Origin of the sequence: Kitasatospora sp. NPDC028055, assembly GCF_040637885.1 — a bacterium.
Taxonomy (GTDB): domain Bacteria; phylum Actinomycetota; class Actinomycetes; order Streptomycetales; family Streptomycetaceae; genus Kitasatospora.
The window spans coordinates 56,007-111,123 of sequence record NZ_JBEZXE010000019.1; the positions used below are offsets into that span (position 1 = coordinate 56,007).

Below are 55,117 nucleotides of genomic sequence, written 5' to 3' on the forward strand. Positions count from 1 at the left end.
TGCGGGTGTCCGATGAGTCCCACGAGGTGGCGTGGTTCACCCCGGACGAGACGGACGGGCTGCCGATGGTGTCGAGCATCCGCAAGCGGCTGGCCGACTGGCGCTCCGGAGAGATCCCCGTGGTGCGCTAGCCACCTTTGACCGTAACGGCGAAGGCCCCCATCCGACTTGGATGGGGGCCTTCGGTGATGCTCAGACTGCGGCGGTCTGGGGGGTCTGGGTGGGGAGGTGGTCGGCGGCCTCCGCCGTCTCGCGGGTGCGGAGGGCGAGGGGGATGCGGAGGGCGGCGATCCAGGTCAGGGAGGCTCCCAGCATGTGGAGGCCGACCATCAGCTCGGGGGCGTCGGTGAAGTACTGGATGAAGCCGAGGACGCCCTGGAGGAGCAGGACGGCGAGCAACTCCTTCGCGCGGGCCTTGGCGGCCGGGGGGGCCTTGATGGCCGCGAAGACGAAGATCATCGCGATGGTGAGGCCGACCGAGACGAACGCCAGGTCTGCGTGGAACTGGGCCAGCCTGTCGTAGTCGAGCGGGATGCGGGGGACGATCTTGTTGTCCTTCGGCGTTCCCGGGTGGTGGCCGGCGCCGGTGACCAGGGTGCCCGCCGCGACGAGCAGGCCGACCACCGTGACCAGGACGTAGGAGAGCTGGTGGATGGGACGGGCGACCGTGAGCTTCGCCGGGCCGTCGCCTTCCTTGCTGCGCTCCCACATCAGCAGCGCCACCCAGACCAGCGCCATCGCGGCGATCATGTGCAGTGCGACGGTGTACGGGTTGAGGCCCGTCAGCACCGTGATGCCGCCGAGGACGGCGTTGCTCATCACGAGCCAGAACTGGATCCAGCCGAGCTTGGTCATGCTCCGCCGCCAGGGGCGGTGGCAGCGCGCGGCCAGGATCGCCCAGCCGACCGCCGCGCTCAGCACGTACGTGAGCATCCGGTTGGTGAACTCGACGACGCCGTGGAAGCCCATCTCCGCCGTGGGCGTGAGGCTCTCGGCGGTGCAGCGGGGCCACGTGGTACAGCCGAGGCCGGAGGCGGTGAGCCGGACGGCGCCGCCGGTGACGACGATCACCACGCTCATCACCAGCGCGGCGAACGTGGCGCGCCGGACCATCGCGGCGGAGGGCTGCCAGCGCTCGGCGAGCAGGGAGAAGGGGTTCAGCACGGGCTCCATCGTAGGCGGCCTTACGGGCGATCTTGGGGCGGGGCGCGGGCTGCGGCCGCCGGTGATCAAAGCGGACTGTTCGGACAAGGCGGTCAGTGGTCTTGACCATTCACCCGTTTGGCCGAAAGAGTGCGGATTGGTCCATACCTTTTTCCGGGCCCATCCCACTTCCCGCACGTAAGCGGAGATCCTGCACATGCGCATACCCACCTCCGCCGCCGCGCTCGCGGTCGGCGGCTCGCTCGCACTCGCCGCCCTGATCGCGCCGGCCGCCCAGGCCGCCGGCACCGTCGCTGCCGACGAGCAGTGCCGCAGCCTCGGGGTCGCCAACCTGTACGGCGAGTTCATCGAGGGCGACGACACCCACACCCCCGACGCCGAGGGTGCCGTCGCGGTCGGCGGCAACGCCGACTTCACCGGCGGCTTCTCCGTCGGCCAGGAGCTGACCGCCGCCGAGGTCGACGCCCTGCCCGGCAGGAACGCACTGGTCGTGGCCGGCAAGATCACCGGCCACAACACCCAGGTGATGAAGGGCAACGGCGTCTACGGTTCGAAGGCCGACGGTGCCGTGGTCGAGGCTCACCAGGGCAAGATCGCCCAGGGCGCCTCGCCGATCGACTTCAAGGCCGAGTTCGCCAAGCTGCGCGCCGCTTCCACCGCGCTGGCCGCCGTGCCGCAGACCGCCGGGGCCACCGTCCAGGCCAAGGGCACCGAGCTCACCTTCACCGGCGGGGACGCCACGTACAACAGCTTCACCGTCGACGCCGGGAAGCTCCAGGGCGCCAAGGACGTCTTCGTCAAGGTGCCGGCCGGCTCGGTGACCGTCATCAACGTGACCGGCGGCTCGTACGACATGGCGGCGGCCGGGACCACCGGCTTCCACCTGTGGGACGAGGGCAGGTCGGCCTTCCTGCTGGACGACAAGAACCTGAGCGCGGCGGGTGGCGCGATTCGGGCCAAGCTGCTCTGGAACTTCCCCACCGCGACCAAGGTGGTCAAGAACAGCAAGGCCGCCTGGGCCGGGACGGTGCTCGCACCCAACGCCGCCTTCGAGCTCGGCAGTGGCGGCCCGGTCAACGGCTCGGTGATCGCGGCCTCGCTGACCGGCAAGGGCGGCGCCGAGACCCACCACTACCCCTTCACCGGCTGCCTGCCGGGGACGCCGGTGCCGACCCCGACCGGTACGCCGACCGTTCCGCCGGTGGTGCCGAGCGGTTCGCCGTCGGTGACGTCGAGCGGTTCGGCGAGCCCATCGGGCAGCCCGTCGGGTAGCCCGTCCGCGCCGACGAGCGGCAAGCCCAGTGCGGGCGGTTCGGCGAGCCCGTCGGCCTCCGCTTCGACGGGTGGCCCGGCCGCCCCGGGTTCGGTGAGTCCGTCCGCCCCGTCGAACGAGGGCGGCAACCTGGCGCACACCGGCTCCGGTCCGGTGCTGCCGCTGGCGATCGGCGGCGCCGTGGTGCTGGCGGCCGGTGGCGGGATCGTGGTCGCGGCCCGGCGCAAGGCCGCGAAGCGGGCCTGAGAGGTCTGAACGGCCTGAACGGCCTGAACGGCCTGAGCGGTCCGAGCGTCCGTTGACGTGCGTTCGTCGATATGTCGGCAGGGCGCCCCCGGTGGTTGAACCTGATCACCGGGGGTGCTGTCCTGTGTCACTGGACCTTGACCGATTGCCACCGAGGCTTGACCGCTGCCGAGTTCGTGCCAGCGGACGTTGACGGCCGTGCCACCCCCCCCGGTCGTGCGGCCAGGACCTGGGACGGGCGGGGCTCCCTAGGGCTGCGTCCGAGGACGCCACAGCTCACGGTAGTCGGGGTCGTCGTGGTAGATCTGGGCAAGGAGTCTGACCGCCGCTCCGAGACCGGCGGCCCGGCCGGCGTCGAAGTCCTTGCTGGTGGCGGCCGCGTCCGGCACGTCGAGATGTGCAACTGGCGCGTAGAGGTCTGTGACCGCGCGAACCATGTCGATCATTGGGATCGTGCTGTCGAGGTGCACGTCCGTGTCGGGGGGAGCAAGCGACGTGATCATCACGATGTTGTGCTCGTCCGCGTCGAGTTTCGCTCGCACGAACTGGATGAGGCCATCGTTCATGGCGATCATCCTGGCCGACGGCCGCGCGGTGCGTGAAGCCCTGTGTCTGTCGCCGCACGCCCGGTGGATGGCTGTTGAGCAGGGCGGTCAGGATTCACTGGCAGAAACGCACGTCGGTCAACGTTCAGTGGCAGAAACGCACGTCGGTCAAGGTTCAGTGGCACGGAACAGGCGCCGTTGTGTGCTGAAAGTGACCAAGTTCATTCAAGTTTGCCGAATCCGCGTTCTGCGAGGTGGCGGCTGTGATGGGCTGGTCGAGCACATCCAGGAACGCACGGACAGACGAAATCCGGTCGTACGGCGGGGTGTGGCGAGGTGTGGGAGTGCCGGTAGAGTCCCCCGGACATGTCGTAGTGGGCCACCGCGAACCACTTCAACCCGCCTGCTGCGCAAGACCGTTCGGAGGGGAACAGGGTAATGGCGCGACAGCAGCGGCACATTCGGATGGGCGCGGCGGCACTCGCCGGTACGGCGGCGGCCGGAATTCTCCTGCCGCTGGCGCTGGCCACCAACGCCTCGGCACACGTGCCGACCTGGTCGGTGACCTGCGACAAGGTCGTGGTCGACCTGATCAACTACAGCCCCAAGCCTGACGTGAAGAACACCGTCAGCCTGACCATCGGTGACGAGAAGGTCGTGGACGCCCAGGGGTTCCCGGCGGAGTTCCACGGCAAGTACCCGGTGAAGGACCACGACGCCCCGATCGTCGCCCACCTGGTGGTCAAGACCACCGAGACCCCGGCGGAGAAGGGGTGGAACATCGACGAGACCAAGACCATCGCGCCGTGCCACACCCCGACGCCGACCCCGACGCCGACCGTGACCCCCACCAAGACCCCCACCCCGACGCCGACCCCCACCACCACCCCGACGCAGACGCCGACCGGCACCCCGTCGGCGACGCCCACTCCGAGCGGGACCCCGTCGGCCGGCCCCACCCCCAGCCGGACGACCCCGGCCGCCCCCGCCCCGGTGCCCAGCACCAGTGCCCCGGCGCTCGCCCAGACCGGTAGCAGCGACGCCACCCCGATGATCGCGGCGGCCGGTGGCGGCGTGCTGCTGGTCGGTGGCGCGCTCGTGCTGCTCGCCCGCAAGCGCCGCGGTGGCAGCCAGGGCTGACCCCCGATGATCGGCTGAAATGCCGGACGCCCCCGACCAGTTGAGGTCGGGGGCGTCCGGCATCGACGGGGAGGCGGCTACTCCCAGCGGAAGAACCGGGCGGCCGCGGCCAGCCCCAGGACGGCCCAGCCGGCCAGGATCCCGAGGTCCGACCAGGGCACCCCGGCGCCGTGCTGGAGCACCGAGCGCAGCCCGTCCGAGAGCGCCGAGATCGGCAGCAGCTCCAGCACCGACCGTACGGCGTCCGGGAACTTGCTCAGCGGCACGATCACCCCGCCGGCCAGCAGCAGCAGGATGAACACCAGGTTGGCGGCGGCCAGGGTGGCCTCGGCCTTGAGGGTGCCGGCCATCAGCAGGCCCAGGCCGGAGAAGGCGGCGGTGCCGAGGACCAGCAGGGCGGCGACGGCCAGTGCCCCCTGCGGGGTGGCGAGCCCGTGCGGGGACCAGCCGAGGGCCAGGGCGATCACCGACAGCAGGGCGACCTGCAGCACCTCGGTGACCAGCACGCAGCCGGTCTTGGCGGTCAGCAGCGTCCAGCGCGGCAGCGGGCTGGCGCCGAGCCGCTTGAGCACGCCGTAGCGGCGCTCGAAGCCGGTGGCGATGGCCTGCCCGGTGAAGGCGGTGGACATCACGGCCAGTGCGAGCAGGCCGGGGGCCAGGAAGTCGACCCGCTTGCCGGGGCCCTCCACGGCGACGACGTCCACGGCGGAGAACAGCACCAGCAGCACGGTCGGGATGACCACGGTGAGCAGCAGCTGCTCACCGTTGCGCAGCAGCATCCTCGTCTCGAAGGCGGTCTGGGCGAGCAGCATCCGGCCGACGGGTGCGGCGCCGGGCTTCGGCGCGTACGTACTCACGAGCGGAGCTCCCGTCCGGTCAGGTCGAGGAAGACGTCTTCGAGGCTGCGGCGCTGCACGGCCAGCCGTTCGGGCAGGATGCCGGAGGCCGCGCACCAGCCGGTGACGGCGGCCAGCAGCCGGCTGGGGTCGAGGGGGGCCTCGACGCGGTAGCTGCCGGGGGCGGTCTCGGTGCCGGTGGCGCCGGCGGGCAGTTCCTTGAGCAGCGGGGCGAGGTCGAGGCCGGGCGGGCCGTCGAAGCGCAGGGCGTCCTCGGCGCCGCCGCGGCACAGCTCGGTCACGGTGCCGTCGGCGATGACCCTGCCGCGGTCCACGACGGCGACGCGGTCGGCGAGCTGTTCGGCCTCGTCCATGTGGTGGGTGGTGACGACCACGGTGACGCCGTCCCGGCGCAGGTCGCGGACCAGGTCCCAGGTGGCGCGGCGGGCCTGGGGGTCGAGGCCGGCGGTGGGTTCGTCCAGGAAGACCAGTTCGGGGCGGCCGACCACGGCCATCGCGAGGGCGAGCCGCTGCTGCTGGCCGCCGGAGAGCCGGCGGTAGGTGGTGCGACCGCAGGAGCCGAGGCCGAGGCGCTCGACCAGGGCGTCCACGTCCAGCGGGTGGGCGTGCAGCTTGGCGGTGTGCCGGAGCATCTCGACGGCGCGCGCGCCCGCGTACACGCCCCCGGACTGGAGCATCACGCCGATCCGGGGCCGCAGGGCGGCGCTCTGGGCGACCGGGTCGAGGCCGAGGACACGGACGGTGCCGGCGTCGGGGCGGCGGTAGCCCTCGCAGGTCTCGATGGTGGTGGTCTTGCCGGCGCCGTTGGGGCCGAGGACGGCGGTGATCGCGCCGGTCGCGATGGTCAGGTCGAGGCCGTCCACCGCGGCCTTGTCACCGTAGCGTTTGACCAGCCCGGCGACCTGGACCGCGGGTACGGGGTTCATACCGGCGAGTCTAAGAGGGCCGAACGCCCGGGCCGGACATCGGCCTTGGTGATCGTTTACGCAGGTCAGGTAAGGCTTGCCTGCGTGACAGATGACACGAGTGAGGCCTGGATCACGGCTTGTCCTGTCGGAAGTAATTACGCAACACTGGTGTTGTGAAAAACATGCGCGAGCACACCCCGCAGCAGGAGGCCGAGTCGGCCCCCGGCTTCGACGTGCCCGTGACGGCGGCCGAGGTGCTGCTGGAGGGCCACCGGGCCACCCGGGACCGGGTCGCCCGGTCGATCCTGGACCACGGCCCCTCCTCCGCCGCCGACCTGGCGACCCGGCTCGGCCTCACGGCCGCCGCCGTCCGCCGCCACCTGGACGGCCTAGCCGCCGCCCGTCTGGTCGAGTCCCGCGAGCAGCGGGTCTACGGCAGCCGGGGCCGGGGCCGCCCGGCCAAGGTCTTCGCCCTCACCGACGCCGGCCGGGACGCCTTCTACCAGGCGTACGACCAGCTCGCCGCCGACGCCCTGCGTTGGATCGCGGACTCGGTGGGCGGCGGCGAGGCGGGCGAGGAGGCGGTCGCCGCCTTCGCCCGCGCCCGCTTCGGCAAGCAGGCCGAGAAGTACCTGGAGACCCTGCGGCAGGCCGAGGTCCAGGACCGCCCGGAGGCCCTTGCCCAGGCGCTGAGCGCGGACGGGTACGCTGCCACGGTGCGGCGTGTCCCGTCGGCCGTGGCCAAGGCCCCGGCGGGCGCCCAGCTCTGCCAGCACCACTGCCCGGTCGCGCACATCGCCGAGCAGTTCCCGCAGCTCTGCGAGGCGGAGACCGAGGTCTTCTCCCAGCTCCTGGGCACCCATGTGCAACGGCTGGCCACCATCGCCCACGGCGACGGGGTCTGCACCACCTATGTGCCGGCACCCGGTGCCGCATCGTCGCCCGCCCAGCGCACCGCGGGCCACGGTTCCGATGCGGCGCCGACTGCCAGTACATGAAAACTCCGCGTCCACCGAAGATTCAGCGTCCGCGCGTTAGGAAGCTCGCATGACTGACACCGTTTCGCACCCCGAGCTCGAAGGCCTCGGCAATTACGAGTACGGCTGGGCCGACCCGGACACCGCCGGTGCCGCGGCCAAGCGCGGGCTCAGCGAGGAGGTCGTCCGCGACATCTCGGCGAAGAAGAACGAGTCCGAGTGGATGCTGAACCTGCGGCTCAAGGGCCTCAAGCTGTTCGGCAAGAAGCCCATGCCGACCTGGGGCTCCGACCTCACCGGCATCGACTTCGACAACATCAAGTACTTCGTCCGCTCCACCGAGAAGCAGGCCGAGTCCTGGGAGGACCTGCCCGCGGACATCAAGGCCACGTACGACAAGCTGGGCATCCCGGAGGCGGAGAAGCAGCGCCTGGTCGCCGGTGTCGCCGCCCAGTACGAGTCCGAGGTCGTCTACCACCAGATCCGCGAGGACCTGGAGGAGCAGGGCGTCATCTTCCTGGACACCGACACCGCGCTGCGCGAGCACCCGGAGATCTTCAAGGAGTACTTCGGCACCGTCATCCCGGCCGGCGACAACAAGTTCGCCGCGCTGAACACGGCGGTGTGGTCCGGCGGCTCGTTCATCTACGTGCCGAAGGGCGTGCACGTCGACATCCCGCTCCAGGCCTACTTCCGGATCAACACCGAGAACATGGGCCAGTTCGAGCGGACGCTGATCATCGTCGACGAGGACGCCTACGTCCACTACGTCGAGGGCTGCACCGCGCCGATCTACTCCTCCGACTCGCTGCACTCGGCGGTCGTCGAGATCATCGTCAAGAAGGGCGGCCGCTGCCGCTACACGACCATCCAGAACTGGTCGAACAACGTCTACAACCTGGTCACCAAGCGCGCCGTGGCGTACGAGGGCGCGACCATGGAGTGGGTCGACGGCAACATCGGCTCCAAGGTCACCATGAAGTACCCGGCCGTCTACCTGATGGGCGAGCACGCCAAGGGCGAGACCCTGTCGATCGCCTTCGCGGGCGAGGGCCAGCACCAGGACGCCGGCGCCAAGATGGTGCACATGGCGCCGAACACCTCGTCCAACATCGTCTCCAAGTCGGTGGCGCGCGGCGGCGGCCGGACCTCCTACCGCGGTCTGATCGAGATCGGTGAGGGCTCCAAGGGCGCCAAGTCCAACGTGCTGTGCGACGCGCTGCTGGTCGACACCATCTCCCGCTCGGACACCTACCCGTACGTGGACGTCCGCGAGGACGACGTGTCCATGGGCCACGAGGCGACCGTCTCCAAGGTCAGCGAGGACCAGCTGTTCTACCTGATGAGCCGCGGCATGACCGAGTTCGAGGCGATGGCGATGATCGTCCGCGGCTTCGTCGAGCCGATCGCGCGCGAGCTGCCGATGGAGTACGCGCTGGAGCTCAACCGGCTGATCGAGCTGCAGATGGAGGGCGCGGTCGGCTGACGACCGGCCGTACCGCCGCCATCCATCCGGAATTTCTGAGGAAGAGAGCACTACGAACAGCCATGGCTGACGTTCAGAACACCACCGGCTCCACCACCGCCGGTTCGATCGAGGTCGGCACCGCCGGCGCGGGCGCGCAGCTCGCCGGCCCCGGCACCGGCCGGACCACCGTGCACCAGCCGATCGACGCGCGCGTCGCGGTCAAGCCGTCCTTCGACGTGAACGACTTCCCGGTGCCCACCGGCCGCGAGGAGGACTGGCGGTTCACCCCGCTGCACCGCCTCGCCGGCCTGCACGACGGCACCGCCGCGGCCGGCGAGCGGGGCGAGGACAAGGTCGAGTTCGCGCTGCCGGACGGCGTCACCGCCGAGACCGTCGGCCGCGACGACGCCCGGCTCGGCAAGGCCGGCACGCCGGTCGACCGGGTCGCCGCGCAGGCGTTCAGCGCGTTCGAGCAGGCGCTCGTGGTCACCGTCCCCAAGGACGCGGTGCTGACCGAGCCGGTCCGGATCGACGTGCGGGCCGAGGGCGGGGTCCGCTTCGCCCACGTGGTGATCGACGTCAAGCCGTTCGCCGAGGCCGTCGTGGTGCTCAACCACGAGGGCACCGGCACCCGGGCCGCCAACGTCGAGGTGCTGGTCGGCGACGGTGCCAAGCTCACCTTCGTCTCGGTGCAGGACTGGGACCGGGACGCCGTCCACGTCGCCCAGCACAGCGCGCTGGTCGGCCGGGACGCCTCGTTCAAGTCCGTGGTCGTCACCTTCGGCGGCGACCTGGTCCGCCTCCACCCGCGGGTCAACTACGCCGGCCCCGGCGGCGAGGCCGAGCTGTTCGGCCTCTACTTCGCCGACGCCGGCCAGCACCTGGAGCACCGCCTGGTCATCGACCACGACACGCCGCACTGCCGGTCGAACGTGGCGTACAAGGGCGCGCTGCAGGGCCAGGACGCCCACGCGGTCTGGGTCGGCGACGTGCTGATCCGCGCCGCCGCGGTCGGCACCGACACCTACGAGCTCAACCGGAACCTGGTGCTCACCGACGGTGCCCGGGTCGACTCGATCCCGAACCTGGAGATCGAGACCGGCGAGATCGTCGGCGCCGGCCACGCCTCGGCGACCGGCCGCTTCGACGACGAGCAGCTGTTCTACCTGATGGCCCGCGGCATCCCGGCCGAGGAGGCCCGCCGCCTGGTGGTCCGCGGCTTCTTCGCCGAACTGCTCCAGCAGATCGGGGTGGCCGAGGTCCAGGAGCAGCTCATGGTGAAGATCGACGCAGAGCTGGAAGCGGCGGTCTGATCCCGATGAGCTTCCTGCGTGCCTGCGCGCTGAGCGACCTCCAGGAGGACGTTCCCAAGCGCGTGGACCTCAATGGCGTGCCGGTCACGGTCGTCCGCACCGACGAGGGGGTGTTCGCGATCAACGACACCTGCTCGCACGCGAACGTCTCGCTCTCGGAGGGCGAGGTCGAGGACTGCATGATCGAGTGCTGGCTGCACGGCTCCAGCTTCGACCTGCGCACCGGCAAGCCCTCCGGCCTGCCCGCCACCAAGCCGGTCGCTGTCTACCCCGTAAAGATCGAAGGGGACGATGTGCTCGTCTCCGTCAACCAGGAGTCCTGAGTACCCATGGCAACCCTTGAAATCCGCGACCTGCACGTCTCCGTCGAGGCCGAGAACGGCCCGCGCGAGATCCTGAAGGGCGTCGACCTGACCGTGAAGCAGGGCGAGACCCACGCCATCATGGGTCCGAACGGCTCCGGCAAGTCCACCCTGGCCTACTCGCTGGCCGGTCACCCCAAGTACACCGTCACCGGCGGCAGCGTGCTGCTGGACGGCGAGGACGTCCTGGAGATGTCCGTCGACGAGCGCGCCAAGGCCGGCGTCTTCCTGGCCATGCAGTACCCGGTCGAGGTCCCCGGCGTCTCGGTCTCCAACTTCCTGCGCACCGCCGCCACCGCCGTCCGCGGCGAGGCCCCCAAGCTGCGGCTGTGGGTCAAGGAGGTCAAGGAGGCGATGGCCGCCCTGCAGATGGACCCGGCCTTCGCCGAGCGCAACGTCAACGAGGGCTTCTCCGGCGGCGAGAAGAAGCGCCACGAGATCCTCCAGCTGGAGCTCCTCAAGCCGAAGATCGCGATCCTCGACGAGACCGACTCCGGCCTGGACGTCGACGCGCTGCGGATCGTCTCCGAGGGCATCAACCGGGTCCGCTCCACCGGCGAGGTCGGCACCCTGCTGGTGACCCACTACACCCGCATCCTGCGGTACATCAAGCCCGACTACGTCCACGTCTTCGCGGGCGGCCGCATCGTCGAGTCCGGCGGCGCCGAGCTGGCCGACAAGCTGGAGAACGAGGGCTACGAGGCTTATGTGAAGGGGGGCGCTTCCGAGTGACCCATACCCCGCTGTCCGGCCTGCTCGACACCGACGCGATCCGCAAGGACTTCCCGGTCCTGCAGCGGCTGCTCCACGACGACAAGCCGCTGGTCTACCTGGACAACGCGGCGACCTCGCAGAAGCCGCGCCAGGTGCTGGAGGCGCTGAACGCCTACTACGAGCGGCACAACGCCAACGTCCACCGCGGCGTGCACGTGCTCGCCGAGGAGGCCACGGCCCTGTACGAGGGCGCCCGCGACAAGGTCGCGGCCTTCGTCAACGCGCCGAGCCGCAACGAGGTGATCTTCACCAAGAACGCCTCCGAGTCGCTCAACCTCGTTGCCAACATGCTCGGTTGGGCCGACGAGCCGTACAAGGTCGACGCCGACTCCGAGATCGTGATCACGGAGATGGAGCACCACTCCAACATCGTCCCGTGGCAGCTGCTCTCGCAGCGCACCGGTGCGAAGCTCAAGTGGTTCGGGCTCACCGACGAGGGCCGGCTCGACCTGTCCGACATCGACGAGCTGATCACCGAGAAGACCAAGGTGGTCTCCTTCACCCTGGTCTCCAACCTGCTGGGCACCGTCAACCCGGTCGAGACGATCGTCCGCAAGGCCCAGTCGGTCGGCGCGCTGGTCGTCATCGACGCCTCGCAGGCCGCGCCGCACATGGTGCTCGACGTCCAGGCGCTGGAGGCCGACTTCGTCGCCTTCACCGGGCACAAGATGCTCGGCCCGACCGGCATCGGCGTGCTCTGGGGCCGCCAGGAGCTGCTGGAGGACCTCCCGCCGTTCCTCGGCGGCGGCGAGATGATCGAGACCGTCACCATGGGCTCGTCCACCTACGCCCCGGCGCCGCACAAGTTCGAGGCCGGCACCCCGCCGATCGCCCAGGCGGTCGGGCTCGGCGCGGCCATCGACTACCTGTCGGCCATCGGCATGGACAAGATCGCCGCGCACGAGCACGCCATCACCGAGTACGCGGTGGAGCGCCTGCTGGAGGTCCCCGACCTGCGGATCATCGGTCCGCGCACGGCCGTGGACCGCGGCGCCGCGATCTCCTTCACCCTCGGCGACATCCACCCGCACGACGTGGGCCAGGTGCTGGACGAGCAGGGCGTCGCCGTGCGCGTCGGACACCACTGCGCGCGTCCGGTCTGCCTCCGGTACGGAATTCCGGCGACCACGCGGGCGTCGTTCTACCTGTACTCGACGCCGGGCGAGGTCGACGCGCTGATCGACGGCCTGCACCACGTCCGGAACTTCTTCGGCTGACGGGACAGGGCAGGACGATCATGAAGCTCGACTCGATGTACCAGGACATCATCCTGGACCACTACCGCAACCCGAAGGGCAAGGGGCTGCGGGACGGCGACGCCGAGGTGCACCACGTCAACCCGACGTGTGGCGACGAGATCACCCTGCGGGTGAAGCTCGACGGCGCGACCGTCGCCGACGTCTCGTACGAGTCCCAGGGCTGCTCGATCAGCCAGGCCAGCGCCTCGGTGCTGAACGAGCTGGTGGTCGGCAAGACCGTCGGCGAGGCGCAGGCCGTCCAGGAGGCCTTCCTGGAGCTGATGCAGAGCAAGGGCCAGGGCGAGGGCGACGAGGAGGTGCTGGAGGACGCGGTCGCGTTCGCCGGCGTCTCCAAGTACCCGGCCCGGGTCAAGTGCGCCCTGCTCAGCTGGATGGCCTGGAAGGACGCCACCGCCCAGGCGCTCGCCAAGCACCCCGCCGTGAACGACTGACCCGCAGAGGAGGACAAGACCATGAGTGACGAAACCCCCTCCACTGCGGAGGAGCAGACCGGCACCGTCATCGTCGGCACCACGGCCGGCACCGTCTCGGTCGAGGACCTGACCGAGGCCCTGATGGACGTCGTCGACCCCGAACTGGGCATCGACGTCGTCAACCTGGGCCTGATCTACGGCATCCACATCGACGAGTCCGATGTGGCCACCATCGACATGACGCTCACCTCGGCGGCCTGCCCGCTGACCGACGTCATCGAGGACCAGGCCAAGACCGCCACCGACGGCCTGGTCCAGGACCTGCGGATCAACTGGGTCTGGATGCCGCCGTGGGGCCCGGACAAGATCACCGACGACGGCCGCGACCAGCTGCGGGCGCTGGGCTTCAACGTCTGACCGACGGGCCATTCGTCAACCTGCTGCCGCGCGAATCCTGTGGGTTCGCGCGGCAGTGGTGTATCCGGGTGGGTGCTTCGCCCGGCGTCGGGTGAAAACCCGCGCGTGATCCGGTGTGTTGGGGAAAGTCCGCCGCCGTTCCCCACCATCCACCCCCCACCCGCCTGCGGCGGGTGCCCGCCCCGGCCCTCGCCGGGTGCCGTCCGGCCCTGGTGGAACACGTCTCAGGCTGCGATCTGCGCAGGCCGACGGCCGGTCATCGCGGAGCGCAGGGCAGTTCGGACTCGGGCGGCACCTGCGGTGGCCACGTCCACGCCCTGGTGGGTCGTGGGGGTTCGGGCGGTGAGCCCGGCGCACGGGCGGCAGATGCCCGGTCGTGGCACGGGGTCGTGGCACTTGGCGCACTCGGCGTAGCGGGTCAGTGGCCGTGCAGCGGGCCGGGCGGGCGGCATCTTGTGCACCAGGCGGTAGCGGAGCACGGCGGCAGGCGAGTGCACCGGGGTGGGCAGGCCCGGCAGCAGGGCGTTCGTGAGGTCGGCGTTGGTCGCGCCGCGCTGCAGCCATTGCGCCACCAAGGGGGCCAGCTCCCGGGCCTCGGCCTCGCCCAGGCGCAGCCGGGGCTCGGGACGGATCACCCGGAACAGCGTGGCCACCGCTTCGCGGATCTCGGGTGGTTCCTCCTCGCCTCTCCGGTCGCTTTCGCCTGCCGGGCTCGGGGGGAGGGAGGGTTCTTGGTGCCGGTCCTTTACAACAGGGCTGCCAGCACGGCCGGTTGCCGTTGCACCGGGCGCCGGACGGGTGGCACCCGGGCGCGCGAGCTGCGGGGTGTCGTAGACGTGGGTCTCGGTGATGATCGTGCCGTCCGGCATGCGGAGCTTCTCGACCCGGTAGTACCCGGCCTCGGTCAGCTCCTTCAACGCCTTTCGGACGGCGCCGCGCCCCTGGGGGCTGCTGTCGGCCATGTGCCGCCCGTCCTCGCGCCAGCCGTCGGGGCGGGAGAGGAGATCCGCGAGCAGGCCGCGGGCGGTGTAGCTCAACCGCCGGTACTGGAGAACGGCGTTGGGTAGCACGGTGAAGTTGCGCACGTGGGCGCTACGATGGATGCGCATCGGGAGGTCTAGCTCCTGTTGCCGGACCCCGGGGTGTTGGTAGCACCGCCGGGGTCGCCTATTTTCGGTTGGATTACGGAACGTACCACAATGCCCAGATGGTCAATCCGCCTCCGCCGAAGCAAATCTGACCTTCGATCAGACATAGTTGCTTTCTGGCGAGGCCGTGGGTAGTTGGTGTCGTGGTTTGCATGTGGATGATCGGGCGGCCGAGTTGCCCTGCGACTTCCACGCCGCACCTTGCGTGGGGAGGTACTCGGCCGAGAGCGGAGCGTGGAGCGCCTGGACAAGGCGCTGGCCGAGCTGGTCTGAGGCTCGAAGGCCCGCGGGCCATGGTGGGCGTGCGGGCCCTGTTCGCTCTATGGACTCTTCCTCCTCCAACTCGACCGTCCCGGAGGGGATCTCCCACATCCCACCCATGTAGTCTTCGGGGTCGCGCCGCACGAGCGCCTCCGACCGCCTAGCGATCCGGCTCGGCGACGTTCCACTCCCGAGGCAGGTCTTCGCCGCAGAAAACGCAGACGAAGTCCTCCTCCCGCACGATGTTCAGTTCCCGGCAGGAGCGGCAGCGGCGGAAGGTCACCTCATGCGTGAAGCCGGACGGGCGCTGGACCCCGATCCGGTCCAGGGCCTCGGCCACGGCCGGCCATGAGATGACGTCCGGGCAGTAGCCGGTCGACTGGTTGCTGACCTCCTCGACCGCCCACCGCCCGGACTCCTCATAGAAGCTCATCTCACCGGCGCTCAGCACCTCTTCGCCGCCGGCACACACCACGTGCTCACTGCGGCGCGGAGCCAGTCGCAACATCCCGCCGACATCGACGACGAACGTGAATGGCTCGGCCAGCTCATCCGGCGTCAGCTCGGAGGCCCACACGCCGAAGTCGACCGCCGAGCGCATGCTCCGGCCCTCGCCACCCGCCCGGACGAGATCCTTCAACTCGGCCGGGCCCACATACCGGTACGTCCGCCCCCGGGTCTCCATGCTCGCCAACCTAGCCCCTCACACAGCGAGGACCTGGGGAATTACCTGACCACAGCCCTTGAGGAATTACGTGACCGTCCACAGTCCGGGCTGCTGGTACAGCGGGAGCTGGTTCATGGGGCAGGTGGAGCCGGGGCGGTCGAACTCGGTGGCGCCCTCGGCGATCAGGGCCTGGTGGAAGCGCTCGATCGGAAGGCCGTCGAGTTCATCCGGTTTGTAGGTGAGCGTCAACCCGTACCAGGACGGGATCACCCCGTCGGGCATCTCGGTGACCTCCAGGCCGGGTATCCGGGCGATCTGGCCGGTTAGGTAGCGGGCGATCTCGGCCCGTCCGGCGAGGTAGCCGTCGAGGCGGGCGAGCTGGTCGTGGGCGATGGCGGCGGCGAGGGGGTGGATGCGGAGCTTGAGGCCGGCCCCGGTGACCGCGTACCGCGCGAGCGGATGGCCTTCCGGGTGCGGGCGCTGGGCTTCAACGTCTGAGGTCTTCGCCGTACCGAACGCCGCTGCCCGGGACTCCGGGCAGCGGCGCTTCTGCGTCTGTGCTTCGCCTGTCGTGGGGTGAACACCCGCGCGTGATCTGGTGGTTGGGGGTAGGTCCACCGCCGTTCCCCACCATCCACCCCCCCACCCGCCTGTCGGCGGGTGCCCGCCCCGGGCCTCGCCGGGCGCCGTCCGGCCGTGAGGGAACACGTCTCAGGCTGCGATCTGTGCAGGCCGACTGCCGGTCATCGCGGAGCGCAGGGCAGTTCGGACTCGGGCGGCACCTGCGGTGGCCACACGGTCGTTTTCTGGCGAGCCCGTGTGTAACTGATGTCGTGGCTTGCGCGCGGATGATCGGGCGGCCGAGTTGCCCTGCCGCTCCCGTGATTACTTGGCCGCGAGGATTTCCCCGCGCTCGATGACCGCGCGTAGGACGGCGGCGAAGTCCCGAGGCAGAAGGTTGACCGCGTCGAGGGCGTCGGTGGTCAGGGGGACTTCTTCGAGGATGTACTCGCCTCGGCCTTCCTGGCTGAACTCGGGCCCGCTGCGGTCCTCGAAACTCCACTTCTCGACGGTGGCGAGGTAGAAGTCCTGGCGCTCGCCGTCGGTCTCGATGGTGTGGAGGAGGCTGACGATCTCGGCTTCGCCTGCGATCTCCTCGCGGACCTCGCGGCGGAGGGCGTCCTCGGGGCTGGCGTCGGTCGGTTCGATCTTGCCGCCGACGATCACCCAGTACGGGTCGATGCCGGGGCGGATGCGCTTGATCAGCAGCATGGTGTTGCTCGGGGTGAGGAGGACGGCGCGGACGCGGTGCTGCATGGTGATCTGCCTTTTGTTCGGTGGGATGCCGGTCAGTGGGGAATCCAGCTGCCAAAGATGTGTAACGACTGGCCGATGATGAAGGACGTACTGGGCCCGGCGGGAGGGCGGCCGTGGTTGGTCAGGCGGCATCGTTCTGCTCCATTGCGGCTGCACTCGACTTTTCGAGCCAGACCAGTCGCGTGGCGATCCGCGGTCGCCCGTCGACGTCCGGGAGGCCTTCGCCCCAGACCTGGACGACGGCGAACAGCCGGGGTGCGGTGTCGAGTACGAGCGCGCACAGCGTGAATGGGGCGGACGCGGCGCTGTCGCCATTACGGGCACTGGAACAACCCGTACGGGCCGGTGTCAGATCAGCGAGGCCAGGACGCCGGGTGGCCAGTGGCCGAGCCAGAACGCGGCGGTGGAGGGTTGGGGCTGATCCTCGGTGGAGCCGTCGTGGGGCAGTAGTTCGGTGGGGGCGATGTAGCCCTCGCCGGGGTCGAGGCGCAGCCGGAAGACGCGCAGGGGCAGCCCGAGGGCGGTGTAGGCCCGCAGCTCGTCGGTGTGCGGATAGTGGATCTCGGTGTCGCTGTGGAGACCGCGACAGACAGCGCGGATGTCGAGGTCACCGAGCAGGAGGTAGCGGGTTCCCGGGCCGAGGTTGAAGCACAGGCGTCGGCGACCGGTGTGCTTGGCCTGGCAGCGGAGCCTGTCCCAGTTGTCGATGTGCAGGCCGATCCGGCGGCCGTCCTGGTAATTCGGGGTGGTGGTGAGGGCCCTGGCCGGGCTCGTGGCTTGGCCGAGGTGGACGGCGTCGGGGTCGCCGAGTTGGTCGGCGAGGGTGGCAAGGGTGGCCGGCGGCGGGCCGTCGGGCAGCTTCACCAGTTCCACCAGCGTGCTGTCGCTCTGCTCGGTCGGGCGGAGCTCTGCCGCCAGCTGGACAGTGAGGGGCCGCCAGGGTCCGACCGGGAGGACGGCCCCGTTCTCGTACTCGGGCTCGTCGCGTGCGGTGCGGACGCCGGTGCTGTCACACCTGGCGATGAGGGCCGCGGGATCGGTGTGGGCGATGGCGAGAGTCACGTGGTTCCTTCCAGGTGTGGTTCACCGGTCGTCGAGGGTGTCGGCGAAGGTCACGTCCAGCTCGGCGACCAGGGCTTCGGCGAGTTCGGCCTGCTGGGTGCGGTCGATGAGGACCTTGCCAAGGTTGGCGACGCCTCTCAGCGTGGTCAGGTCGTTGCCCCGCAGGTCAAGGCCCTGGTACTTGCCCCGGCCGAACTCGGTCAGCCGTAGGGTGCAGGTGTGGAGGACCACGCCGCCGAGGTCGCAGCCGGCGAACGACGCCTCGGTGAGCCCGCACTTGGAGAAGACGACCGCGCCCGCAGCGCGGATCTGCTCGAAGGTCGTGTAGTCGAGCTTGCAGTTGTCGAAGAGGACGTTGTCCAGAGTCACGCCGTTGAGCCCGGCGCCCATGATCTTGCAGTTGCGGAAGACGACCCGGGAGAGCTTGCTGTCGGTGATGCGAGTGGCGGCGAGGTCGCAGGTGTCGAATTCGACGGAGTCGAGGCGGACTTGGTCCAGCTGCACGCGGTCGGCCCGCAGGTTGGAGACACGGCCGGTGACGAGGCGGGTCTCGGCGAGGTCCAGGGCCCGCAGGTCGGCGTCGCCGTACTGGAAGTCCTGGACGATGCCCCGGGCGGAGTCCAGGGTGGTGACGTTGGACAGGTAAAGGCCGGGCTCGTTCAGGTGGGGCAGGGTCACGGTGACACGGCCGAAGGTGATGCTGTCCATGAGGGGCTCCGGTCTCTCGAGGGACGGGCCCGCACCGGCTGGTGCGGGCCCGGGTGGGTCCGGGTGGCGTTACTTGCCCTTGTTCTTGTTCGACCAGTTGTCCCAAGTGGGCCGGTTGTCGAACTTCGGCCCGTTGTTGTCCCAGGTGGGTCGATTGTCGAACGGCCCGGCGGTGGGGTCGGTCACGGTGAGGTCGGTGAGGCCCGTGAGGTCGGCGACGACGGCGGTGTTGCTGGCGGCCAGCAGTTCGAGCAGGGTCATGCGACTTTCTCCTCTTGGACGCTGTCGGACAGGGCGGTGACCAGGGCCTGCCGGGACACGCGGCAGTAGTTCGTCTCCGTGGTGTCCAGGCGGCCGTTCTCGAAGTAGCGATTGCCGGCCTGGGCCCCTCGGCAGAAGTCGAAGAGATCGCAGGTGGCTTCGCAGGCGTCCAGCCCGGTCAGGAACTCACGTACGTAGCGCAGGCGGTGAGCCTGGTCCAACATCGAGCCGATGCTCTGCTCCAGGACGTTCCCGGCCCGGAAGTCCCCGTAGGCCGGGTCGGTGATCCCAGCGAGTTCGGGCGAAAGCAGGACGACGTCGCCGTTGGAGGCGATGGTCGGGATCGGGTCGATCAACACGTGGCCCCAGACGGCCTGGTGTCCGGCGCGGACATCCCGCAGGTAGCCGCCGAGCCGGTCGATCTCGCGGATGGTCAGGTCGCGGTTGCGGCGTGACCAGGCGATGGTGCGGCGCCAGAACGCACGGGCCTGCTCGGGGGTGGGAACTGCCCGGTCGGTGTTGACGCCTTCCCTTTCCTCCATGTTCAGACCCACCGTGTGGCAGCCCAGGTCGGCCATGAAGTCGAGCAGGCCCTCGGGATCACCGATGCTCTCCGCACTGACGACCGCGATCGCCGAGAACCGTACGCCGTAGTTGCGCAGGCACTCGACGCCCTTCATGATCCGGTCGAAGGTCGGGCGTCCGGACCAGTCCACGCGCCGCTGGTTGAGGTCGGAAGGGCCGTCGACGCTCACCCCGACGCGGAAGCCGTACGCGGTGAGGAAGTCGCACCAGGCCGGGGTGATCAGTACGGCGTTGGTCTGCATCGAGTGAGTGACCAACCCGGCCTGCCGCAACGGTTCGAATGGGGTCAGCAACTCGGCGAGTCGCGTTCGGCCGACGGCCAGCGGCTCGCCGGCGTGCCAAACCACCTCGACTGGCTCCGGCGATGCGGTGTCGGCGAACTCGGCGACGGAACGGGCCACCGCCTCGGCGACCGCGACCGACATCGGGGCCCGCCGCTTGCGGTGGGGCAGGTAGCAGTAGGTGCAGTCCAGGTTGCAGAAGGAGTCCGTCTGGGCAACGACCGTCTTGGGGCGACGGGCGATGCGGCGCCGATATCGGGCCGGGGAGTGCGTCATGTTGCTCCTCCAAGGGCGGGGACTGGGCCAGCGCGGGGTCGCGCGGCCGACGTCGGTCCGTCCGTCGGTGTGGCTACTGGGATGTGCGGGTGGAGCCTTCGCCGGCATCGGCGCGCGTTGGCGGGGAAACGGCAAGGTCGGCGTGGACGACCTTGCCGTGCGGCCATACGGTCACGCCCCACCGCTGGCGAGTGAGCTGGTCGACCAGGGCGAGCCCTCGACCGGATTCGGCGCGCGGTCCGGCGTCGATCAGCACGGGCAGGGATGCGGAGCCGTCCGAGACGAGCAGTCGTACGGTGCTGCTGGTTGTCCGTCGGACACCGACCATCATGGAGGTCTGGCAGCCGGTCTTCGCCGCGTTGCCCACCAGCTCGGACACGACCAACTCGGCGTCGTCGATCAGGTGGGGCAGGTTCCACTCGGTGAGCTTGGCGCGGACCATGTGGCGGGCGGCGCGGACTGACGCGGGGACGTAAGGCAGCCGGAGGGTGGCCGGGCCCGTCGAGAGACTGGGCAGCGGAAGGGGATGTCCAAGGGCCGTCGTCACCGAAGCCCCCGGGGCTGGCAGGTGACAGGGTCCGTCGCTGAGACGTAGGGGGCGACCGGAACGCGGGTGAGCGTCGGACGCTGATGATGGAGCGTCAGCATGCGCCCAATGTCGCGGAGATATTACCGTCCGTGAACAGATGGGATGTGTCAGTTCCGGAAGTCGTACCGGCGCCGAGTGACATGCCTCGTATCACTCCTCAGGTGATGACCACGGATGTTCCGAGGATGGACGAGAGCTTGCGCAGCTTGGCAGTGGTGGCGCTGCCTGCGCTCGCCTTCTGTGCGATCACCGCGGGCAGTCCCTGATGCCGAGCCCAAGCAGGCGCGGTCGAGCACACCTCGAGCAGGGTGTCCAGGGCGGTGTCGGCCTGCCGGGTCTCGGCTTGGGCGAGCGCCACGTCCAACAGCATCCGGTTGCGCGCGGACGGGGTGAGTGCGCCCGTGTCGCCGATCGACTGGAACAGGTTGAGCGCCTTGCCCGGCCGACCGGTTGAGACGGAGATTCCGATCGCCTGTGCGATGACCGTTGCCGGCCCGAACGCTGTGCCGTTCACCATGACGTCCCTGCCCATCCGGGCTGCTACCGCGAGCCCCTGCGAGAGCAGGTCGTCGGCGCCGTCCGCATCCCCCTGGCGGGCAGCGACGACGGCCGCGAAGGTCACATGCCATCCGTAGGTGGCGAGCATCCCTGGGTCCCGATCCCCGTACCTGGGCTCGATGGACTCGTAGGACATGCGGGCGGTCTCCTCCGCCTGGTCCAGCCGGGCATCCCGTACGTAGATCCACGACCGACCGGATGCGACCATGGCCGAGCGGAGGGTGTCGCCGGCTCGGTCGGCCTGGTGCTGCGCGTGCCCAATTCCGGCGTATGCGAGATCTCGGGCGCCGAACTGGTTGGCCACGTAGGCGGCGAGGCGGTAGGCATCCGCGAGGATGCCCGCCGCCGTACTCCTCCGGTCGATCGGGGCGGCTTCCAACGTGGCCGCGGCTTCGCGCAGCGCTGGGGCGACGCGCACTCCCGCGCCCACGTAGTCGCCGGAGCGGTAGGCCTCCCACGCGGCGGCGAGTCCGGCCGCGAGTTCGGCCGGGGCCGGGGGCTGTACGTCGACGCCGACGCCGGCGGCGGTGTCGTGGACGGTGCGGGAGAGCTCGCGCATCATCGCCCGGTCGGCGCTGTGCATAGCGCGGCGAGGAGCCTGCTGGCCGAGGATCACCGACACGTCGGTGTGCAGAGCGGCCGAGATGCGCAGCAGCGTCTGGAGGCTGCCGCCGAGATTGCGTTCGGCCTTGCGGATCGTTGCCACGGACAGGCCCGAAGCTTCGGCGAGTTGTTCCTGCGTCATGTCCGGTCCGCGTAGGAGCTTGATGCGCTCGCCCGTGGTGTAGTCCGTCCACTGGGTCATGGTGGTTCCCTTCCGGGTGCACGGCCGTACTCGGAAGGTACCCGCTCCCGTGGGCGGGCGGACACGCTTCGGCTCCGCGCTCTGCGCTCGGCCTCAATGGCTGAGGGACGTTGAGCGTCAACCTGCCGGCACGCAGACCTCTCGTTCGGGGGGAAGGAGCCGTGCAGAGATGGCACGTCTGCCGGCGCGTGGCCAGGTTGGGGAGCATGTCGTCTGTCGTTGCGTCTGGGCGGTGGGTCTTGCCTGACAGGTACGTCGCCGTGTGCCGCCCGCCCCGGGCGGCACACGGCGAGGCCCGGGGCGGGCACCCGCCGGGAGGCGGGTGGGGGGTGGATGGTGGGGAACGGTGGGAGACGTGCGCAGCGGAGGGGATGATGCGCGGGTGTTCAGCCGGTGGGGAAAGCGCCGCTGCCCGGGGCTTCCGAAGGGGAAGTCCCGGGCAGCGGCGTTCGTCGTACGGGGTCAGACGGCCTTGGGCCTGCGGGCGACGGCGAGGGCCAGGGCCGCGCAGAGGAGGGCGGCGACGGTGGCGAAGCCGCTGATGGCGGGGAGGAGGCCGTAGCTCTTGACCAGGGCGCCGACGATGACGATGGGGAGGGAGCTGCCGAGGTAGACGATGACCCACAGGGAGCTCATCTCGGAGCCCCGGCGTTCCGGGTTCATCGCGGCGACGGCGGTGGTGAACAGGGAGCGGAAGGCCACGCCCTGGCAGGCGCCGCCGAGGACGCTGCCGATGAACAGCAGCGCGGGGGTGCCGGTGTACCCGGCGGCGACGACCAGGGCGAGGCCGGTGGCCAGGCCGGTCATGCCGAGGGCGACGACCGTGCGGTCGGCGGTGGGCGGGACGATCAGCTGGGCGGCGGCCGAGGAGCCGAGCAGCAGGGCGGCCACGATCGCGCCGGTCAGGTGCGAGTCGGTGTGCAGCAGCTTGGCGGAGAAGGCCGGAGCCAGGCTGAGGTAGACGCCGAAGACCGCGTAGGAGATGAAGCCGGCCGAGGCGGCGAGCAGGAACTCGCGGCGGCCGGTGACCGGCAGTCGCAGGCGCTGCGGCCGCAGGTGGGCCGGGGTGGTGATGCGGGGCGGCGACGCGGGCGGGCGGTTGCGGCCGGGCATCCGGGGGTGGACGACCGCCAGCGGCACGCAGAGCGCGAGCAGGGCGACGGCGTGCAGCAGGAAGGGCGTCAGCAGCGGGTCGGAGCCGTTCGCCAGCAGGGCGCCGACGACCGGGCCGAGTGCGACGCCACCTGCCGAGCAGGCCAGGGTGAGCTTGGCGGCCAGGGTCGGCCGGTCGGGCAGCAGGTCGCCGAGGGCGGCCCCGGCGGCGCCGGTGGACAGGCCGACGGCGATGCCCTGGACGGCCCGGCCGAGGGCGAGCTGCCAGAAGCTGTCGGAGGTGGCGAAGACGAGGTCCCCGGCGGCGGCCAGGACCACGGCGGGCAGGATCAGGGCGCGGCGGCCGAGGTGGTCGGACCAGTGGCCGACCACGGCCAGGACCGGGACCAGCGCGAAGACGTAGATCGTGAAGAGGATCGTGGTGTCGAGCGGGCCGAGGCCGAGGCGCTGCTGGATCATCGGGTAGATCGGCGTCGCCAGGTTGGCACCGATCAGCATGAACAGCAGGGCGGCGGCGACCAGGCCGACGCGTATGCCGCGCAGCGCGTTCCAGCGGCTGATCGCGGCGAGCTGGAGCTGGGCGCGGGGAGCGAGCTCCAGGGGGAGCAGGGCCTCCGACAGTCGGCGTCCGTCGTACTGCGCGGTGCGCAGCGCGGAGCCGGCGGGGGAGAGGTCCGCCATGGCAGGGGTCTCCTGTGGCCGGGCGCCACCGGGGTCGGCTGGGTGTGCCGGCGCGCCCGTCCTGAGGCGCTGTGGTGGTGGCCGCGGTGCGGGGCTCCCTGGTGGAGCGGGTGAGCTGAGAGAAGGGGGCTTCGTTGCCCGGTGGCGCGCGCGGGGTTGTGCGCGGTGCCAATGCGAAGGATAAGGGGTGGGCGCACGGAAGCGGCGCGCGCCCCTTTGCGCGCCCTGTGAGGCCGGGCATCGGGGGTGCCCGGCCTATACGCTGAGGTGGTAGATCGACACGCGGAGCTGTTCGAGCTGACCGCTGGCTGAGGGAGAGCACACGACGATGGCCGGACGACGTCGGAAGAACGCGGGGGCTTCGGCCGGAGAGGGTGCCGCCGAGGCGGTCCTGCCCGCGGACCTGGAGCTCCAGGACCTCTACGGGGCGTTCGCCGCGCACGGTCTGGACGACGAGGACCTGGACGACGCGGCGGTCCTGGTACCGCCGGTGAAGCTGCCCGCGGAGCAGGAGCTGGCCGAGCAGGCGAAGGCCGTGCCGATGTTCGGCTACGCGCTGGCGCTGGCCCGCTGGGCCTCCCCGCACCGGGTGGTGGACGAGTTCGGGGACCTGGTCGAGGAGGACCGGGCGCCGGTCGCCCGGCTGCTCGGGCTGGCCCCGGCCGAGGGCGAGGTGCCGGAGGAGGCCGAGGTCGAGACGCTGCGGGCCTGGTCGCTGGCCTGCGACCTGGACCTGGTGGAGCTGGGCACGACCAAGGAGGGCGAGCACGTCGCCGTCCCGGGCCCGGACCTGGAGCCCGCCGAGCAGGGGGACGCGGAGACCGTCCTGGAGCTGTGGCTGACCGCCGCCGGGATCGTCCGGGAGCTGGCGGTGGAGGCGGACTCGCTGCCGGAGGAGGACGAGGGCGCGGAGCCGGCCGACGCCGCGACCGGGGCTGCCGGGGAGGACGAGGAGGACGAGGACGCCCTGAGCGAGGTCGAGGAGGCCCGGGACGCCGCCGCCGAGCTGCTCGACGAGGCGCTGCAGGTGCTGTACGAGACCACCGCCTTCGCCGAGCCGGGCAACGAGACGGTGCCGCTGGGCGTGCTGGCCGCGCTGCTGGTGGTCCCGGACGGCGAGGAGCCGAGCGAGGAGCTGCTCGGCGACATCACCGATGTGATGGTCGCCCTGGACCCGATGCTGGCCGACCTCGCCGAGCTGGGCCTGCTGGAGTACCGGCCGATCGACCCGGAGCTGTTCGACGAGGAGGAGGGCGAGGAGCCCGCCGTCGTCGGCGAGGCGCCGCTGGACGACGAGGAGTCGGCCCGCTTCGGACTCGTCCGGCTCACCCCGCTCGGCCAGTACGGCATCCGGCAGTGGCTGCTGGAGGACGGCTACGACGCCCCGCTGGTCGGCGAGCTGGCCCAGGGGGACGCCGCCGAACTGCTGCGCGGGGTGTGCGAGGCGGCCAATGTGCTGCCGGAGGAGGAGCTGCGGGTCTGGGTGGCCGGCCGGGAGCCGGAGCCGGCGGCGCGCGAGCTGCTGGCGGCGGCACGCGGCGACGACGCGTACGGTCCGCTGCGCCGGATGCTCTGCGTCTCGGCGCTGAACCTGCTGGGGGCGGGCGCCGAGCCCGCCGTCCGGGAGGTGCTGGACGACCCGGAGCTCGGCGGTGCGGCCCGGGCCTGGCTGTCGGCGCAGGGTGCGACGGACGTGCCGGTGCCGGAGCGGACGATGGCGCTGTGGACGGTGGTCGACACCTTCGCTGCCCAGCTGCTGGACAGCGGCGGCGACGCGGCGCTGCTGCGCGAGCTGATCACCGACCTGCCGGTGAAGGGCGACCCGGCGTCGTGGTTCGGTGAGCTGTGGCGGGTCGACCACCCGTACACGGCGGACGTCCTGGAGGCGATCGGCGAGCTGCACACGGACCGGGCGCTGGCGAAGGAGGCGCGCAAGGCGGCCTTCAAGGCCCGGTCGAAGGGCTGAGGAGGGGCCGGCGAGGGGCCGACGGCGGCTACGGGAGGTCCAGCGAGCCGTCCTCGGTGAAGGGGAAGAACGGGTTGTGGGCCAGCTCCCACAGGTGCCCGTCCGGGTCCTCGAAGTAGCCGGAGTAGCCGCCCCAGCTGGTCGGGACCGGCGGCTTGACCACCACGGCGCCGGCCTCGACGGCGGTGCGCAGCGCGGCGTCCACCAGGGCGGGGGACTCCAGGTTCACCGCCAGGGTGACGCCGCGGAAGGAGGGTTCGCCGGTCGCGGGCACGCCCGCGTCGGCGGCCAGCTCCTCGGTGGGGAAGAGGCCCAGTACCGAGTCGGCGGTGCGGAACCAGACGATCTCCGGACTGGAGGCGGAGGAGCGCCGCCAGCCGAGGTCCTGGTAGAAGCGGGCGCTCCGGTCGAGGTCGGAGACGCCGAGGGTGACGATGCTGATCCGGGCGGGGAAGGCGGGCTGGGCTGCGTCGTTCTGTGCTGTCATGCCGCCAGCGTAGGGAGGGCGGCTGACATCGTGGCCGACGGACACGGCCGCCGCCCCCGTACGGCAGCGGAGCTGATGACCCGGCAGCTCCCGGCACGTAAGGTGGCGTCAGCGGTGCGAGCGCGAGGACTCGGGGGTGCGGCAGAGGATGGTGCGGGAGAGCGGCGGAAGGCCCCAGGAGTGGAACGTCGAGCGGTCGGGGCCGGAGCGGCCGGGCGGGCAGGAGCGTTTCGCCGGCCAGGAGGAGTTCTCCCGCCGGACCCTCGCCGCGGTGGACTTCCCGGTGTACGGCGTGGTCGGGCCGCCCGGCCGGGGCGAGGCGCTCGCGGCCTTCGAGACCTGTGGCGGTGAGCTGCGCTGGGTCGAGGTGCAGTGCGGCGACTGGACCACCGCGGCCGGGCCGTACGTGACCGTGCGGACGTACCGGCCGGGGGCCGACGGCTGTGAGGTGCTGCCCGAGCTGGAGGACGTGGTCGAGGACGAACGGGACCGCGTCTACGAGCAGTTGGGCGTGGACGAGGGCGACGGGCCGGGCCGGGTGCGGACGCTGCGGGAGTGGATCACCGTGGACGGCGAGCCCTACCCGGTGGAGGTGCACGAGGACCTGCCGTTGCCCGGCGCGGTCAGCGCGGTCGGTGCGGTGGGCGGCGCGGCCGTCGGCAGTGCGGCGGCGCTCGGCGGGGCGCCGGCCGGGGCGGCGGCCGGGGCGGCGGCCGGTGGCCCCGAGGCCGCCGGGCCGGTGTGGGCCGGCCGGCTGCGGGTCGACGGGCAGGCCGTCACGGTGTGCGGGCGCGGACTGCCCCCCGGCGGGGTGGAGCTGGCCGGGATCGGGGACTTCGACTGCTACCTGCGCGGGCGCACCGAGCTGCTGCGCGACCTGGCCTCCCGGCGGGCCCGCTACGTGCCGGTCGAGGAGCGTGAACTGCCGCCCACCGCAGGGCTGGAGGCGCACCGGGAGCTGATCGCCCAGAGCATCGCGGAGGCCGCCGCGATCGAGGCGCAGGTGCGGGTCGGGCGGACGCCGCGACTGCCGCGCGGGCTGCGCGGGGACGTCTGCGCGGTGCGCTGGGAGGCGGCGGTGCGCCAGCAGATGCGGCTCGCCACGGAGACCCGGGAGGAGGCCGCGGCGGCGGTGACCTCGATGGTCAACCACCTCAACCGGCTGTCCCAGCAGACGCACTGGCTGATCGGCACCCCGGAGGGGGAGGCGGCGGTCGAGGAGGTGGTGCGGTACACCGTGTTCGCCAGCGAGGTGGCGAGCCTGCCGGCACAGCGGGCCTGGGAGCAGCTGTGGCGGGAGCGCCCGGGGACGGCCGGGTCGGGCACCCCGGAGGAGCACCGGCTGGTGGAGCAGCTGTGGCTGTCGGCCTGGGAGCAGTGGCGGGAGGGGCGGGGCTGACCCGCACTCGGTAAAGCCCGGGTCATGTGTCGGTCATCGGTTGGCAAATGGACGCCTCGTCGTGCGGTGGACGTCATGCCGGGTTCATCCCTGCGGCGGAGTCTGCTGGGCGTCGACGACCTGCCTCGACGCCCGTACACCCCCCAGGAGTTGCTGCCATGTCGCTGTCCCGCCGGGACTTCGTCAACCGTTCCACCCTCGTCGGGGCCGGCGTGCTGATCGCCGGCAGCGCAGAGGCGCTGGCCAGCGCCCCCGGTGCGATCGCCGCGCCGGTCGGCGGCGAGGCCCCGGTCGCCGCCGCGGCTGGTGCCGCCGGGACCAACGCGGCGGGCGGTGCCGCGATCGGCTACGGCCCGCTGGTACCGGACCCGGCCGGGCTGCTCTCGCTGCCCAAGGGCTTCTCGTACAAGGTGCTCAACCGGGCCGGGCAGACCCGGCTGCGCACCGGCGAGTTCACCCCGAGCAACCACGACGGCACGTCCGCCTTCGAGGACGAGCGCGGCGGCAACCTGATGGTGGTCAACCACGAGCTGTCCGGCGCCCGGGCCAACTGGCCGTACCCGGTGCCGCTGACCGAGGGGCACGTCTACGACCCGGGCGCGGCCGGCGGCTGCACCATCGTGCACGCCAGGCGGGACGGCTCGGTCGAGCAGTGGGTCGGCATCGCCGGCACCGCCACCAACTGCGCGGGCGGGGTGACCCCGTGGGGCACCTGGCTGTCCGGCGAGGAGACCGAGGACAGGGCCGGCAAGAACGGCTTCACCAAGGACCACGGCTACGTCTTCGAGGTCGACCCCTTCGACGACGACTACAACCGCGACCCGCAGCCGGTGAAGGCCTTCGGCCGGTACGCCCACGAGGCCGTGGTGGTGGACCCGAAGCGCGGCCACGTCTACCTCACCGAGGACGCCTCCAACCCGAACGGCCTGCTGTTCCGCTGGACCCCGCCGGCCGGCTTCCGGCACGGCCGCCACCAGCTGCGCAGGCTCGCCGCCGACGCCGGCGTGCTGGAGGCCTTCAAGGTCTTCGACGCCCAGGGCCGGTTCGTCGACGACCTCTCCCGGGCCACCAAGGTCGGCACCGTCTACGGCGCCGACTGGGTCAAGGTGCAGGACCGCGACGCCCGGACCGTCTCGGTGCGCAAGCAGTTCAAGGAGGGCGAGGTCACCCGGGCCCGCAAGCTGGAGGGCATGTGGTGGGGGGACGGCGGCTTCTACTTCGTCTCCAGCTACGCCCGTTCGGAGAGCCCGGTGCAGCACGACGGCCAGGTGTGGTTCTACAACCCGGCGCGTCGCACCATCACCCTCAAGGTGCTGCTGGGCGTCAACGACGACGTCCTGGGCGACCACGACAACTACGACGGCCCGGACAACATCACCGTCTCGCCGTACGGCGGCATCGTGATCGCCGAGGACGGCAACGGGATCTCGCACCTGTTCGGCGCCACCGAGGACGGGCTGGTCTACCCGATCGCCCGCAACGAGCTGAACATCGGCAGCGCCGAGAAGCCCGAGTTCAGCGAGTTCACCGGGGTGACCTTCTCGGACGACGGCCGGACCCTGTTCGCCAACATCCAGGAGCCGGGCATCCAGCTGGCGATCAGCGGGCCGTGGCGCCGGCTGAACGAGCACAGGCGCGGCCAGGGGTACGGCGCCTGACCCCTCCCGCCTGACCCCCGGAGCGTGACCCCCGGCGCCCGCCCCTCGGCGTCTGACCCCCGGCGCCCGAGCTCCGGAGCGTGACCGGCTGCCCGCGGACTACTCGTCCGCGGGCAGCCGCAGTTGCAGCATCGCCAGCAGCCGCTGCTGCGGCTGGGCGAGGTCGATGCCGGTCAACTGCTCGGCGCGGCGCACCCGGTAGCGCAGGGTGTTGGGGTGGATGTGCAGGGCGTCGGCGGCGACCCGGACCTCGCCGAGCGCGTCCAGCCAGGCGAGCACCGACTCGGCGAGCCGGGTGTGGTGGCGGCGGTCGTACTCGGCGAGCGCGGTCAGCCGCGGGTCGCGCAGGCCGGTGCGGTCCTGGAGCAGCGCGAGCACCTCGCTGACCAGCACCTCGGCCTGGACGTCGATCAGCGCCGCGACGTCGAGGTCGACTCCGCCGCGGCCCATCGCGTCCAGGATGCGGTCGGCCTGGGCGCGGGAGTCCGGTACCTGGGACAGGCCGTCGACGGTCGAGCCAATCGCGGCGCGCAGCGGGACGCCGAGGTGCTCCCGGGCGGCGGTGACCACCTCGGCCGCCCAGCCGCGCACGGTGGTCATCGGCAGGCCGGGCGGGAGTTCGGGCAGCAGCACGTAGACCCGGGACTCGATCGGGGCGAGCAGCGCGGCGCGGTGCCGGGCGGCGGTGTGCACCGAGATCAGGCCGGTGACGTCGGAGCGGTGCAGCGCCTCGGTGGTGTGGGCGCCGTACGCGAGCACGGTGGCCGGGCGGCGCAGGTCCAGGCCGAGGTGGGTGGCCAGCGACTGGGGGCCGGTGGAGCCTTCCAGTAGTCCGGTCAGCAGGGTCTGGGTGAGCCGGACGTCGGCGGACAACTCGCGTCGGCGGCGCACCAGTTGGGCGGCCGCGACCCGGGCGGCGCCGACCAGGGCCTGCTCGGCGTGGGCGGCCAGCGGCTGGGCGCCCTCCTGGACCCAGATGGTGCCGAGCGGCTGCGCGCCGGCCCGGATGCCGACCGCCAGGCGGCGGCGCAGGCCGAGCTCGGGGTGCGGCTCGACCGCGATCGGGGTGTCCGAGCTGCGCAGGTGCTGGAAGATGCCCCACTCGCGGAGCTTGGAGAGGTACGGCTCCGGGCCTTGCCAGCCCAGGATGGAGAGCCGGCGCAGGTCGTCGACCTCGTCGGAGTCGGAGGAGCGGGAGTAGGCGAGGACCCGGCTGGAGGTGTCCTCGATCGAGACGATGCCGTTGGTGAGCACGGCGACGGTCTGGGCGAGGGAGAAGAGGTCGCCCGCGTTGGGTTCGGGGGGGCCGGGGGAGTCCGGGGCGTCGGGGCCGGCGATGATCGCCCGGGCCAGCGAGTCCAGGTGCTCCCAGCGGGTCTCCCGGCGCACCGACAGCAGGGCGACGCCCGCGTCGGTGGCGGCCTCGCGCAGGGCGTCGGCCTGGCCGGGGGCGTCCAGCTTGACCGCGACGGCGGCGGCGCCGGCCCGGCCGGCCGCGCGCAGGGCGGGGAGGGCGGCGCGGCCGCGGGCACCGATGGCGAGGACGAGTTCGCCGGGGGAGGCGGTGGGAGGGTCCTCCGGGTCGAGGATCGCGACGTCGCGGACGGGGACGTCCAGGCCCTGGGGGGCGGCCTGGAGTTCGACCAGGGGTTCGCCCAGGGACATCAGCAGCTGGCGGAGCGGGAGGCCGGGGGTGGTCACTCCGGACCTCCTTCATCCGCTCGGACAACGGTGTGTGGTTGATTTTAGCCGGGCGGACAGCATCGCGGTTCGTCTCTCGAAAATAGTTGACTCTGATTATTCAGGAGTGGATAGTCAGTGCTGACCAAGAGATGAGGATGTCTCGTGGCGAAGCGACGCAAGGTGTCGAACCCGCTGGCGCTCGCGGTCCTGGCCGAACTCATGGCCGAGCCGATGCACCCGTACGAGATGGGCCGTCGGCTCAAGGAGCACGCCAAGGACCGCAACATCAAGTACAACCGCAGCTCGCTCTACATGGTCGTGGAGCAGCTGCGGAAGGCCGGGTTCGTCGCCGAGCAGGAGACCGTCCGCGACACCCAGCGGCCGGAGCGCACCGTCTACGCCCTCACCGAGGAGGGGCGGGCCGAGCTCTTCGACTGGATGCGCGAACTCGTCGCCGAACCGCGGCACGAGTACCCCGCGTTCGGGGTCTCGCTGTCACTGCTCATGGTGCTCCCGCCGGCCGAGTCGGTGGAGCTCCTGGCGCGGCGGCTGACCGCCCTGACCGCCGAGGCGGCGGGGATCCGGGAGGCCCTGCGCAAGGCCACCGAGGAGGGCGTCGGCTGGCTCTTCCTGATCGAGGAGGAGTACCGGGTCGGCGGCCTGGAGACCGAGATCGCCTTCGTCGAGCGCCTCATCGCCCAGCTCCAGGAGCCGGACTTCGTCCGGACCTGGCAGGAGTACTTCGGGAGTCTGCAATGAGTGCACCGCGAACCGTCCGCACCGCGAAGAAGGCCCTGGTCATCGGCGGCGGCATCGCCGGCCCGGTGACGGCACTGGCGCTGCGCAGGGCCGGCCTCGAGGCCGAGGTCTTCGAGGCCTACGAGGCCTCCGCCGAGGGCATCGGCGGCACGTTCATGATCGCCCCCAACGGCCTCGGCGCCCTCGCCGTGGTCGGGCTGGAGGAGGAGGTCGGGCAGGTCGGCCAGCCGATCGGGCCGATGCTGATCGAGGACGGCAGGGGCGGCGTGCTGGCCGAGTTCGCCGGCCTCACCGACCTGCCGCGCGGGCGGGTGATGCGCCGCGCCGAGCTGTACCGGGTGCTGCAGCGGCGGCTGGCCGGGGCCGGGATCCAAGTCCGGTACGGCAAAAGGCTGGTGGGCGCCGAGGAGGGCGCCGACGGGATCACCGCACGGTTCGCCGACGGCACCAGCGCCACCGGCGACCTGCTGATCGGCGCCGACGGCACCGGCTCCACCGTTCGCACCCTGATCGACCCGGACGCGCCCGCCGCCAGGTACACCGGCCTGCTCGGCGTCGGCGGCTACAGCCCGTACCGGTTGCCCGGCCGGGCCGGACGCGGCGAGACCATGCACTTCGCCAACGGCGCCCGGGCCTTCTTCGGCTACTGGGGCCTGCCCGAGGGCCGCGGCACCGCCTGGTTCAGCAACATCCCGCAGCCCGAGCAGCTGACCACCGAGCAGGTCCGCGCGGTCAGCGGGGAGGAGTGGCTGCGCCGCTGCCGCGAGCTGCACGCCGACGACCGCCCCGCCCGCGAGGTGCTGGCGGTCGCCGACGCCGGGACGGTCGAGACCTTCCCCCGGCTGGAGATCATGCCGTCCGTCCCGCACTGGTACCGCGGCCGGATGGTGCTGGTCGGCGACTCGGTGCACGCGCCGTCCAACAGCTCCGGCCAGGGCGTCTCGCTCGCCGTCGAGAGCGCCGTCGAACTCGCCCGCTGCCTGCGCGACCTGCCCGACCACACCGAGGCCTTCGCCGCGTACGAGGCGCTGCGCCGGCCCCGGGTGGAGCGGATCGCCGCCGCGGCCGAGCGCACCAACAACCAGAAGGCCTCCGGGGCGGTCGGGCGGCTGGTGTTCCGGCTGGTCGCGCCGATCATGGCGCGGACCGTGATGAGCCCCGAGAAGCTGCTCCGGCCGGTGCACGGGTACCGGATCGACTGGGAGCGGCGGGTGGTGCCTGCGGGACAGCAGGGGCGGGAGGGGCGTTCGGACCGGGCCGCCTGACGGGCGGTCGTGACCGCGGCGTGACCGCCTTCGTCGGGCCGGACAACGCCGTACGGGGGAATTTAGCCGCCCGGCCAATCAAGTGGCCCGGCGGGCAGGAATAGCGTTCGTGCTGTGGCCTGCGCGTGACCCGTGCAGGCCTTCCCCCGCATTGAACGAAGGAGAGCGTGCGCCTCATGGACGCTGTGACCCAGGTCCCCGCGCCGGTGAACGAGCCGGTCCACAGCTACGCCCCCGGCAGCCCCGAACGGGCTCGCCTGGAGGCCAAGCTGAAGGAGCTGGGCGGCCAGGAGCCGGTCCAGCTGACCATGACGATCAACGGTGAGCGCCGGATGGGCGGCGGCACCGAGATCCACGTCGTCCAGCCGCACAACCACGCGGCTCGGCTCGGCACCCTGCGCAACGCCACCCAGGCGGACGCGCAGGAAGCCATCGACACTGCCCTGGCCGCTGCCCCGGCCTGGCAGGCGCTCTCCTTCGACTCGCGCGCCGCGATCTTCCTCAAGGCCGCCGACCTGCTGGCCGGCCCCTGGCGCGAGACCCTGGCCGCCGCCACCATGCTCGGCCAGTCCAAGACCGCCCAGCAGGCCGAGATCGACACCCCCTGCGAGCTGGTCGACTTCCTGCGCTTCAACGTGCACTTCGCCCGCCAGATCATGGCCGAGCAACCGATCTCCTCGGACGGCGTGTGGAACCGCAGCGACCACCGCCCGCTGGAGGGCTTCGTCTACGCGATCACCCCGTTCAACTTCACCGCGATCGCCGGCAACCTGCCGACCGCGCCCGCGCTGATGGGCAACGTGGTGCTGTGGAAGCCGTCCCCCACCCAGCAGTACTCCGCGCACCTGCTGATGCAGCTGCTGGAGGAGGCCGGCCTGCCCAAGGGCGTCATCAACATGGTGACCGGCGACGGCCTGGACGTCTCCGCCGTCGCGCTCAAGCACCCCGCGCTGGCCGGCATCCACTTCACCGGCTCCACCGCCACCTTCCAGCACCTGTGGCGCGAGGTCGGCAACAACATCGCCGGCTACCGCACCTACCCGCGGATCGTCGGCGAGACCGGCGGCAAGGACTTCCTGGTCGCCCACCCGTCCGCCGACCCGGCCGTGCTGAAGACCGCGATGACCCGCGGCGCCTTCGAGTTCCAGGGCCAGAAGTGCTCGGCGCTCTCCCGCGCCTACGTCCCCGCCTCGATCTGGGCCGGCCTCAAGGACGAGTTCGCCGCCGAGGTCGACGGCCTCACCATGGGCGACGTCAGCGACCTGTCCAACTTCATGTCGGCCGTCATCGACGAGCGCGCCTTCGCCAAGAACAAGGCCGCCATCGACCGCGCCCACGCCGACGCCTCCGTCGAGGTCATCGCGGGCGGCACCTACGACGACTCGGTCGGCTACTTCGTCCGCCCGACCGTCCTGGTCTGCCAGGACCCGGCCTCGGAGTACTTCCGCGACGAGTACTTCGGCCCGATCCTCGCCGTGTACGTCTACGAGGACGAGAAGTACGAGGAGATGCTGGCCCAGATGGAGTCCGTGTCGCCCTACGGCCTGACCGGCTCGATCATCTCCCAGGACCGCGCCGCGGCCCAGGACGCGATGCACAAGCTGCGCTTCGCCGCCGGCAACTTCTACATCAACGACAAGCCCACCGGCGCCGTCGTCGGCCAGCAGCCCTTCGGCGGCGGCCGCGCCTCCGGCACCAACGACAAGGCCGGCGCCAAGCAGAACCTGGCCCGCTGGACGTCGACCCGCTCGGTCAAGGAGACCTTCGTCCCGCCGACCGACTACCGCTACCCGCACATGGGCTGACCAGCCCTGTCGCCGATCGATCCGCTGTAGAGGCCATCGGTCACCCGCGACGCCCGGCCCCGCAGCCGGGTGTCGCCCCGCCGGGGCGGCGGCCCACCCCCGTACCGCCGCCCCGGCCCTTTTCTGCCACCCTTGGAAACACCAGCTCCAGGAGTCCCGATGCTCCGTTCCGCCCTTCTCGCGGCCTCACGGTCCCCCCAGGTCCGCACCGTGGTCGAGAAGTTCCCCCCGACCCACGCGATAGTCGAGCGCTTCGTCGCCGGTGACGTCCTCGACGACGCCGTCACCGCGACCGACGACCTGGTCGCCACCGGCCGCAAGGTCACCCTCGACCACCTGGGCGAGGACACCAAGGACGCCGCCCAGGCCGCCGGCACCGCCGAGGCCTACGAGCACCTGCTCAAGGCCCTCAAGGAGACCGGCCTCGCCGCCGCCGCCGAGGTGTCCGTCAAGCTGTCGGCCGTCGGCCAGTTCCTGCCGGTGGACGGCGAGAAGATCGCGCTGGAGAACGCCCGCCGCATCTGCGAGGCCGCCGCCGACGCGGGCACCACGGTGACCCTCGACATGGAGGACCACACCACCACCGACTCCACCCTCGCCATCGCGCGCGAGCTGCGGGCGGACTTCCCCTGGCTGGGCGTCGTCCTCCAGGCCTACCTGCGCCGCACCGAGGCCGACTGCCGTGAGTTCTCCGGCCCCGGCTCCCGGGTGCGCCTGTGCAAGGGCGCCTACAAGGAGCCCGAGTCGGTCGCCTTCCAGGGCAAGCACGAGGTCGACCTCGCGTACGTCCGCGCGCTCAAGATCCTGATGGCCGGCGAGGGCTACCCGATGATCGCCTCGCACGACCCCAACATGATCAAGATCGCCGGCCAGCTGGCCCAGTGGAACAACCGCACCCGGGACTCCTTCGAGTACCAGATGCTGTTCGGCATCCGCCCCGAGGAGCAGCTGCGCCTCGCGGAGGAGGGCAACACCATGCGGGTCTACCTCCCGTACGGCCAGGAATGGTACGGCTACTTCATGCGCCGCCTCGCCGAGCGCCCGGCCAACCTCACCTTCTTCCTGCGCGCCATGGCCACCCGTAGCTGACCCTGGCGGCAGGATGAACGGCCCGCACCCCTGACGGGGGGTGCGGGCCGTTCCGTTGTTCCGGCGGCCGGGTTTAGGATCTTCGCTGCTGTGAACTGGGGTGTTGGTGGGAGGAGTTGGGGATGATGAAGCAGTTCGAGGGGCTGTCGACGCCGTTGGTGGCGGATGCGTGTGTGCGGCTCGGGGTGGGGGTGCGGGCGGCGCCGGTGGGGGTGGGGGCGGTGGTGGCCGGGGCCCGGGTGGCGGGGCGGGTGCTGCCGGTGCGGCACTACGGGAGCGTGGACGTGTTCCTGGAGGCGTACGGGGGCGCGCTGGACGGGGACGTGCTGGTGATCGACAACGGCGGGCGGACCGACGAGGCCTGCATCGGGGACCTCGCGGTGCTGGAGGCGCGGGCCGCCGGGGTGGCCGGGATCGTGGTGTGGGGGCTGCACCGGGACACCCCCGAGCTGGTGGAGATCGGGCTGCCGGTGTTCAGCTACGGCGCGCTGCCGGTGGGGCCGCTGCGGCTGGACGGGCGGGAGCCGGAGGCGCTGGAGTCGGCGCGGTTCGGGCCGCACCTGGTGACCACCGGGGACACGGTGTTCGCGGACGCCGACGGTGTGCTGTTCGTGCCGGCCGACCGGGCCGGGGAGGTGCTGGAGACGGCCGCCGGGATCGCCGCCACCGAACGGGCGCAGGCCGGGCGGATCACGGCCGGGGACACCCTGCGGAGGCAGACCCGCTTCGAGGAGTTCCTGGAGCGGCGCGCCGCCGACCCGTCGTACAGCTTCCGGCAGCACCTGCGGCGGGTCGGCGGGGCGATCGAGGAGTAGGGCCCCGTGGTTACAGCGGGCGGTACATGACGTGCAGGCCGACGTAGCCGTCGACCGGGTGGTGGAAGGCCTCGGGGACGGTGCCGACCACCTCGAAGCCCAGCGAGCGGTAGAGCTTGACGGCGTGGTCGTTGTTGGCGACCACCGCGTTGAACTGCATGGCGCGGAAGCCCGCCCCGCGGGCCCAGTCGAGGGTGTACTCGACCAGGGCCCGCCCGATGCCCTTGCCGTGGTGGGCCGGGTCGACCATGTAGCTGGCGCTGGCCACGTGCCCGCCGTTGCCGGGGCGGTTGCGGTTCATGTTGGCGGTGCCGAGGACCGTGCCGTCCTCGTCGACGGCGACCACGGTGCGGTCGGGGGCGGTCTTCATCCACCACTCCCGGCCCAGCTCGGAGGGCATGTCCAGGGGGTAGGGGAAGGTCTCGCCGGCGGCGACGATGTCGTGGAAGAACGGCCAGATGGCCGACCAGTCCTCGGGGGTGGCTTCGCGGATGATCATCGGATCAGGATGATCCCCGACGGCGGGCCGCGCCACCGGATTTCCCTCAGTCGCCGAGGACGACTGTCTCGACCCGGGCGGCGGCGAAGGCCTGGCCCTTGGCGTTGGGGTGCACCAGGGCGTACTCGAGAGGCAGGATGCTGGTCAGCAGGCCGTCCAGCCAGCGGTCGTCGTCGCAGACGCTGTGTCCGGCGGAGCCCGGATAGAGGTCGACGAAGGAGTCGCGGTGGGCAGCGGTCTCCTGCTGGATGACCGCGTTGAGCGGCTCCAGGATGGCGGCCCGCGCCCAGGCGAGGTCTCCGGTGGTGAAGGTGGCGAACTGCAGCGGGTCGCCGTACCGGCAGCGGTTGGCGTCCTCGGGGACGAGGTGCGGGTAGCCGACGGTGACGACCTTGGCGGACGGGGCCTTGGCGTGCAGTGCGGTGAGCATCTGGTCGTAGCCGGAACGGAGTTGGTTGAGGCGGCCGGGCAGCTGGGTGTCGTACTTGTCCTTGCAGGGCGTACCGGTGTTTCCGGTCCCGGCGCCGAGTGTGACGCAGTCCTCGAGGATCTGGGCGAAGCCGAGGTCGTTGCCGCCGACCCCGACGGTGATCAGGCCGGTGCTCTGGCTGACGGCGTCGATCTGCGGCGGGACCGGCGGGAACGGCGCGTCCGGGTCGGTGCCGTACGGCGGGAGCGGGCGGCCGAGCGGGGACAGCTCGGTCGCGTAGACGCTCCCGGTGGTGGCGCCGCTGCAACTGACGTTGCGCAGGTCGACCAGCGGGCCGAGGTCGCGGCGGATGACCTCCGGGTAGGAGCCGGTGGTGCGGGCACAGCCGTCGCGCGGGGTCTCGAACTCGTCGCCGGTGGCCTGGATCACCCCGGCGGTGTACGAGTCGCCGAGGGCCACCCACTCCAGCCCGGCGGCGCGGGTGGCGGGCTTGGCGGCGGCCTCGGCGGTGGTGGGGGTGATCAGGCCGACGGCCAGGGCGACGGCGGTGCCGGCGACGACGAGGCGGGACGGGATGTGCGGCACGGTCTCTCCTCCTTGGATGCAGGGGAGAGCGCGAATCACCCCCCGGAGAGTCAATCGAGTCGACCCGTGGACGACTTGATGCCCCTGGGGGGTGAAATCGGTGGCGTGGCTTTGACGTTGAGTGGATGCGGTCGGGATCGGGATCAGAGGAGGGCGGCGGAGGGTTCGATCATCGCCCGGGCGGTCTTGCCGTCGACGAACTCGCCGAGCGCCGTCATCTCCCACTCACCGGTCGGGCGGCGGACCAGCTTGCACATCACCACGCCGGTGCGCGGCTCGGAGTGGGTCAGGTCGAAGCGGACCAGCTCCTCCTCGGTGCGGACGTCCACCAGACGGCAGTAGGCGTTCCGCAGCTCGGTGAACTTCTGGCCGGAGAAGGAGTTGACCACGAACACCAGGGCGTGGACCTCGGCCGGCAGGCCCTCCAGGTGGACGGTGATCGCCTCGTCGTCGCTGCCGTCACCGCCGACCAGGTTGTCGCCGGAGTGGGCGATCGCGCCGTTGAAGATGCTCAGCTTCATGAACCAGGCCGTCTCCAGGCGCTTGTGCCCGGCGTCGAAGGCGAGGCAGGAGGCGTCCAGGTCGATGTCGCGGCCGCGGGCGGCGGACTCCCAGCCGAGGGCCATCCGGACCGAGGAGAGGAAGGGGCGGCCGTTCTTCACCAGGGAGACGGAGCTGCCCTTGACCAGGCTGACCCGGCCCTTGTCCAGGGTGACCTTGGGGCGCTCGGCGGGTGTGGGGGCGGGGGCGGCTGCGGGGGCCGGGGGCTCCGGGGGCGCGGCGGGCATGGCCGGGACGGTGGCCAGGGCGATCCGGGGGTCGACCGCGGGAGCCGGCGGCGCCGGGGGGACGGGCGGGGCCGGGGGCACCGGCGGGACGGGCGGCAGCGGGAGGTCGGCCGGGGAGTGCAGCTGGACGGTCGGCTGCGGGGTCGGAGCCGGGGGCGGGGTGGGTGCGCTCGGTGCGCTCGACGGGGTCGGGGCGTCGTCGACGGTGACGCCGAAGTCGGTGGCGATGCCCGCCAGGCCGTCCGCGTACCCCTGGCCGACCGCGCGCACCTTCCAGACCCCGTTGCGCCGGTAGATCTCGACCACGATGAGCGCGGTCTCCAGGCCCAGCCGGGGCGGGGTGAAGGTGACCAGGACGGCGCCGGTGTCGGCGTCCCGGACGGTGGCGGTGGGCTCGATCCCGGCGAAGGTGGCGGACTGGTCGGCCGGGCTGGCGGTGACCACGACCTTGCTGATGTCGGCCGGGACGGCCGGGGTGTCGACGGTGATCGCGTCAGGTGCTCCGGCGGCGGCCGGGCGCAGGCTCACGCCCGGGCCGTGCGGGGCGTTGAAGAAGACGAAGTCGGCGTCCGAGCGGACCTTGCCGGCGTCGGTCAGCAGCAGGCCGGAGACGTCCAGCGCCTTGGGCGCGGTGACCTCGACGGTCACCCGCGCGGCGGTCAGCGGTGCGTTGCCGCCTTGGGTCAGGACGGTGGACAAGGACTCCTCCTCGGGTGCGGAACGACGGCCCGGGCCGGGGCCGCTGGGGGCGTCGGGCCGGGTGCTGCACACAGTAACGAACGGGGGTGCGGGGATGAGCCCGGTGAGCTGGCCGATCGTCGGACGATCGGATCGGCCGAGGGGAGGTCAGCGGACCTGGCCCGCCGGCTGCCGGGCGGCCTGCGGCGCGGGCCGGGGTACGGGCTGCTGGGGCGCCCGCTGCGGCGCGGTCTGCCGGGTGGGTTGCTGGGTGGGCTGTTGGGTGGGCTGCGGCGCCGTCGGGCCGAAGCCGCCGAGCGCGGCGACCGCCCGGGGGTGGTCGATGCCGAAGGCCGCGGCGTTCCAGCTCTCCTGCGCGCCCGGCCTGCGCACCGGGCCGCCCTGCTCGGCCGGGCGGCTGCCGCGCACGACGAAGCCGTAGCGGCCGGGCTCGACGTCGGTGCCGGGCGGGGTGGTGAAGCGGTAGACCAGGCTGCCGCGCTCCTGCTGGGTGGTCACCACGGCGCCCGGCAGGTCGGTCCAGACGGTGCCGGTGCCGGGGGCCAACTCGCCTGCGGTGAGCCGGAATTCGGCCTGGAGGGCGGTGACCGGTTCGGTCACGGTGAGGTCCAGCGCGTGCCGGAGGCCGTCGCGGCCGAGGGCGGTGGTCAGTCCGGCGCCGGTCAGGGCCTGGTCGGCGTCCGGGGTGGTGTCGTCGGCGGCGCCGTCGGCGGTCCCGGTGTCCTCGGTGCTGGCGGTGCTGTCGGTGCCGTTGGTGGCGCCGGTGCCCTCGGTGCCGGCGGTGTTTCCGGGGGCGGCGCCGGCCGGTGGCGGCGGGAGCGGGCGGCCCGGGCCGGGGAGGGCGGCGCCCGGGCGGCCGGGCTTGGCCGGCTGGAGCGCGGGCGGGCGCGGGGATTCGCCCGTGCCGGCTGCTCCGACGTCGGGTCGTCCGGTACCCGCCTGCCCGGGCGCCGGGGTGGACGGGTCGGCGGCCGTGGGCGGCTGGGCGGAGGGGGAGGCGCCGTCGGCCGGGGTGTCAGCCGAGGGGCGCGGGTCGTGCCCGGCGGAGGCCTGTCCGCCGGTCGACGGCGTGACCGGGACGGCCGTTCCGGCCCGCAGCCCCGACGGCGGCGTGGCGGCGGCGTTGGCCGGGCCGGACGGGTGCGTGGAGGGACGGCCGGAGGGCTTCGGGGCGTGCGGGCGGCCGGAGGGCGGGGGAGGGGTGTCCGTGGTCCGCTCGGAGGCGGCCTCGGCCTGGTCCGTACCGCTCGGGCTGGGCGGCGGAGTGGTGCCGACCCGGGCGACGCCGGCCCGACGGCCGATGCCCTGCTGCTCGTTCAGCAGGAGGGTGGTGGCGATGCTGATGCCCACCACGGTGGACATCGCCATCGCGGCACCGGAGAAGCGCAGGGTGGGCAGCCGGAAGCGGCCGCCGAACGGGCGGGGCCGACCGTGCCGGCCCTGTCGTGCGGGTTCGTGCTGCACGTCCCGCGTGGTCTCCCCACGCACAGCCACCGGACCCCTCCCTCCCCGAAGCCGCCGTCGCGTCGCCGTATTCTCCCACGCACCACCGCCGGGCAGCGGTCCGGCCGTTCCGGGCCGGCCTCGCGGGCGGGCCCGCGCCGGGAGGGGGAGAGCGTACCAGCGGGTGGCCGGACGACGGACAGTATCCCTCCATTTTCCGGACATCCGTTCGATGAGCGGAAGTTGACGGTCCGTCTGGTATTCCTGGTAGGGATCGGCGGGCCCGGGCGGGGGTTGTTGCAACCCCCTTGCAACCCTTGCCCGCCCGGTCGCCGGTGGCGCAGGCTGATGGCATCCCGCGCCGTTCCCGGAGAGACCGTCATGCCGCCCGACCCGCTGTCCGCAGCCTCCAGTGCCCCCCTCGCCGCCACCCCCACGGGCGGCGATGGGGGTGGCTCCGCCGCCGCTCCGGCGTCGGTGGAGGAGGTGCTGACGCTGCGGATCTCACTGGGCGACGAAGTGGTCGGCGAGGTGTGCACCCGGTTCCGCTTCGACACCGCACGGCCCTACGAGGTGCTGCTGACCTTCCACCTGGGGCGTCCGGACGAGGCGGACTGGGTGTTCTCCCGCGACCTGCTGCGCGACGGACTGCAGGGGATCAGCGGCCAGGGCGACGTCAAGCTGTGGCCGGCGTACTGCCCCTGCCACGGCTCGACGCTGCACCTGGCGCTCGAATCCCCGCACGGCAGCGCCCTGCTGGAGGCCTCCAGGCCCCGGGTGCAGGCCTGGCTGGACCGCACCTACGCGCTGGTCTCGGCCGAGGCCGAGCGCGACTACGGGCCCACCGACGCCCAGCTGGCCGCGCTGCTCGCAGGCGGCTGAGGAGCGCAACCTCCCCTCGCGGGTGGGGAGTTGGTGGCAGTGCTGTCGGTGACAGCGCTGTGGGTGGACGCGCCGTTCGTGGGGGTGCCGTTCGCCGGTGCGCACTGCGCGGCCGGGTCGTCGTCCGGGACCGGCGGGCCCCCGCCGTGGCGCGGGGGCGGCACGGGTACCGCGGCCCCGGGCAGCCGGACCAGGCCCGCCACCAGCTCCGCCCGCAGCCGCCGTACCGCGGGGGCGGTGGAGGAGGGCAGCAGGTCGAGCGGATCGGCCGGCCCCTCCACCGTGACCAGCACCGAGTCGGCGAAGCGGTACGGCCGGTGGGCCAGCAGGCCGCCCAGGTAGCGGCGGAGTCGGGACAGTTCGGCGCGCACCGTGACCGTCCGCCCCGCGTCGCCGAACAGCGCCTCGGCCAGCTGGGCCGCGGTGCTGCCCTCGCGGGCGGTGGCGAGCAGCAGCAGGAGCTCGGCGTGGCGCGGGCTGACCGGGTGCGACCAGCTGTCGGCCGCGCTCCGGACGGACAGCTCGGGGCGGTCCGGTCGGCGCAGGTCGAGCCGGAGCCGGGCGCCCTCGGCGCGTTCGGCGGTCACCGTGCCGGAGCCGTCCGCCCCGGTCGGCCGGACGGGCCGCACCAGCCAGCCGTCCGCGAGCGGCTCCAGCACGCACTCGCCCAGCCCCGGCACCCAGTGCACGGCGGCCGGGTCCCAGCCCTCGCTGGGGACGCGCAGCCGGCTCTGCGGCGGCAGCCCGGCCGAGGCGGCGGTCCAGCCGGCCGCGTCCACCACCAGGGCCGGTCCGCCGACCCGGGCGAGCAGCGGGGCGGCCAGGGTGCGCAGTTGGTTCAGCGCCTCCAGGCGGCGGGCGCGCAGTTCGGTCTCGGCGAGCCGGGCGGCGGTGGCGGTGAGCTGGAGCAGGTACGGGCGGACGTTGTGGGCCGGGCCGCTGAGGTTGATGGCGCCGACCAGCCGCCCGGTGGCCGGGTCGTGCACGGGGGCGGCCACGCAGGTCCAGGTGTGGTGGCTGCGCAGGTAGTGCTCCGCGGAGTGGACGTGCATCGGGCGCTGGGCGCGCAGCGCGACGCCGATGCCGTTGGTGCCGACGGTCTCCTCGGTCCAGCGGGCGCCGGTGACGAAGCCGATCCGGTCGGCGCTGCGGCGCAGGCCGCGTTCGCCCTCCTGCCAGAGCACGTGGCCCTCGGCGTCGGCGATGGCGAGGATCAGCGGGGCCTGGCTCACCGGCTCCAGCAGGGTCTCGCGCAGCACCGGCATGACGTTGTCGAGGCCGCTGGCCCGGCGGCGCTGCTCCAGCTCGGCGGGGCCGAGCAGGACGGTGGAGGCGCCGGTGTCGGGGTCGAGGCCGAGGCGGCGCAGCCGGGCCCAGGAGTCGCCGATCTCGGGGCGGGGTTCGAGCCGGCCGGGCGTACCGGGCCCGGTGCTCTCGGGGAGGACGAGTTCGCGGGCGGCGGCGTCGGCGAGGGTGCGTTCGTGGACCCTGGCCAGCTCCGCCGCGGTCGGCGGGGTGCGGCGCTCTGGTCGTCGGGACTGCCGTCCGGTCTGCCGCACTCGGGTTGCTCCTCGCCGCCGTTCGAGGACGCGCCGGGGTCGACGCGCTGACGAAAGCGTACGGGTGCGATGGGCGCGTGGGGACGGGGTCTGCCAAGTCCGCATACCGGTCGGTACGGAAACGGCGCGGGGCGCCCGGCCGGGGTTCGTTCGGGGTTCGTTCGGCGCCCGGCCGGGGTCGGCTAACGCTCCGTACCGGGTTCGTGCTGGGCGGTCTCGACGGTGTGGTGGAGGTCGGCGGTGGCCTCCAGGGCGGCGCCGGTGGTCAGGGCCAGGCAGGCGGCCAGGGCCAGTGCGACGGCCCGCAGCCGGGTGGCCGGGGCGGTGGAGGGGCGGGGCTGGAGGAGGGCCGCGACCCGGCGCGGGACCGGGCCGGAGTGGGCGGCGGCGACCAGCCGGGGCCGGGCCGGCCAGGGCGAGCGGCTCGCGGCGAGGGCGGCCCGGCCGACCGCGCGGGCCGTCACGGCGCGGTCGCCGATCCGGGCGGCGGCCACCTCGTCGGCCCAGCGCTCCAGGTGGTACCCGAGGGGCGCGCGCAGCGGGCGGAGCGCCGGGTGGATGTCGGCGGCGTGCTCGGCGAGGGCGAGGAAGACGTGGTGCCGGCCGGTCAGGTGGGCGCGCTCGTGGGCGAGCAGGGCGGAGCGCTCGGGCCCGCTGAGGGCGCGCAGCATCCCGGAGGTGACCACGATCCGGCCGGGCTCGCCGGGCCGGCCGGGGCGGCGCAGGCGGCCGGGGAGGGCGAAGGCGTCGGCGCGCTCGTCGTCCAGCACGGTGAGCGGGTGGTCGGCGGGGTGCCGGAGCCGGGCCAGGGCCTGCCGCCAGGCCGCCCGGGTGGGGCGGGGGGTGGGGCGCAGGGTGGGGCGCCCGGCGGGGTGCCGGGCGGGGTCCTGCGGCCCGCGCTCGGCGCGCGCCCGGCGCACCGGGGCGTGGCGGGGGCGCGTGTCCGGATGCTGGTCGGCGTCGGTCTCGGCGCGCGGTGCGGCGCTTGCTGCGGTGCCCGTTGCGGCGCCCGATGCGGCCTCCGTCTGGGCGCCCGGCTCGGCTCCCGCCTCGGCGCCGCAGGAGGCGCGCGGGGCGGGCAGCGCGGCCCGGGCGGTGCGCAGCTCCAGGCACCGGCGGCGGGTGGTCCGTACGGCCAGTGCGGCGAGCGCGGCCAGGGCGAGGCCGGCCAGGGCGGCGGCGAGCGGGGCGCTGGGCGCGGCGGCGGTGAGCCAGGGCAGCGAGAGGTGGCCGAGGGCGGCGACCGGGGGCAGCTGGAGCAGTCCGGCGGCGGCGAGCAGTCCGAGCGAGCAGAGCGTGCCGCCGGCCAGCACGGTGGCGGTGCCGGCCAGCAGCCAGGCGGCGGCCCGGGGCGGCAGCGCCTCGGCGAGCCGGCGGGCCAGCGGGGCGGTCAGGAAGGGCAGCAGCAGCGGCGCCCAGACGGCGATCATCACGGGGCGCCCGCCGATCCGGGGCCGCCCGTCGCTCGGGGGCCGCCGACGCGGTTGGTGCCGTCGACGGCGCCGTCGCCGTCGCCGCCGAGCAGGGCGCGCAGCAGCTGCTCGTCCTCGGCGGAGAGGTCGGAGACGAAGCGGGCTAGCACGGTGGAGCGGTCGGCCTCGCGGCCGAGTTCGGTGTGCATCCGGCGGGCGGCGAGGCCCGCCGTGTCCTGGACGGTCGGGGTGTAGGCGTAGGCGCGGCCGGTCCGGGTGCGTTCGACCGTCCCCTTGTCGTGCAGCCGGGCCAGGATCGTCGCGATGGTGGTGCGGGCGAGGTCGCCGCCGAGCGCCGTCTGGACGTCCTGCGGCGTCATCGGCTGCCGGGCCGACCACAGGGTGGCCAGCACCTCGGACTCCAGCTCCCCGGCAGGCCGGCGGGCGGACGGTACGTCGGACATGGCGGCGCTTCCTCCAGCTTTCGTCTACAGTCATGTAGACCGTCTACGTCACTGTAGACGGTCCCGGGCGGGTCCGCCGCGCGTCGCGGCGACCGCCCCCCAACGTACGGGAGGTCCGCCAGCCTTGCTCCAGTTCCCCGCCGATCCGGCCGTTCACCTCGCGGTGGGCACCCACCTCGCGATGGGCACCCACCTCGCCGTGAACCCGCTGGACGCCTCCTCGCTGCTCGCCGCCTTCGGGGCGTTCGGCATCGCCGTGGTGCTGTTCGCCGAGACCGGCCTGCTGGTGGGCTTCTTCCTGCCCGGCGACTCGCTGCTGTTCACCGCGGGCCTGCTCTGCGTGCCCGGCGCCACCAAGGGCCCGCAGCTGCACCTGTGGCAGGTGCTCCCCGCCGCCCTGATCGGGGCGCTGGCCGGGGCCCAGGTCGGCTACCTGATCGGCCGGCGCGGCGGCCGGGCGCTGCTGAGCCGGACCAAGCGCAAGAGCCTGCTGGAGGGCGTGGCACGGGCCGAGGAACTGCTGGCCAAGTACGGCCACGGCAAGGCGATCGTGCTGGCCCGGTTCATCCCGGTGGTCCGTACGGTGCTGAATCCGCTCTGCGGCGTACTCGAAGTGCCGGTCCGCTCGTTCACCTTCTGGCAGGTGACGGGCGGTGCGGTCTGGACCGTCGGCGTGGTGCTGGCCGGGTACGGGCTCGGGTCGTCGATTCCCGGGATCGACCAGTATCTGCTGCCGATCATCGGTCTGGTAGTAGTTGTCTCCGTGCTCCCCATTGTTCTCGAACTGTTCCGCGCCCGTAAGGCGCGCCGTCACGGAGGTGACGTGTGATGTCCTCTCGGGCTCTCGCCGTGTACGACGGCAGTGGCATCGACGGCAGCCTCTACACCCAGGTGAACAAGTGGGCGCAGTCCGCCCCGACCTGGCTGGACGACGTGATCAAGGTCTGGTCCGCGATCGGCCTCGGGCTGTTCGCCCTGTTCATGCTGTACGCCTGGTGGCGGGCGCGCGGCGCCGACTCCGCGGTGATGGCCAAGGTGCTCGCCTCCCCGGTGATCGTGGTCGTCGCGTACGGCATCAACTCCGTGCTCAAGGGCATGGTCGAGGAACTCCGGCCGTGCGCGCAGATCAAGGGCAGCGTCTCGCTGGAGACCTGCCCCGCCGCCGGTGACTGGTCCTTCCCCAGCAACCACTCGGTGATCGCCTTCGCCGCCGCCATCTCGCTCTGGTTCGTCAGCCGCCGGCTCGGCGTCGTCGCCACCGTCTTCGCGGCCCTGATGGCCGCCTCCCGGGTCTGGGTCGGCGTGCACTACCCGCACGACGTGGCGGTCGGCGCCCTCGTCGGCACCCTGGTCGCCCTGGTGCTGGCCCCGCTGGCCGGGCGCTGCGGGCCGCTGGTGGACCGGATGCGGTCGGGCGCGCTGCGCCCGCTCCTCGGCCCCGGCACGGTGCCGGTGGTGAGCCGCGAGTACGCCTCGCACCGGGCGCGGTAGTAGCCATTTCGTGAGTGGCCCGCCCCTTGTCCGGTTTCGGACGGCGGGTGGAGCATGTGAGCCGGGCGTGCGGCCCCCGAGCGGGGGCGGCCGCCCGGCTCAGTCGTGCTCGGGGCGCGAAGGCACCGGGCGTGCCAGCGGAGGGAGTGCCGAATGCCGTACCGACTCGACATCACGCAGGGGGACTGGCCGGGCGACCTGCTGCACAAGGGCGTCGAAGGGCTGCTCGCCGAGGCCATGGTGCTCACCCTCGCCACCGCCGGCCACGAACACGGGCCGCACGCCAACCTCGCCTTCTTCGCCTACGACGAGGACCTCGTCCTGTACTTCGTCAGCGAGCGCTCCACCCGGCACAGCCACCACCTCGCCGAGGAGGCCCGGGCCGCCGCCACCGTCTTCCTGCCGCCGCCCGCCTTCGGCGAGCAGCTGCGCGGACTCCAGCTGACCGGCAGCGCGAGCGAGGCCTGGGGGCACCAGGCGGAGGCCGCGCTGGCGGCCTACCAGGGGCGGTACCCGGCCTTCGCCCAGGACGACGAGGTCCGGCGGCAGTACCTCACCGGGGGCGGGGCGGCGGCGCTGTACCGGTTCCAGGTCGAGGAGCTCACGGCGGTCGACGAGCCCAACTTCGGACGGCGCAACTACCTGCGGGCGCGGGTGGTGCGGGAGTAGCCCGTCGGCCCGGGCGGGTTCACCGCCGCCGCGCGGCCGCGCCGCGGGGCGTGGCTCAGAGGGCGCTCCCCCGGCGCCACGGGACCCGGCGCGGGCGGCCGTTGCGGACCACCGCCACGCCCAGACCGGCGGTGCCCGCCATCAGGGCGGCGTTGACGCCGAGGGCGGCGGCGCCGTCCCGCAGCAGGTCGACGTTCTCCGGCAGGCGCGCCTCCGCGACGCCCCTCGGGTCGTACCGGACGGTGAGCAGGTCACCGACCGCGTGCGCGTGCAGGCCGGCGGCCACCGTGCCGTTCGGGATCGGCACGCCGTTGCCGTCGACGACGTCGTACGAGGAGCTCGGCCGCTTGCCCTGCGGGCGGTCGTGCGCGGCCGTGACCCGGGCGGTGACGGTCTCCCCCGAGGTGCTGAGGATCAGCGAGTCCCGGGCCGAGGCCACCGAGGCCAGCGCGAGGAGCCACAGCAGCGCCCCGAACGCGGCCATCCAGCAGCCCGCCGCCGCCCCGAGCAGCCGCACCACCCCCACGATCCACCCGACCCCGAGCACCAGGCCGAGCAGCACCGCCGCCCCGAACCCCACGTACGTGCTCACCGCCACCAGCCCGAACGTCCCGGCCGGCACCGCCGCCACCAGCGCGGCCGCCAGCGCGACGGTCCCGCGTCTCGTCCTCGTTCCCGCCACTGCTTCCCCCGCTCCTCACGATGTCGGGGTGGAACGCTACGCCCGGACCCTGACGCCCTCCGGGCCGGGGTGGTGGGCGGTCAGTGGCCGCCCTTGAGGTTGAGGACGACGACTCCGACGATGATCAGGGCGATGCCGAGGATCTGCAGTTTGCCCAGTGACTCGCCGAAGGCGACCACGCCGATGCCGGCGACCGCCGCCGTTCCGGCGCCGGACCAGACGGCGTAGGCGACCGAGACCGGGATGTGCTTGAGCGCGCGGCCGAGCAGGTAGAAGGAGAGCGCGTAGCCGACTCCCACTCCGAGGCTGGGCCAGAGGCGGGTGAACCCCTCGGTGAGTTTGAGGCAGCTGGTGGCGCAGACCTCGCTCAGGATGGCGAGGGTGAGCAGGACGTAGGGCATGTCGCGGTCACACGGCCGGGGCGGCGGAGAGCTTCCCCAGCAGCGCCAGGTCGGCGCGCTCCAGGCTGTCCAGCAGGGTGATCCGCCGGCCGTCGGGTATCGGGACGGCGGTGGAGGGCACGGCGAGCACCGCGCAGCCGGCCGCGGCGGCGGAGGCGACCCCGGTGGGGGTGTCCTCGACGGCGACGCAGGCGGCCGGGTCGAGGCCGAGCCGCTCGGCGGCGGCCAGGTACGGGTCCGGCGCGGGCTTGGTGCGGGGGGTGTCCTCGGCGGCCATGGTGACGGCGAACCAGTCGCGGCCGATGGACGACAGGACGAGGTCCACCACCAGGCGCGGGGAGGCGGAGACCAGCGCGGTGGGCACCCGGGCCTCGCGCAGGGCGGCCAGCAGGTCGAGCGCGCCGGGGCGGGGCACCGTCTCGGCGGCGACCTTGGCGGCGAAGGACTCGCCCAGGACGGCGGCGAGTTCGGCTTCGGGGCGGCTGGTGCCGCTGACCTTGTGCAGGTGGGCGGCGGTGTGCTCGACGGCCTGGCCGAGCACCTCGGGGGCGTCCCGGTCGGTGAGCGGGTGGTCCAGCTCCTCGGCGAGTTCGGCGGCGGCCTTCCACCACAGCTGCTCGGTGTCGACCAGGGTGCCGTCCATGTCGAAGAGGACGGCGGCGGGCAGGGGGACGGGGGCGGAATCAGGAACGACGGTTTCAGGCATGGCGGTACCTTCGGTGGTTCTTCTGAGGGTGCAGAGGCGGTAACGAGGATCCCAGACGGGCCGCTCAGGCGGTTCGGCGGTCCACCAGTACCGGGCGGTCCGGCAGGGTGAGCTCGGCGCGCGAGCCGGCCGGCAGGGCGGCGGCGGCCTCGGTGGGCAGGTCGGCCTTGACCTCGGTGCCGTCGTCCAGGCGGACGGTGAGCCGGGTGACGGCGCCCAGGAAGGACGCGGTGACCACCTGGGCCGGGCCGGTCGCGGACGGGCTGAGGACGACGTTCTCCGGGCGGACCAGCACCTGGAGTTCGCCGTCGGCCGGCGCGGTGCCGTCGACCGCGTGCCGGCGGCCGAGCACCTCGACGCCGTCCGAGGTGCGGGTGCACGGGATGCGGCTCATGGTGCCGACGAACTCGGCGACGAAGGCGGTGGCCGGCCGGCCGTACAGCTCGGACGGGGTGGCGCACTGCTCCAGCCGCCCGGCCCGCAGCACCGCGACCCGGTCGGCCATGGACAGCGCCTCCTCCTGGTCGTGGGTGACGAACAGGGTGGTGATGCCCAGCTCCTGCTGGAGGCGGCGGATCTCCTCGCGCAGCTGGAGGCGGACCTTGGCGTCCAGCGCGGACAGCGGCTCGTCCAGCAGCAGCACGCGCGGCTGGAGGGCGAGCGCGCGGGCGAGCGCGATGCGCTGCTGCTGGCCGCCGGACATCTGGTGCGGGTAGTGCTCGGCGCGGTGCGGCAGGCCGACCAGCTCCAGCAGTTCCTGGGCGCGCCTGCGGCGCTCGGCCTTGCCGGTGCCGCGCATCCGCAGCCCGAAGGCGACGTTGTCCAGCGCGGTCAGGTGCGGGAAGAGGCTGTACGACTGGAACACCATGCCCGCGTCGCGCTTGTGGGCGGGGATCGCGGTGATGTCCTGCCCGTCGACCAGCACCTCGCCGGAGTCGTGCTGCTCGAAGCCGGCCAGGATGCGCAGCGCGGTGGTCTTGCCGCAGCCGGACGGGCCGAGCAGGGCGAGCAGTTCACCGGGCCGGACGGTCAGGTCCAGACCGTCGAGGGCGGTGGTGGCGCCGAACGCGCGGCGCAGCGAGCGGAACTCGACGGTGGCGCCGCCGGCGGCGGTCGCGGCCCGGGAGGCGGTGGCGGTGGCCGTGGTCATGGCTGGTAACTCCTGGAGAACGGGGGGTGGTTCAGGACCGGGCGGCCTTGCGGCCGCGGCCGACGGCGGACATCAGCAGCAGGACGAGCCAGACGATCAGCAGGCTGAGCATCGACACCGCGACGGACATCTGGCCGTCGCTCTTGCCGTTGGAGTTGATCCACACCGAGAAGGGGCCGAAGCCGAGGATGGAGGCGGTGGTGAACTCGCCGAGCACCAGGGCGACGGTGAGCACGGCGCCGTTCAGCAGCGCGCTGCGCAGGTTCGGCAGGACGACGGTGAACACCGCGCGCAGCCAGCCGGCGCCGCAGTTGCGGGCGGCCTCGACCAGGGTGACCACGTCCACGCCGCGCAGTCCGGCGTCGATCGCCCGGTAGGCGAACGGCAGGGCCATCAGCACGTAGGCGATGACCAGGACGATCGGGAAGGCCGGGTCCTGGATGGCCACGATGGTCTGGAAGAACGGGGTGTCCTGGAGGTAGTCCGGGCCCCAGCGCAGCACGCCGATGATGCCGGTGGTGAGGGCCACCACCGGGACGACCAGCGGCATCGAGCACATGACCTCGATGACCGGGCGCAGCTTCGGCGCGCCGAGCCGGGCGGCGAGCACCGCGGGGACGAGCAGGAGCAGCAGCACCGCCACGGTGACGGCGGCCAGTTCGAGGCTGAGCACCAGGCTGTCGGTGAAGCCGGGGGCGCTCAGCAGCTCGGTGTAGGCGCGGAAGGTGGTGCCGCCCTTGTTGTCGTCGACGCTGAACCACAGCGAGGCGGCCATCGGCACCGCGAAGTAGATCCCGCAGAGCAGCAGGACCAGGCCGCGGCCGAAACGGATGCGATTGATCAGGCGAGCCACTTGGCACTCCGGCGCTGAAGGGGCAGGTACACGGCCATCACCAGGCAGGCGACCACGATCATGTCGAGGCCGAGCGCGAGGGCGAGGTTGCCCTGGCCGACCAGGACGTTGCCGGACAGCGCGTCGCCGATCTGCATCGAGATCAGCGGCACCGAACTGCCCACCATGGCCTCGGCGGTGGCGTACGCGGCGAAGGAGGCGCCGAACAGCAGCACGAAGCCGCCGAGCAGCGAGGGCAGCAGGACGGGCAGCGCCACGTGCCGCCAGTACTGCACGCCGGTGGCGCCGTTGTTGTACGCGGCCTCGCGCCACTGCACCTTGAGGCCCTCCAGGGCCGGGGTGATGGTGATGACCATCAGCGGCACCAGGAAGTACAGGTAGACCACGGACAGGCCGGAGAAGGTGTAGAGGTTCCAGCCGTGCTTGGTCAGGCCGAGCTTCTTGGTGACCTCGCCGGAGTTGCCGAGGGTGGCGACGAACATGAAGGCCAGCGGGACGCCGCCGAAGTTGGCGAGCACGCCGGAGGCGGACATCACGGCCTCGCGGAAGGCGCGGAACCGGGAGGTCGCCACGGCCTGGGCCAGCGGCAGGCCGACCACGGTGGCGATCAGCGCGGTCAGCAGGGAGAGCTTCACGCTGCCCCACAGGGCCGTCCAGTAGGCGCCCTGGAGCGAGCCGGTGAGGTTGTCGAGGGTGAAGGTGCCGCCGCCGTCGGGGGCGTCCGAGGAGGTGGTGAAGGCGCCGATGACGATCGCGACGGCGGGTAGGCCGAAGCCGATCGCGAAGAAGAGGATCAGGGGGAGGGCGGCGAGCCAGGCGCGGCTGCCGCGGGCCCGGCGCGTGGCCGGGCGGGGGGCCTCGGTGTGCACCGTGGTGGCCGTGGCGGTGGCGGTGGCCGGGGCCGGGGCCGGGGCGGGGGAGGCGGGGCCGGGGGCGCCCCCGCCGCTCTGGGCGGCGGAGGCGCTGGCCGGCACCGGGGTGGGAGCCGTAGTCATCAGTCAGATCAGCCCGAGATCGCCTTGGCCCAGTTCTCCGTCACGACCTTCTTGGCCGCGGTGGTCTGGTCGTCGGTCGGGAAGGTGGTGAAGGGCTTCTCGACGGCCGGGAGCTTGGCGGCGGTGGCGGTGTCCAGGGTGCCTGCGGCCTTCATGGCGTCGAACAGGGCCGGGGTGGCGTAGCCGCCCAGGAAGCCGTTCTGGCCCTCCGCGCTGTAGAGGTACTCCTCCCACAGGCGGGCGGCGGCCGGGTGCGGCGCGTCCTTGTTGATGGCCTGGTTGTAGAAGTTGGCGTAGACGCCGTCGGACGGGATGCTGACCTGCCAGTCGATGCCCTTGTCCTTGAACTTGTCGGCGTAGCCGGCGTTCAGGTAGGACCAGTCGATGGTGATCGGGGTCTCGCCCTTCTCGATGGTCGCCGGGGTGACCTCGACCGGGTTGAAGTTGCCGGCCTGCTTCAACTTGCCGAAGAAGTCGATGCCGGGCTGGATGTTGTCCAGCGAACCGCTGTTGGCCAGGGCGGCGGCCATGACGGCGCTGTACGCGGCGTTCGCCTTGGTCGGGTTGCCGTTGAGCGCGACCATGCCCTTGTACTCGGGCTTGAGCAGGTCGGCGAAGGTCTTCGGGCAGGCCGACACCTTCTTGGCGTCGCAGGCGATCGAGATGTAGCCGCCGTAGTCGTTGTAGCTCAGACCGTTGGCGTCCTTCATGGCGGCCGGGATCTTGTCGAAGTCGGCGACCTTGTAGGGGGCGAACAGGCCCTGCTTGCCGCCGGAGGTGGCGAACGCGGCACCCAGGTCGACCACGTCGGGGGCGCGGTCCTGGCCCTTGCGGGAGGTGATCGCGTTGATCTCGTCCTGGCTGGAGCCGTCCGGGTTCTCGTCCTCGATGTCGATGCCGTACTTCGCCTTGAAGCCGTCCATCAGCTTGCCGTAGTTCGCCCAGTCGCGCGGCAGCGTGATGACGTGCAGCTTGCCCTCCTTCTTGGCGGCGGCGACCAGGGCGTCCATGCCGCCGAAGTCGGCGACCGAGGTGGCGGTCTTGGCGCTCTTGCCGCCCGCGGCGTCGCTGCCGGACTTCGCGGAGGAGGAGCCGGCGGAACCGCAGGCGGTGAGGGACAGCGCGGCGGCGGTCAGGACGGCCGCGAAGGCGGCGGAGCGGGCACGGTGCACGGACACGGGTCAGTCTCCTGAGAGGGGGGAACTGCAAGCGGGTGTCTGGATCGGGGGATCGGCGAGTGGCGATCCGGAGCCGTCCGGGGTGAGTTCGACGGCGTCCGAGTTGACTAGCCAACTTCGCTGACGGAGGTAAGTAACCCGAAGTTCGGTGACGGGAAGGTGAACGGACGGCCCAGAACCGGGGTCGGCTGCGGGAACGGTGGAATCCGGCCATCGGTGCGTGATCCGTTCGGTGCGATGCTCGAACTGCGCAGCGGGATAAGGTCGGGCTGTCCGTGCCGGTACGGCTGCGCTGGACACCGCCCCTGGAGGGACAATTGAGTGACGTGGCAGTAGAGCCCGAGCGCCCCGTCGAGCGCACGGCCGGAGCCCTGTACCGCAAGGTGGCGGCCGATCTGCGCGAGGCCATCACCACCGGCGCGTACGGCGAGGCCGGCCGGCTGCCCGCCGAGGGCGCGCTGGCCGAGCAGTACGGGGTCTCCCGCGGCACCGTCCGCCAGGCGCTCGCCGTGCTGCGCTCCGACGGGCTGGTCACCTCCCGCCGCGGCACCCGACGGGTGGTGCTCGGCGGCGCCCGGGTGCAGAGCTTCTCCGAACTGCTCAGCTTCACGCACTGGGCGTACTCGATGGGCGAGGAGCCCGGCGGCATCCTGGACTCCCTGGTGCGCCGCCCGGCGGACGCGGCCGAGCGCGAGCAACTGCGGCTGGAGCCCGGCGCCGAGGTGTACGTGACGGTCCGGCTGCGGACGCTGTCCGGCACCCCGGTGATGGTCGAGCGGACCATCTACCCGCCGCGGGTGGGCGAGATCGTCGCCGAGCTGCCGCCGGACGTGGTCTCGCACACCGAGGTGCTGCGCGAGCACGGCATCCTGTTCACCGACGCCGACCACACCATCGACGTCGTCGCGGCCAACGCCGAGGACGCCCGGCTGCTCGGCTGCCGCCGGGGCGGCCCGCTGCTGCGCGAGCGGCGGCGCACCACCGACCCGACCGGCACGCCGGTGGAGTGGTCCCAGGACCGCTACCTGCCCGGCACGGTGGCGTTCAGCGTGCACAACTCGCTGGCCACGTCGGCGCTTTCGCGGCACGCCCGGGAGCTGGACTGAGCTCCCGGACGGCCGCGCCGCCTCGGGGCCTGGCCGTGCCGCTTCGGGGCCCGGCCGCGCCGCCTCGGGGCCTCGCGGCGGGGCGGTCAGCGCATGAGTGAGGCGAGCAGCGGGCGGTAGTGCTCGAAGTCCGGCGTCTCCAGGCCGGGCTCCTTCGCCTGCTCGTCCCATCGGCGCACGGCCACCGCGTCGACGGCGCCCGGGAGTTGGGCGAAGGCGGCGGCCTCCTCGGCGCCCATCGGGCCGCCCTGGACGGTGAGGGTGTACTCGGAGGCCTCGGAGAGCCGGGCCCGGTAGCCGGGCTCGACCGCGCACAGGTAGCGCTTGGCGGCCACGTGCAGCCGGACCGGCTCGGTGACCTCCGGCCCGAACCAGGCGGCCAGCCGGTCGGCGCCGGTGTGGCTGTGGCGATTGTCCTGACCTTGCATCAGATCCCTTCCGTGCAAGGCGCCGTGGAAGTGGCCGAGGTCGTGCAGCAGGGCGGCGGCGACCAGGTGGTCGGGGGCCCCGGCGGCCTCGGCGGCGGCCGCGGCCTGGAGCATGTGCTCCGCCATGGTGACCGGCTCCCCCAGGTACTCCCCGGCGCCCTCGCCCGCGAACAGTTCGGCCAGTTCGTCCAGGGCGGCGGTGCGGCGGTGCAGCACGGCGAGGGTGGAGGCGAGCGAGTCGAGGTCCGCGTAGCACCCCTGGAGGTGCCGGCGGCCGTCCTGCCGGAAGGCCGTACGGGCGTGCAGCAGACGGGTGTTGTCGAAGACCAGGCAGTCGCCGGGG

56 protein-coding genes (2 of these 56 only partly in view) are annotated in these 55,117 nt (G+C 72.5%); 24 read left to right on the plus strand and 32 right to left on the minus strand.

Annotated elements, in window-relative coordinates; translation table 11 throughout:
• A protein-coding gene (locus AB0F71_RS20450; protein ID WP_360236412.1) for an NUDIX domain-containing protein crosses the window boundary here: on the plus strand, positions 1–131 show its 3' portion. The gene continues 337 nt to the left of window position 1, outside the view; the window shows 131 of its 468 coding nt (coding positions 338–468); the start codon falls outside the window, past its left edge; the stop codon is at positions 129–131.
• 61 nt (positions 132–192) lie between these two features.
• Here the strand turns inward: AB0F71_RS20450 and AB0F71_RS20455 are convergent, their stop codons facing one another.
• Positions 193–1,173, minus strand: coding sequence for a COX15/CtaA family protein (locus AB0F71_RS20455; RefSeq protein WP_360236155.1), 981 nt, complete (start codon positions 1,171–1,173; stop codon positions 193–195).
• A 187-nt stretch (positions 1,174–1,360) separates the two neighbouring features.
• On the opposite strand from AB0F71_RS20455, the gene AB0F71_RS20460 reads away from it, so the two are divergent.
• Entirely contained in the window at positions 1,361–2,683 is a 1,323-nt protein-coding gene (locus AB0F71_RS20460; protein ID WP_360236158.1) for a choice-of-anchor A family protein, read from the plus strand.
• Positions 2,684–2,931: 248 nt separating this feature from the next.
• On the opposite strand, the gene AB0F71_RS20465 is transcribed toward AB0F71_RS20460, so the two are convergent.
• The gene (locus AB0F71_RS20465) at positions 2,932–3,249 is read right to left on the minus strand and encodes a DUF6221 family protein (protein WP_360236161.1); all 318 of its coding nucleotides are present in this window, start codon (positions 3,247–3,249) and stop codon (positions 2,932–2,934) included.
• A gap of 417 nt (positions 3,250–3,666) precedes the next feature.
• Here AB0F71_RS20465 and AB0F71_RS20470 point away from each other — a divergent pair, with 417 nt between their 5' ends.
• Positions 3,667–4,368 (plus strand): LAETG motif-containing sortase-dependent surface protein, encoded by a 702-nt coding sequence (locus AB0F71_RS20470; protein ID WP_360236164.1) that lies wholly within the window; start codon positions 3,667–3,669, stop codon positions 4,366–4,368.
• Between the two features lie 77 nt (positions 4,369–4,445).
• Here the strand turns inward: AB0F71_RS20470 and AB0F71_RS20475 are convergent, their stop codons facing one another.
• Together AB0F71_RS20475 and AB0F71_RS20480 are read right to left on the minus strand one after the other, a co-directional pair.
• Entirely contained in the window at positions 4,446–5,180 is a 735-nt protein-coding gene (locus tag AB0F71_RS20475) for an ABC transporter permease (RefSeq protein ID WP_360236415.1), read from the minus strand.
• A gap of 41 nt (positions 5,181–5,221) precedes the next feature.
• Entirely contained in the window at positions 5,222–6,151 is a 930-nt protein-coding gene (locus AB0F71_RS20480) for an ABC transporter ATP-binding protein (RefSeq protein WP_360236167.1), read from the minus strand.
• Between the two features lie 164 nt (positions 6,152–6,315).
• On the opposite strand from AB0F71_RS20480, the gene AB0F71_RS20485 reads away from it, so the two are divergent.
• The 8 genes from AB0F71_RS20485 (at position 6,316) to AB0F71_RS20520 (ending at position 13,116) form a co-directional block, all read left to right on the plus strand.
• Positions 6,316–7,131: a transcriptional regulator gene (locus AB0F71_RS20485; protein WP_360236170.1), complete on the plus strand. Its 816-nt coding sequence runs from the start codon at positions 6,316–6,318 to the stop codon at positions 7,129–7,131.
• A gap of 49 nt (positions 7,132–7,180) precedes the next feature.
• Positions 7,181–8,596: a Fe-S cluster assembly protein SufB gene (sufB, locus tag AB0F71_RS20490; protein ID WP_360236173.1), complete on the plus strand. Its 1,416-nt coding sequence runs from the start codon at positions 7,181–7,183 to the stop codon at positions 8,594–8,596.
• 62 nt (positions 8,597–8,658) lie between these two features.
• Entirely contained in the window at positions 8,659–9,891 is a 1,233-nt protein-coding gene (gene sufD, locus AB0F71_RS20495) for a Fe-S cluster assembly protein SufD (protein WP_360236176.1), read from the plus strand.
• Positions 9,892–9,896: 5 nt separating this feature from the next.
• Entirely contained in the window at positions 9,897–10,214 is a 318-nt protein-coding gene (locus AB0F71_RS20500; protein ID WP_360236179.1) for a bifunctional 3-phenylpropionate/cinnamic acid dioxygenase ferredoxin subunit, read from the plus strand.
• A gap of 6 nt (positions 10,215–10,220) precedes the next feature.
• Positions 10,221–10,985, plus strand: a complete 765-nt coding sequence (gene sufC / locus AB0F71_RS20505) for a Fe-S cluster assembly ATPase SufC (protein ID WP_030290237.1) — start codon at positions 10,221–10,223, stop codon at positions 10,983–10,985.
• Positions 10,982–12,244: a cysteine desulfurase gene (locus AB0F71_RS20510; RefSeq protein ID WP_360236182.1), complete on the plus strand. Its 1,263-nt coding sequence runs from the start codon at positions 10,982–10,984 to the stop codon at positions 12,242–12,244. Before sufC ends, AB0F71_RS20510 begins: the two co-directional genes overlap by 4 nt.
• A 20-nt stretch (positions 12,245–12,264) precedes the next feature.
• The gene (gene sufU / locus AB0F71_RS20515) at positions 12,265–12,717 is read left to right on the plus strand and encodes a Fe-S cluster assembly sulfur transfer protein SufU (RefSeq protein ID WP_360236185.1); all 453 of its coding nucleotides are present in this window, start codon (positions 12,265–12,267) and stop codon (positions 12,715–12,717) included.
• Positions 12,718–12,738: 21 nt separating this feature from the next.
• The gene (locus tag AB0F71_RS20520; RefSeq protein WP_259316762.1) at positions 12,739–13,116 is read left to right on the plus strand and encodes a metal-sulfur cluster assembly factor; all 378 of its coding nucleotides are present in this window, start codon (positions 12,739–12,741) and stop codon (positions 13,114–13,116) included.
• 224 nt (positions 13,117–13,340) lie between these two features.
• Here AB0F71_RS20520 and AB0F71_RS20525 read toward each other — a convergent pair whose 3' ends face one another.
• From AB0F71_RS20525 to AB0F71_RS20575, 11 genes are all read right to left on the minus strand, one after another.
• Positions 13,341–14,225, minus strand: a complete 885-nt coding sequence (locus AB0F71_RS20525; RefSeq protein ID WP_360236188.1) for a hypothetical protein — start codon at positions 14,223–14,225, stop codon at positions 13,341–13,343.
• 460 nt (positions 14,226–14,685) lie between these two features.
• On the minus strand, positions 14,686–15,210 hold the full coding sequence (locus AB0F71_RS20530) for a hypothetical protein (RefSeq protein ID WP_360236191.1): 525 nt from the start codon (positions 15,208–15,210) through the stop codon (positions 14,686–14,688).
• 66 nt (positions 15,211–15,276) lie between these two features.
• Positions 15,277–15,810 carry a DegT/DnrJ/EryC1/StrS family aminotransferase gene (locus AB0F71_RS20535; RefSeq protein WP_360236194.1) on the minus strand — a complete coding sequence of 178 codons (534 nt, stop codon included), beginning with the start codon at positions 15,808–15,810 and terminating at the stop codon, positions 15,277–15,279.
• Between the two features lie 267 nt (positions 15,811–16,077).
• Entirely contained in the window at positions 16,078–16,509 is a 432-nt protein-coding gene (locus AB0F71_RS20540; RefSeq protein WP_360236197.1) for an NUDIX domain-containing protein, read from the minus strand.
• A gap of 348 nt (positions 16,510–16,857) precedes the next feature.
• Positions 16,858–17,571 carry a hypothetical protein gene (locus tag AB0F71_RS20545; protein ID WP_360236200.1) on the minus strand — a complete coding sequence of 238 codons (714 nt, stop codon included), beginning with the start codon at positions 17,569–17,571 and terminating at the stop codon, positions 16,858–16,860.
• A 21-nt stretch (positions 17,572–17,592) separates the two neighbouring features.
• Positions 17,593–18,279 (minus strand): pentapeptide repeat-containing protein, encoded by a 687-nt coding sequence (locus AB0F71_RS20550; RefSeq protein WP_360236203.1) that lies wholly within the window; start codon positions 18,277–18,279, stop codon positions 17,593–17,595.
• Between the two features lie 69 nt (positions 18,280–18,348).
• Positions 18,349–18,540, minus strand: a complete 192-nt coding sequence (gene amcA, locus AB0F71_RS20555) for a multiple cyclophane-containing RiPP AmcA (RefSeq protein ID WP_360236206.1) — start codon at positions 18,538–18,540, stop codon at positions 18,349–18,351.
• A complete protein-coding gene (amcB, locus tag AB0F71_RS20560) occupies positions 18,537–19,682 on the minus strand; it encodes a cyclophane-forming radical SAM peptide maturase AmcB (RefSeq protein WP_360236209.1) in 1,146 nt (381 codons plus the stop codon). Before amcB ends, amcA begins: the two co-directional genes overlap by 4 nt.
• A gap of 73 nt (positions 19,683–19,755) precedes the next feature.
• Complete coding sequence (locus AB0F71_RS20565; RefSeq protein ID WP_360236211.1) at positions 19,756–20,229, minus strand: ATP-binding protein; 474 nt, start codon at positions 20,227–20,229, stop codon at positions 19,756–19,758.
• A gap of 199 nt (positions 20,230–20,428) precedes the next feature.
• Complete coding sequence (locus tag AB0F71_RS20570) at positions 20,429–21,634, minus strand: helix-turn-helix transcriptional regulator (RefSeq protein WP_360236213.1); 1,206 nt, start codon at positions 21,632–21,634, stop codon at positions 20,429–20,431.
• A 462-nt stretch (positions 21,635–22,096) separates the two neighbouring features.
• Positions 22,097–23,428 carry an MFS transporter gene (locus AB0F71_RS20575; protein WP_360236216.1) on the minus strand — a complete coding sequence of 444 codons (1,332 nt, stop codon included), beginning with the start codon at positions 23,426–23,428 and terminating at the stop codon, positions 22,097–22,099.
• A gap of 328 nt (positions 23,429–23,756) precedes the next feature.
• Between AB0F71_RS20575 and AB0F71_RS20580 the strand changes: the two genes are divergently transcribed.
• A complete protein-coding gene (locus AB0F71_RS20580; RefSeq protein ID WP_360236219.1) occupies positions 23,757–25,394 on the plus strand; it encodes a hypothetical protein in 1,638 nt (545 codons plus the stop codon).
• Between the two features lie 28 nt (positions 25,395–25,422).
• On the opposite strand, the gene AB0F71_RS20585 is transcribed toward AB0F71_RS20580, so the two are convergent.
• Positions 25,423–25,881: a VOC family protein gene (locus AB0F71_RS20585; RefSeq protein ID WP_360236222.1), complete on the minus strand. Its 459-nt coding sequence runs from the start codon at positions 25,879–25,881 to the stop codon at positions 25,423–25,425.
• 136 nt (positions 25,882–26,017) lie between these two features.
• Here AB0F71_RS20585 and AB0F71_RS20590 point away from each other — a divergent pair, with 136 nt between their 5' ends.
• Both AB0F71_RS20590 and AB0F71_RS20595 read left to right on the plus strand, forming a co-directional pair.
• On the plus strand, positions 26,018–27,280 hold the full coding sequence (locus tag AB0F71_RS20590) for a hypothetical protein (protein ID WP_360236225.1): 1,263 nt from the start codon (positions 26,018–26,020) through the stop codon (positions 27,278–27,280).
• Between the two features lie 158 nt (positions 27,281–27,438).
• Positions 27,439–28,938 (plus strand): alkaline phosphatase PhoX, encoded by a 1,500-nt coding sequence (locus tag AB0F71_RS20595; protein ID WP_360236228.1) that lies wholly within the window; start codon positions 27,439–27,441, stop codon positions 28,936–28,938.
• A gap of 99 nt (positions 28,939–29,037) precedes the next feature.
• On the opposite strand, the gene AB0F71_RS20600 is transcribed toward AB0F71_RS20595, so the two are convergent.
• Positions 29,038–30,639 (minus strand): helix-turn-helix domain-containing protein, encoded by a 1,602-nt coding sequence (locus AB0F71_RS20600; protein ID WP_360236231.1) that lies wholly within the window; start codon positions 30,637–30,639, stop codon positions 29,038–29,040.
• Positions 30,640–30,783: 144 nt separating this feature from the next.
• Here AB0F71_RS20600 and AB0F71_RS20605 point away from each other — a divergent pair, with 144 nt between their 5' ends.
• The 5 genes from AB0F71_RS20605 to AB0F71_RS20625 all read left to right on the plus strand — a co-directional run bounded on the left by AB0F71_RS20605 (position 30,784) and on the right by AB0F71_RS20625 (position 36,354).
• The gene (locus tag AB0F71_RS20605; RefSeq protein ID WP_360236234.1) at positions 30,784–31,380 is read left to right on the plus strand and encodes a PadR family transcriptional regulator; all 597 of its coding nucleotides are present in this window, start codon (positions 30,784–30,786) and stop codon (positions 31,378–31,380) included.
• On the plus strand, positions 31,377–32,645 hold the full coding sequence (locus AB0F71_RS20610; protein WP_360236237.1) for an FAD-dependent monooxygenase: 1,269 nt from the start codon (positions 31,377–31,379) through the stop codon (positions 32,643–32,645). The genes AB0F71_RS20605 and AB0F71_RS20610 overlap by 4 nt, the downstream gene beginning before the upstream one ends.
• Positions 32,646–32,821: 176 nt before the next feature.
• Positions 32,822–34,450: an L-glutamate gamma-semialdehyde dehydrogenase gene (gene pruA, locus AB0F71_RS20615; RefSeq protein WP_360236240.1), complete on the plus strand. Its 1,629-nt coding sequence runs from the start codon at positions 32,822–32,824 to the stop codon at positions 34,448–34,450.
• A gap of 159 nt (positions 34,451–34,609) precedes the next feature.
• The gene (locus AB0F71_RS20620; RefSeq protein ID WP_360236243.1) at positions 34,610–35,539 is read left to right on the plus strand and encodes a proline dehydrogenase family protein; all 930 of its coding nucleotides are present in this window, start codon (positions 34,610–34,612) and stop codon (positions 35,537–35,539) included.
• A gap of 122 nt (positions 35,540–35,661) precedes the next feature.
• Entirely contained in the window at positions 35,662–36,354 is a 693-nt protein-coding gene (locus tag AB0F71_RS20625; RefSeq protein WP_360236246.1) for an RraA family protein, read from the plus strand.
• A gap of 10 nt (positions 36,355–36,364) precedes the next feature.
• On the opposite strand, the gene AB0F71_RS20630 is transcribed toward AB0F71_RS20625, so the two are convergent.
• The 4 genes from AB0F71_RS20630 to AB0F71_RS20645 form a co-directional block, all read right to left on the minus strand.
• The gene (locus AB0F71_RS20630) at positions 36,365–36,853 is read right to left on the minus strand and encodes a GNAT family N-acetyltransferase (RefSeq protein WP_360236249.1); all 489 of its coding nucleotides are present in this window, start codon (positions 36,851–36,853) and stop codon (positions 36,365–36,367) included.
• Between the two features lie 46 nt (positions 36,854–36,899).
• The gene (locus tag AB0F71_RS20635) at positions 36,900–37,868 is read right to left on the minus strand and encodes an SGNH/GDSL hydrolase family protein (RefSeq protein WP_360236252.1); all 969 of its coding nucleotides are present in this window, start codon (positions 37,866–37,868) and stop codon (positions 36,900–36,902) included.
• Between the two features lie 143 nt (positions 37,869–38,011).
• The gene (locus AB0F71_RS20640) at positions 38,012–39,343 is read right to left on the minus strand and encodes a TerD family protein (RefSeq protein ID WP_360236418.1); all 1,332 of its coding nucleotides are present in this window, start codon (positions 39,341–39,343) and stop codon (positions 38,012–38,014) included.
• A gap of 159 nt (positions 39,344–39,502) precedes the next feature.
• Positions 39,503–40,849 carry a hypothetical protein gene (locus tag AB0F71_RS20645; RefSeq protein ID WP_360236255.1) on the minus strand — a complete coding sequence of 449 codons (1,347 nt, stop codon included), beginning with the start codon at positions 40,847–40,849 and terminating at the stop codon, positions 39,503–39,505.
• A gap of 330 nt (positions 40,850–41,179) precedes the next feature.
• Here AB0F71_RS20645 and AB0F71_RS20650 point away from each other — a divergent pair, with 330 nt between their 5' ends.
• Entirely contained in the window at positions 41,180–41,680 is a 501-nt protein-coding gene (locus AB0F71_RS20650) for an SsgA family sporulation/cell division regulator (protein ID WP_360236258.1), read from the plus strand.
• On the opposite strand, the gene AB0F71_RS20655 is transcribed toward AB0F71_RS20650, so the two are convergent.
• The 3 genes from AB0F71_RS20655 to AB0F71_RS20665 form a co-directional block, all read right to left on the minus strand.
• Entirely contained in the window at positions 41,632–43,239 is a 1,608-nt protein-coding gene (locus tag AB0F71_RS20655) for a GAF domain-containing protein (RefSeq protein WP_360236261.1), read from the minus strand. The genes AB0F71_RS20650 and AB0F71_RS20655 overlap by 49 nt on opposite strands.
• A gap of 182 nt (positions 43,240–43,421) precedes the next feature.
• A complete protein-coding gene (locus tag AB0F71_RS20660) occupies positions 43,422–44,669 on the minus strand; it encodes a M56 family metallopeptidase (protein WP_360236264.1) in 1,248 nt (415 codons plus the stop codon).
• Positions 44,669–45,115, minus strand: a complete 447-nt coding sequence (locus tag AB0F71_RS20665; protein ID WP_360236267.1) for a BlaI/MecI/CopY family transcriptional regulator — start codon at positions 45,113–45,115, stop codon at positions 44,669–44,671. The genes AB0F71_RS20660 and AB0F71_RS20665 overlap by 1 nt, the downstream gene beginning before the upstream one ends.
• A gap of 181 nt (positions 45,116–45,296) precedes the next feature.
• Here AB0F71_RS20665 and AB0F71_RS20670 point away from each other — a divergent pair, with 181 nt between their 5' ends.
• The 3 genes from AB0F71_RS20670 to AB0F71_RS20680 all read left to right on the plus strand — a co-directional run bounded on the left by AB0F71_RS20670 (position 45,297) and on the right by AB0F71_RS20680 (position 47,275).
• Entirely contained in the window at positions 45,297–45,944 is a 648-nt protein-coding gene (locus tag AB0F71_RS20670) for a DedA family protein (RefSeq protein ID WP_360236421.1), read from the plus strand.
• A complete protein-coding gene (locus AB0F71_RS20675) occupies positions 45,944–46,606 on the plus strand; it encodes a phosphatase PAP2 family protein (protein ID WP_360236270.1) in 663 nt (220 codons plus the stop codon). The genes AB0F71_RS20670 and AB0F71_RS20675 overlap by 1 nt, the downstream gene beginning before the upstream one ends.
• Before the next feature lie 153 nt (positions 46,607–46,759).
• Positions 46,760–47,275, plus strand: a complete 516-nt coding sequence (locus AB0F71_RS20680) for a pyridoxamine 5'-phosphate oxidase family protein (protein ID WP_360236273.1) — start codon at positions 46,760–46,762, stop codon at positions 47,273–47,275.
• 55 nt (positions 47,276–47,330) lie between these two features.
• On the opposite strand, the gene AB0F71_RS20685 is transcribed toward AB0F71_RS20680, so the two are convergent.
• From AB0F71_RS20685 to AB0F71_RS20715, 7 genes are all read right to left on the minus strand, one after another.
• Complete coding sequence (locus AB0F71_RS20685; protein ID WP_360236276.1) at positions 47,331–47,957, minus strand: hypothetical protein; 627 nt, start codon at positions 47,955–47,957, stop codon at positions 47,331–47,333.
• 80 nt (positions 47,958–48,037) lie between these two features.
• A complete protein-coding gene (locus AB0F71_RS20690) occupies positions 48,038–48,358 on the minus strand; it encodes a multidrug efflux SMR transporter (RefSeq protein WP_350506695.1) in 321 nt (106 codons plus the stop codon).
• Between the two features lie 7 nt (positions 48,359–48,365).
• Positions 48,366–49,064, minus strand: a complete 699-nt coding sequence (locus AB0F71_RS20695; protein ID WP_360236279.1) for an HAD family phosphatase — start codon at positions 49,062–49,064, stop codon at positions 48,366–48,368.
• A 64-nt stretch (positions 49,065–49,128) separates the two neighbouring features.
• A complete protein-coding gene (locus AB0F71_RS20700; protein WP_360236282.1) occupies positions 49,129–50,214 on the minus strand; it encodes an ABC transporter ATP-binding protein in 1,086 nt (361 codons plus the stop codon).
• 31 nt (positions 50,215–50,245) lie between these two features.
• Positions 50,246–50,989 (minus strand): ABC transporter permease subunit, encoded by a 744-nt coding sequence (locus AB0F71_RS20705; protein ID WP_360236424.1) that lies wholly within the window; start codon positions 50,987–50,989, stop codon positions 50,246–50,248.
• Positions 50,990–51,054: 65 nt separating this feature from the next.
• A complete protein-coding gene (locus AB0F71_RS20710; protein ID WP_360236285.1) occupies positions 51,055–52,062 on the minus strand; it encodes an ABC transporter permease subunit in 1,008 nt (335 codons plus the stop codon).
• 8 nt (positions 52,063–52,070) lie between these two features.
• A complete protein-coding gene (locus tag AB0F71_RS20715) occupies positions 52,071–53,240 on the minus strand; it encodes an ABC transporter substrate-binding protein (protein WP_360236288.1) in 1,170 nt (389 codons plus the stop codon).
• Between the two features lie 326 nt (positions 53,241–53,566).
• Between AB0F71_RS20715 and AB0F71_RS20720 the strand changes: the two genes are divergently transcribed.
• A complete protein-coding gene (locus AB0F71_RS20720; RefSeq protein WP_360236291.1) occupies positions 53,567–54,346 on the plus strand; it encodes a GntR family transcriptional regulator in 780 nt (259 codons plus the stop codon).
• Positions 54,347–54,432: 86 nt separating this feature from the next.
• Here AB0F71_RS20720 and AB0F71_RS20725 read toward each other — a convergent pair whose 3' ends face one another.
• On the minus strand, positions 54,433–55,117 hold the 3' portion of the coding sequence (locus AB0F71_RS20725) for a phosphonate degradation HD-domain oxygenase (RefSeq protein ID WP_360236294.1). The gene runs 914 nt beyond the window's last position; the window shows 685 of its 1,599 coding nt (coding positions 915–1,599); its start codon lies beyond the right edge, outside the window — the gene reads right to left on this strand; its stop codon occupies positions 54,433–54,435.

Bases quoted from the DNA above. Each gene is read 5' to 3' on its own strand.
- sufU (WP_360236185.1), top strand. From the start codon at position 12,265: ATGAAGCTCGACTCGATGTACCAGGACATCATCCTGGACCACTACCGC.
- AB0F71_RS20675 (WP_360236270.1), top strand. From the start codon at position 45,944: ATGTCCTCTCGGGCTCTCGCCGTGTACGACGGCAGTGGCATCGACGGC.
- sufB (WP_360236173.1), top strand. From the start codon at position 7,181: ATGACTGACACCGTTTCGCACCCCGAGCTCGAAGGCCTCGGCAATTAC.
- AB0F71_RS20680 (WP_360236273.1), top strand. From the start codon at position 46,760: ATGCCGTACCGACTCGACATCACGCAGGGGGACTGGCCGGGCGACCTG.
- AB0F71_RS20665 (WP_360236267.1), bottom strand. From the start codon at position 45,115: ATGTCCGACGTACCGTCCGCCCGCCGGCCTGCCGGGGAGCTGGAGTCC.
- AB0F71_RS20475 (WP_360236415.1), bottom strand. From the start codon at position 5,180: ATGCTGCTCGCCCAGACCGCCTTCGAGACGAGGATGCTGCTGCGCAAC.
- AB0F71_RS20480 (WP_360236167.1), bottom strand. From the start codon at position 6,151: ATGAACCCCGTACCCGCGGTCCAGGTCGCCGGGCTGGTCAAACGCTAC.
- AB0F71_RS20540 (WP_360236197.1), bottom strand. From the start codon at position 16,509: ATGCAGCACCGCGTCCGCGCCGTCCTCCTCACCCCGAGCAACACCATG.
- AB0F71_RS20585 (WP_360236222.1), bottom strand. From the start codon at position 25,881: ATGACAGCACAGAACGACGCAGCCCAGCCCGCCTTCCCCGCCCGGATC.
- AB0F71_RS20705 (WP_360236424.1), bottom strand. From the start codon at position 50,989: ATGGCCGCCTCGCTGTGGTTCAGCGTCGACGACAACAAGGGCGGCACC.
- AB0F71_RS20550 (WP_360236203.1), bottom strand. From the start codon at position 18,279: ATGGACAGCATCACCTTCGGCCGTGTCACCGTGACCCTGCCCCACCTG.
- AB0F71_RS20690 (WP_350506695.1), bottom strand. From the start codon at position 48,358: ATGCCCTACGTCCTGCTCACCCTCGCCATCCTGAGCGAGGTCTGCGCC.
- AB0F71_RS20660 (WP_360236264.1), bottom strand. From the start codon at position 44,669: ATGATCGCCGTCTGGGCGCCGCTGCTGCTGCCCTTCCTGACCGCCCCG.
- sufD (WP_360236176.1), top strand. From the start codon at position 8,659: ATGGCTGACGTTCAGAACACCACCGGCTCCACCACCGCCGGTTCGATC.
- AB0F71_RS20670 (WP_360236421.1), top strand. From the start codon at position 45,297: ATGGGCACCCACCTCGCCGTGAACCCGCTGGACGCCTCCTCGCTGCTC.
- AB0F71_RS20500 (WP_360236179.1), top strand. From the start codon at position 9,897: ATGAGCTTCCTGCGTGCCTGCGCGCTGAGCGACCTCCAGGAGGACGTT.
- amcB (WP_360236209.1), bottom strand. From the start codon at position 19,682: ATGACGCACTCCCCGGCCCGATATCGGCGCCGCATCGCCCGTCGCCCC.
- AB0F71_RS20520 (WP_259316762.1), top strand. From the start codon at position 12,739: ATGAGTGACGAAACCCCCTCCACTGCGGAGGAGCAGACCGGCACCGTC.
- AB0F71_RS20610 (WP_360236237.1), top strand. From the start codon at position 31,377: ATGAGTGCACCGCGAACCGTCCGCACCGCGAAGAAGGCCCTGGTCATC.
- AB0F71_RS20570 (WP_360236213.1), bottom strand. From the start codon at position 21,634: ATGACCCAGTGGACGGACTACACCACGGGCGAGCGCATCAAGCTCCTA.
- amcA (WP_360236206.1), bottom strand. From the start codon at position 18,540: ATGACCCTGCTCGAACTGCTGGCCGCCAGCAACACCGCCGTCGTCGCC.
- AB0F71_RS20580 (WP_360236219.1), top strand. From the start codon at position 23,757: ATGGCCGGACGACGTCGGAAGAACGCGGGGGCTTCGGCCGGAGAGGGT.
- AB0F71_RS20465 (WP_360236161.1), bottom strand. From the start codon at position 3,249: ATGAACGATGGCCTCATCCAGTTCGTGCGAGCGAAACTCGACGCGGAC.
- AB0F71_RS20485 (WP_360236170.1), top strand. From the start codon at position 6,316: ATGCGCGAGCACACCCCGCAGCAGGAGGCCGAGTCGGCCCCCGGCTTC.
- pruA (WP_360236240.1), top strand. From the start codon at position 32,822: ATGGACGCTGTGACCCAGGTCCCCGCGCCGGTGAACGAGCCGGTCCAC.
- AB0F71_RS20650 (WP_360236258.1), top strand. From the start codon at position 41,180: ATGCCGCCCGACCCGCTGTCCGCAGCCTCCAGTGCCCCCCTCGCCGCC.
- AB0F71_RS20630 (WP_360236249.1), bottom strand. From the start codon at position 36,853: ATGATCATCCGCGAAGCCACCCCCGAGGACTGGTCGGCCATCTGGCCG.
- AB0F71_RS20620 (WP_360236243.1), top strand. From the start codon at position 34,610: ATGCTCCGTTCCGCCCTTCTCGCGGCCTCACGGTCCCCCCAGGTCCGC.
- AB0F71_RS20625 (WP_360236246.1), top strand. From the start codon at position 35,662: ATGATGAAGCAGTTCGAGGGGCTGTCGACGCCGTTGGTGGCGGATGCG.
- AB0F71_RS20525 (WP_360236188.1), bottom strand. From the start codon at position 14,225: ATGCGCATCCATCGTAGCGCCCACGTGCGCAACTTCACCGTGCTACCC.
- AB0F71_RS20700 (WP_360236282.1), bottom strand. From the start codon at position 50,214: ATGACCACGGCCACCGCCACCGCCTCCCGGGCCGCGACCGCCGCCGGC.
- AB0F71_RS20595 (WP_360236228.1), top strand. From the start codon at position 27,439: ATGTCGCTGTCCCGCCGGGACTTCGTCAACCGTTCCACCCTCGTCGGG.
- AB0F71_RS20460 (WP_360236158.1), top strand. From the start codon at position 1,361: ATGCGCATACCCACCTCCGCCGCCGCGCTCGCGGTCGGCGGCTCGCTC.
- sufC (WP_030290237.1), top strand. From the start codon at position 10,221: ATGGCAACCCTTGAAATCCGCGACCTGCACGTCTCCGTCGAGGCCGAG.
- AB0F71_RS20470 (WP_360236164.1), top strand. From the start codon at position 3,667: ATGGCGCGACAGCAGCGGCACATTCGGATGGGCGCGGCGGCACTCGCC.
- AB0F71_RS20455 (WP_360236155.1), bottom strand. From the start codon at position 1,173: ATGGAGCCCGTGCTGAACCCCTTCTCCCTGCTCGCCGAGCGCTGGCAG.
- AB0F71_RS20575 (WP_360236216.1), bottom strand. From the start codon at position 23,428: ATGGCGGACCTCTCCCCCGCCGGCTCCGCGCTGCGCACCGCGCAGTAC.
- AB0F71_RS20710 (WP_360236285.1), bottom strand. From the start codon at position 52,062: ATGACTACGGCTCCCACCCCGGTGCCGGCCAGCGCCTCCGCCGCCCAG.
- AB0F71_RS20530 (WP_360236191.1), bottom strand. From the start codon at position 15,210: ATGGAGACCCGGGGGCGGACGTACCGGTATGTGGGCCCGGCCGAGTTG.
- AB0F71_RS20695 (WP_360236279.1), bottom strand. From the start codon at position 49,064: ATGCCTGAAACCGTCGTTCCTGATTCCGCCCCCGTCCCCCTGCCCGCC.